A 57671-nucleotide genomic window follows, 5' to 3' on the forward strand; every position below is an offset into this window, starting at 1 on the left:
GAACAGTCGGCGATGCTGCGGCGTCAGGCGCGCGGCCAGGTCCATGATCATTGCGTTGTCCTTGAATGCGAGAAGCGTTCGGAGGTTAGGGCAATGATCAAAAGGCCAGCAATGAACGGTGTGTTGAAGGAAAACAGGCATTTGTAGGACGGAGAAACCGGGCGATTTCACGTTTTCCTACACAGCCTGCGAGCGCCCATCGTCGTGAGGGGCGCGCCGGCCCAGCAACGGCGCTGCTTTGCGCCAGATGCGCGGCTGACAAGGACTTCGCCCCCGTTCGGGGGTAAATCCGCACTCAAGGGCCGCTGATTAAAGTGTTACAAAAAAACCACCCCTCGCACTTACCTGCCGGGAGCAACTGCCTTGTCGCCCGGGCTTGGGTTACCATACCCGGCTCCGCGAAGCCCATCATTCACGCCAAGCCACGGCTTGCTGACTCGACACCGACAGGTCATCCATGCGTCTGTTTCACACCTCCGACTGGCACCTGGGCCAAAGCCTGCACGGCCAGGAACGCGACTTCGAACACGCCTGCTTCCTCGACTGGCTGCTCGGCCAGCTGCGCCTGCGCCAGCCGGACGCGCTGCTGATCGCCGGCGACATCTTCGACACGGTCAACCCGCCGGTCAAAGCCCAGGAACGGCTCTACGACTTCATCGTCCAGGCCCATGAGCAGCAGCCGAAACTGGACATCGTGATGATCGCCGGCAACCACGATTCCGGCTCGCGCATCGAGTTGCCCGCCGCACTCATGCGCCGCCTGCGCACCCACGCGCTGGGCCGCGTGCACTGGCTCGACGAAGGCCAGCTGGATGCCGAGCGCCTGCTGATCCCGCTGACCAACGGCCGCGGCAAGGTCGCCGCCTGGTGCCTGGCCCTGCCCTTCCTGCGCCCGGCCGAAGTGACCGGCCCGCAGCTGGGCGACGACTACCTGCAAGGCATCACCCAGGTGCACCAGCAGCTGATTGGCGCGGCGCAGAAGAAGCGCAAGAAAGACCAGGCATTGATCGCCATCAGCCATGCGCACATGGCCGGTGGCGCGGTGTCCGAAGACTCCGAACGCAGCCTGATCATCGGCAACGCCGAGGCACTGCCGGCCAAGCTGTTCGACAAGTCGATCAGCTACGTGGCGCTCGGCCATCTGCACAAGCCGCAGAAGGTCAACCGCGAAAACCGCATCCGTTACAGTGGCTCGCCAATCCCGCTGTCGTTCGCCGAAATCAACTACCCGCACCAGGTGCTGGAAGTCGAGCTCGAGGGCAGTGAGTTGGTCAGCGTCGAACCACGCCCGGTACCGCGTGCGGTGGCCCTGCAGCGAGTCGGCCCGGCGCCGCTGGGCGAGCTGCTCGAACAACTGGCCGAGCTGCCGGTGATCGACCTGCTCGAAGACCCCAACCGCCAGCCCTGGCTGGAGGTGCGGGTCGTGCTGGATGAGCCGCAACCCGACCTGCGCCTGCAGATCGAAACCGCGCTTGATGGCAAGGCCGTGCGGTTGATCCGCATCAGCGCCGAATACGCCGGCCGCAACAACAGCGAAGATGACGACCTGCAATTCGTCGAGCTGGCGCAGATGACCCCGCAGGACCTGTTCAGCCGTGCCTGGGAACAGGCCTACGGCAACCCCGTCGACGAGCAGGCCCTGGCCGACTTCGCCCTGCTGCTGCAGGACGTCCAGCTGGAAGAGGAACAGCCATGAAGATTCTCGCCATCCGCCTGAAGAACCTGGCATCCCTCGCCGGCCCGGTCGACATCGACTTCACCGCCGAACCCTTGGCCAGCGCCGGCCTGTTCGCCATCACCGGGCCGACCGGCGCCGGCAAGAGCACGCTGCTCGATGCCCTGTGCCTGGCCCTGTTCGGCACCGTGCCGCGCCTGAACGACATCGGCCGCGAAGCCAAGGTGCCGGATGCCGACGGCGAAATCCCCACGTCGGACCCGCGCAACCTGCTGCGCCGGGGCACCGGCAGCGGCTTTGCCGAAGTCGATTTCGTCGGCATCGACAGCCACCGCTACCGTGCCCGCTGGGAAGCCAACCGCGCCCGCGACAAGGCCAACGGCAAGCTGCAGCTCAGCCGCCAGAGCCTGTACGACCTGGACAGCGAACAGCTGCTGGGCAGCGGCAAGAACGAGTACAAGCAACTGATCGAAGCGCGCCTGGGCCTGAATTTCGAGCAGTTCACCCGCGCGGTGATGCTGGCGCAAAGCGAGTTCGGCGCCTTCCTCAAGGCCGATGACAAAGAGCGCAGCGAACTGCTGGAAAAGCTCACCAACACCGCCATCTACACCCGCCTCGGCCAACGCGCCTTCAGCAAGGCGCGGGAAACCGCCGAAGCGCACAACGCCCTCAAGGAGCGCGCCAGCCACTTGCTGCCGATGGCCGCCGAAGCCCGCGCCGAACTCGACCAGCGCCTGGAGCAGGCGTTGCAGCAGTTCAAGGCCGACCAGGCCGGCGAGCGCCAGCTGGAGCAGCAACGCAGCTGGCTCAAGGAGCAACATCAGCTGCAGGCCCAGCACGCCGAAGCCGGCGCCACCCTGCAAGCCGCCGAACAGGGCTGGCAGCAGCTGGCCGAGCAGCGCCTCGACCTGCAACGCCTGGAACGCCTGGCACCGCAACGCCACCAGTTCCACCGCCAGCAGATGCTCGGCGCGCAACTGGCACCGCTCACTGCTCAGATCGCCGAGCAACAGCGCCAGCAAACCGAACTGCAGACGCGCACCGCAGAACTGGAGCAGGCTCAGCTGGCGGCTCGCGAGGCCCTGGCGCAGCGCCAGGCCCTGCACAGCGAAAATGCCCCGCGCCTGCGCCAGGCCTTCGCCGGCCAGGACAACCTGGTGCGCCTCGATCAGCAGAAGGTGGAGCAACACGCGACCTGCCAGCAAGCCGATCAGCTTGTAGCCGAGGGCCAGCAGCAGCTGCAACAAACGGAAGAAAACCAGCAGCGCAGCCAGCAGCAACTGGCCCGGATCGACACCGCACTGGCCGACAGCCAGCACCTGGCCGGCCTGGCCAATGCCTGGCAGGCCTACCTGCCGCAGCTCAAGCAGGTGATGCTGATCGGCGGCCGCCTGGCCAAGGGCCGCGAAGAGTTGCCTGGCCTGCAGGCGCAGGCTAGCCAGGCCAACGCCCAGCTGCAGGCCCAACGCGACCACTTCGAGCTGCTGTTCCGCGAAGCCAAGGCCGAACCCCAGGCCCTGGCCGAACAGATCGACCTGCTCGGCAACATGCTGCAGGACAACCGCAAGCAGCACCGCGCCGTCGAAGAGCTGTCGCGCCTGCACAGCCGTGAACTGGAACTGCGCCAGCAACTCGATACCCTGCGCCAGCGCCAACAACAGGCCATGCAGCAGCGCCAGCAACTGATCGGCGAAGGCACCGCAGCCAAGGCCGAACTGGAAGCCGCCGAACAGGCGCTCAACCTCACCCGCCAGTTGCTGCAGCGCCAGCGCCTGGCGCGCAATACCAGCGTCGAAGAACTGCGTGGCCAATTGCGCGAGGGTGAGCCCTGCCCGGTATGCGGCAGCGCCGAGCACCCGTTCCATCAACCCGAAGCACTGCTGCAGAGCCTCGGGCGCCATGACCAGGCCGAAGAGGACGCAGCGCAGAAACAGGTCGAAACCCTCAACGGCAAGCTGGTCGAACTGCGCACCCAGCTGGGCGTGGTCAACGCCCAGCTCAAGGACTACCAGCAGCAACAACAGCAGCTTGGCGAACAGTTGCAGCCGCTGGTGGCCCAAGTGCAGGCGCACAGCCTCTGGCCCGCCCTCGCCCCGCAGGACGACAAGGCCCGCAGCGCCTGGCTCGACAGCCAGCTGCGGCGCCTGGACGAAGAAATCGGCAAGGACGAGAAACGCCAGAGCGCCCTGCTCGCCCTGCAGAAGGATGCCGCTCGCCTCAATCAGCAGCTGCAGGCCGCGCAGCAAGCCCAGGAGCAGGCCCAGCGCCATCTCGACCAGCAACACCAGGCGCTGGCCAGTGATGAACAACAGCTGGAGCAGGGTCTGAACGACCTGGCCAACGTGCTCCCGGGCGATGTGCTCAAAGCCCTGGGCGATGACCCGGCCAATGCCTTCCTCGCCTTGGACCAACAGATCGCCCAGCGCCTGCAGCAACTGGAACAGCGCAAGGACGAACAGGAAGAACAGCAGACGCGCCAACTGCAGCTGGACAAGCTGCGCGACCAGCAACAAGTGCGCGTCCAGGCCCAGGCCCAGGCGCAGCAGCAGCTCGCCGCACTCGACTCGCAGTATCAGCAGGCCCAAGCCGCACTGGCCGAGTTGCTTGGCCAGCAGGCCAGCGCCGAAGCCTGGCAGCAGCACATGGACAGCCAGCTGGAGCAAGCCCGCACCCATGATGCCGACACCGCCCAGCGCCTGCAGGACCTGCGCACTCAGGGGGTGCAGCTGGCCGGCGAACTCAAAGCCAATACCCAGCAGCAGCAGGCACTGGCGCAGGAATGCCAGCAGCTGCAAGGCGACATCGCGCAGTGGCGCGCCGAGCATCCGGAGCTGGACGACGCCGGGCTGGATCGCCTGCTGGCCATCGACGATGCCCAATTGGGTGAGCTGCGCCAGCGCCTGCAGCTTGCCGAAAAGGCCATCGAACAGAACCGCGTGCTGCTTCAGGAACGCGAACAGCGCCTGCAGCAACACGCCGCGCTAATGAGCGTCGACGCTTCGGTCGAAGACCTTGAGCAAGCACTGGGCGAGCTGCGCGAGCGGCTGGCCGGCCACGAGCACCACTGCGCCGAACTGCGCGCGCAGCAGGCCGACGACCAACGCCGCCAGCAGGCCAGCCAGGCCCTGGCCGGGGAAATCGAGCAGGCCCGCCAGCAGTGGCAGCGTTGGGCGCGGCTGAGCGCGCTGATCGGCTCGGCCTCGGGCGACGTGTTCCGCAAGATCGCCCAGGGCTACAACCTCGACCTGCTGCTGCACCACGCCAACGCCCAGCTGCGCCAGCTGGCGCGCCGCTATCGCCTCAAGCGCGGCGGCAGCGCCCTGGGCCTGCTGGTGCTGGACACCGAAATGGGCGACGAGCTGCGCTCGGTGCACTCGCTGTCCGGCGGTGAAACCTTCCTGGTCTCGCTGGCCCTGGCCCTGGGACTAGCGTCGATGGCCTCGAGCACCCTGCGCATCGAGTCGCTGTTCATCGACGAAGGTTTCGGCAGCCTCGACCCGGAGTCGCTGCAACTGGCCATGGATGCCCTCGACGGCCTGCAGGCGCAGGGCCGCAAGGTCGCGGTGATCTCCCACGTGCAAGACATGCACGAACGCATCCCGGTGCAGATCCAGGTGCGCCGCCAGGGCAATGGCCTGAGCGACGTGGAGGTGTGCGGGTGATCCTTTACTCGTTCCGCCGCTGCCCGTGGGCGATGCGTGCGCGCCTGGCGCTGCGCTATGCCGGCTGCGCGGTGGAGGTCGTCGAGGTGGCGATGAAAAACAAGCCGGCAGAGTTGCTGGCGTTGTCGCCCAAGGGGACGGTGCCGGTGCTCGACACCGGTGCCGGGGTACTGGAAGAGAGCCTGGACATCATGCGCTGGGCGCTGCAGCAGCACGATCCAGAGGACTGGCGCCTGCAGGCCGACCCCGATGCCGCGCAACACGCCGAGGCGCTGATTGCCCGCAACGACAGCACGTTCAAGGCGCAGGTGAACCTGTACAAGTACGCCGAGCGCTACCCTGAGCATTCACGCGAGCACTATCGCCAGCAGGCCGAAGCCTGGCTGGCAGAGCTTGAACAGTTGCTCGAGGACCGGCCCTACTTGCTGGCCGCACACCCGAGCCTGGTCGATGCCGCGCTGTTGCCCCTGATGCGCCAGTTTGCCGGGGTCGAACCGCTGTGGTTCGCCGAGGCGGCTTATCCGCGGGTGCGGAGCTGGCTGGAGGGGTGGTTGGCCTCAGAGCTGTTCAAGTCGGTGATGGCTCGCTAGCACCTTCGATTGCAACTCAGTCCCTGTGGGAGCGGGCTTGCCCGCGAACACCGGCTATGCCGGTGCCAAGCACCGCGGTGCCTGATTCGCGGGCAAGCCCGCTCCCACAAGGTCCGAGTCAACCTGGATCAATGGTTTTGCTTGCCACTCAGTGCCGCATGGAAATTGGCGCTCTGGCGCAGGTACTGCTCGGTGTAGCTGTGGGTGGCGGTGGCCTTGCTGCTGTCGGCGTGGGCATGGGCCGGCAGCACGACGGAGGCGGAAATGGCGGATGCGGCAATCACGGGGAAGAGATTGAAGTTCATGGTGGCTGACCTCGGCTTGTGGGGGTTTGACGTTCAGCCACTTGGGCCTTGGGTCAAACTTACGCCGCTGAGGTCGCCCGCAGAAATTCATTGCGCTGGTAAGGATTATTACCCGTATCGATAGTCCTTGTGGCGCGCCTCACTTGATGAACTTGAGGTCAGAAGGCGCATCCTGGGTAAAGGTCTGTACCGTCTCGCCGAGCTTGCCATTGCGCGGGTCGCGGCGCATGACCACGATCTGGTTGCTCTTCTGGTTGGCCACCAGCAGGAAGTTGTCGCTCGGGTCCAGGGCGAACTCGCGGGGGTGGTCACCTTCCACCGAACGGCGTTGCAGGAAGGCCAGCTGTCCATCGTCCTTGCCCACGCTGAACACCACGATCTCGTTCGCCGTGCCGCGGTTGCTGACATACAGGAAGCGCCCGTCCGCCGACAGGTGCAGGCCACCCGAGGCTTTGGCGGCGGCATCCTGCTGGTCGGTCAGCGGCAGGCGCTGACGCTCCAGCAAGGCTGCGTCCTTGACGTCGAACATCACCACTTCACCGCTCATCTCCAGGGTCAGGTAGGCGTGCCGGCCCTTGGCATCGAACAGCAGGTGACGCGGCCCGCTGCCGGGCGGCAGGTCCACCGATGCCGGGATCGCCGGGCTCAGTGGATGATCGGCGCTGGCGCCGTCGTAGCGATAGATGAACACCTTGTCGGCCCCCAGGTCGCAGGCATACACATGCTGGCCATCCGGCGACAGCACCAGCGAATGCACATGGGCGCCGGCCTGGCGCTCGGGGTTGACGCCACTGGGCTGGTGCCGAAGCTGCTGCACCCTGTCCTTGAGCTTGCCGTCCTTGGCCACCGGGATCACCACCAGGCTGCCGCCCGGGTCGGGGGCGACGGCGTAGTTGGCGACAAACAGGTAACGCTGGTCGCGGCTGAGGCTGGCGTGGGTAGGCTCGTCACCCCCGCTGCTCACTCGGTTCAGCGGCTTGATCACGCCCTTGGCACTGACGCTGAAGCTGCTGACGTGGCCGTTCGGGGTTTCATTGACCGCGAACAGCTGGCGCTGGTCGGCCGACAGCACCAGCCACGACGGGCTGACGCTCTTGACCACCTGCTGCGGCGTCGGGCCGATCTGCCCCGTCTTGCTGTCGAACGCGTAGCGGTAGATGCCCTGGCTCTGGCCATCGGTGTAGCTGCCCACCAGCAACGTGTCGGCGTGGGCAGTGATTGTCAGGCTCATCAGGCTAGCGGTCAGCAGGTGGGTCCAGGTCCGGTTCATCGTCGTCTTCATCCGGGGCGCGAAAGGCACTCATACAGACTAGACGATGCTCGCCCTGGGCATCGTTGAGTTGCCATTCATCATTGGCACCGGTGGCGGCAGCGATCTGCTCGGGGGTGAATGACCAGCGGCGCAGTTGGCGACCGTCCATGCACTCGATGGTCAGGCCGGATTCGTCGCAGGTGAAGTCGAAGGCGTGCAGGCCGTCGATCAGGAGCATGTCGCAGGATGCGAGGGCGGTGGCGAGGGGGGACATGGGGATACCGATCAGAAATGAGACGGCAGTATAACCCTGGGGCCGCTTTGCGGCCCCTGGCGATTCAATGGGCGAAAATGGAACCGCCCTCCTTGCCCGCCAACTTCTGCGGCTTGATCAGGAACCGCGCCAGCGCCGGCAGCAGCCACAGCGCGCCAAACATGTTCCACAACAGCATGAAGGTCAGCATCAGCCCCATGTCGGCCTGGAACTTGATCGCCGAGAAGATCCAGGTGCACACGCCGATCGCCAGGCACAGGCCGGTGAACAGCACCGCTTTACCGGTCGAACGCAGGGTCTGGTAGTAAGCCTCCTGCAACGGCAGGCCGGCACGCAGGAAGCTTTCCAGGCGGCTGTAGATGTAGATGCCGTAGTCCACGCCGATGCCCACGCCCAGAGCCACCACCGGCAAGGTGGCGACCTTGACGCCGATCCCCATGAACGCCATCAGCGCGTTACCCAGCACCGAGGTCAGCACCAGCGGCAGGACGATGCACAGGGTCGCGGCGAACGAGCGGAAGGTGATCATGCACATCACCGCCACGCAGAGGTAGACCAGGATCAGGATGGTCAGCTCGGCCGACTTGATCACCTCGTTGGTGGCCGCCTCGATCCCGGCGTTGCCCGCCGCCAGCAGGAACTGCAGGCCCTCCTTGTCATGGCTGTCGGCAAACGCCTTGGCCACCGTGGTGACACGTTCCAGGGTCTCGGCCTTGTGGTCGTTGAGGAACACCAGCACCGGCGCCAGCGAGCAGTCGGCGTTGTACAGGCCGTCGGCGCGGGCGATGGAGTTGTTGAGGATGTCCGGGTTGCGCGACAGCGTCTCCCACTTCAGGCTGCCCTCGTTCATGCCCTTGATCACCTGCTTGGACACGGTCACCAGGGAGATCGCCGACTGCACGCCGGGAGTGTTCTGCATGGTCCACATCAGCTCGTCGATCGGGGCCATGGTCGCGTGGATCGAGCAGCTCTCCGCCGGGGTCTTGACCATGATCACCAGCACATCGGAACTGGTCGAGTAGTTGCTGATGATGAAGTTGTTGTCCTGGTTGTAGCGCGAGTCCGGGCGCAGTTCCGGCGCGCCCTGGTCAAGGTCGCCGATCTTCAGGTTCTGGCTGTACCACAGGCCGCCAGCGAAGGCGATCAATGCCAGGGTGATGGACACCGGCGCCACCTTGGCGCTGGCGAAGTTCGACAGCAGGCGCCAGAACGGGTGCTCGCGGGTCGCGTCCTTCTTGCTGCGTTCGATGGCCTTCTTGCTGATGCCGACATAGGAAATCGCCACCGGCAGCAGGATCAGGTTGGTGAACACGATCACCGCCACGCCGATGGACGCACCGATGGCCAGCTCGCGGATCACGCCGATGTCGATGATCAGCAGGGTGATGAAGCCCACGGCATCGGCGAGGATGGCTATCATCCCCGGCAGGAACAGCTGGCGGAAGGTGCGCCGGGCCGCGGTCAGGGCATTGTCGGCGTCACTGGACTGCAAGGCGATGCCGTTGATCTTCTGCACCCCGTGGGAAATACCGATGGCGAAGATCAGGAACGGTACCAGCATCGAGTACGGGTCCAGGCCGAAGCCCACCGCATGCATCAACCCCAACTGCCAGACCACCGCCACCAGGGTGGTGATGAGCACGGCGATGGCGCTGCGGATGCACCAGGTGAACCAGTACAGCAGGATCCAGGTGATCACCAGGGCCACGCCGAAGAACATCGCCACCATCACCAGGCCGTCGATCAGGTCGCCGACCTTCTTGGCGAAACCGATGATGTGGATCTTCACATTGGGGTTCTGTGCCTGGAACTTGTCGCGGATTTTCTCTTCCAGCTGGTGCGAGAACTGCTGGTAATCCAGTTTGACCTGCTTGCCGGGGTCCTGCGGGTCGGGGAAGCTCTCCAGCAGCGGCACGTCGACGATGCTGGACTTGAAGTTGTTGCCCACCAGGCGCCCGACCTGGCCAGACTTGAGCACGTTGTCGCGCAGGGTGTCGAGGCTGTCCTGGGAGCCGTTGTAGGTATTGGGGATGACTTCGCCGCCGGAGAAGCCCTCCTCGGTGACCTCGCTCCAGCGCACGCTGGGGCTCCACAGTGACTTGAGGCCGGCCCGGTCGACACCGGGGATGTAGAACACCTCGTCATGGATCTGGCGCAGCGTCTCCATGTAGTCCTTGTCGAAGATGTCGCCGTTGACCGCCTCGACCGAGATGCGCACGGTGTTGCCGAGGTTGGCCAGGTCGTTGCGGTGCTCCATCATCTGCTCGATGAACGGGTGCTGCAGCGGGATCATCTTCTCGAAGCTGGTCGAGGGGCGGATCTGCGTGGCCTGCCAGAACAGGAAAATGCTGACCAGCAGGCACAGGGCGATGACCACCGGGCGGTTGTTGAAGATCAGCCGTTCGAGCAGCGTGGCCTTGTCCTGGTGATGCGGGTGCATGGTGATGCTCTCCCTGCTGGTCATGGACGCACCTCCTTGGCAGCCGGCTCTGCGCCCTCGGCGTTGGCCAGGTGTACGCCCCCCTGCCCCACCAGCAGCAAGCCACCGTCGGCCAGGCCAGTGACACCGGCCAGGGCAATGCGGTCGCTGCGGTTGTAGACGCTGAAGGTCTGCCCGTCATCGGTGCTGCGCAGCACGCTGCCACCATTGCCGACCAGCACCAGGCTGCCATCCTCGACAAGCGTAGCGCCTGCCAGGCCGAATTCGAGCTCGCCGCGTGCGGCCTTGAGCGCGATCGGCTGCCAGCTGTCACCAAAGTCGCTGGAGCGGAACAGGTTGCCGCGCAGCCCGTAAGCCAGCAGGGTACTCGCCTTGGCGGTGCCGATCACACCGAACAGCGAGCCCTCGTAGGGGCCCTGGACCTTGGCCCAGGTCTGGCCGTTGTCGCTGGAGCGGTACATGCCGCCCTGCTCGCCGACGATGAACAGGCCAGCGTCGCGCACCCGGGTGATGCCGTTGAGGTGCAGCTGGTCAGGGTTGTCCAGGCGTTCGGCGATGTCCTGCCAGTGCTGGCCGCCGTCGGTGGTTTCCAGCAGCGCGCCATAGGCCCCCACGGCAAAGCCGTGCTGGGCGTCGAGGAAGGTGACATCGAGCAAAGGCGCTTCGCGGGCGAGGTCTTCGAACTGCTTGCTCCAGGTGGCCCCGCCATCGCTGCTGGCGAGGATCTGTGCATCGTGGCCTACCGCCCAGCCGCGCTTGTCGTCGAGGAAGAACACGGCGGTGAGCAGTTGCCGGGTGGGCACCCGGGCCTGGGTCCAGGTGCTGCCCTGGTCGTCTGAGAACAGAATGTGGCCGCGATCACCGACCACCACCAGGCGCTTGCCGGCATGGGCAGCGCCGATCAGCAGGCTCTGGCTGGCCTTGGCTGATTCGGTCGAGTATTCGTCGGCTGCAGCGGCCTGCGCGCTGTCGGCCCACATCCCCAGTGCCAGCGCCAGCATCGCGCCGGCGGCCAATGGCCAGGCACCACGCCTGGCCTGCGTCATCACCCGCTGCTTCATGACCATCCCCTGTTGTGTTCTTCTTGGTGGGTCTGTGCTGTGAAAAGCCTGTGTTAGAGGCTTGCAGGGATCGTATCGGGGAAGGTCGCGGGAATACAACGCGCGCTGCGTTATGTTTTGTTAACCGAAAAAACTGGGGCCGCTGTGCGGCCCTTCGCGGGCAAGCCCGCTCCCACAGGTCCAGGTCAACACCTCTCTGTAGGAGCGGGCTTGCCCGCGAAGGGCTGCACAGCAGCCCCAGGATCTACCAGGCTTATGCCAGGCTCTTGCTCACCACTTCATACACATCGCTGGACAGCTCGCCGGAAGCCAGAATCCGCTCCAGCTCACCCTTCATCAGCACCTGCCGCGCATCGTCATACTTGCGCCAGCGGGTCAGCGGTGCCAGTTGCCGCGAGGCAATCTGCGGGTTCAGCGCATTCAGCTCGATCACCAGGTCCGCCAGGAAGCGATACCCCGAACCATCGGCCGCGTGGAAGTTGACCAGGTTCTGCCCGGCAAAGGCACCGATCAGCGCCCGGACCTTGTTCGGGTTCTTCAGGGTGAACGCCGGGTGCTGCATCAGCGCCTTGACCCGCGCCAGCCCACCCGGCAGCGTGCTGGCTGCCTGCACGCTGAACCACTGGTCCATGACCAGCGGGTTGTCCTTGAAGTGCTCGGCAAAGGTTTCCAGGGCCTTGGCGCGCTCGGCTTCGAACGGCGAGTTGACCAGCACGGCCAGCGCGGTCAGGCGCTCGGTCATGTTGTCGCATTGGCCGAACTGCTCCAGGGTCGCCTCCAGCACCTGCGGCTTGCCGCTCTGCATCAGGTACGACAGGGCGATGTTCTGCAGGCTGCGGCGGGCGAAGTGCTCGGCGGCGGCCACGTAGGCGGTGTTGCGCGACACCTCGCGGTTGGCCTGGTAGCGCGCCCACAGGGCGTCGAACAGCTGCTCGGCGATCTGCTGGCGGGCGAATTCGCGGGCGGCGTGGATGGCATCGACGTCGGCCACCTGGCTGATTTCGGTCAGGTAGGCTTCGCCTGGCAGCGAGAGCATCTCGGCGACCATGGCGGCGTCCAGCGATTCGTTACCCAGCACGGTGCCAAGGGCGGTGATCAGGCGCTGGTCGAGCTTCAGCGCTTCGCCACGCTGGTGCTGGCCGATCAGCTCCTGCAGCACCTGCACCGACAGCTGCTGGCCCGCTTCCCAGCGGTTGAAGCCGTCGCTGTCGTGCTGCATGAGGAACATCAGCTGGTCGCGGTCGTATGGGAAGCTCAGCTTGACCGGCGCGCTGAAACCGCGCAGCAGCGACGGCAGCGGCTTGGCGGCGATGCCCTGGAAGGTGAAGGTCTGCTCGGCTTCGGTCACCGACAGCACACGGCTGGTACCTGCCGCCGAGCCTTCGCCGGCCAGTTGCAGCGGCAGGTCGTTGCCGGCAGCGTCCAGCAGGCCCAGCTCGACCGGGATCACGAACGGCAGCTTCTCGGCCTTGTCCGGGGTTTGCGGGCAGCTCTGGCGGAAGGTCAGGCTGTAAGTCTGCGCAGCGGCGTCATAGGCTTCACTGACGTCCAGGCGCGGGGTGCCGGCCTGGTTGTACCAGCGCTTGAACTGGGTGAGGTCGACGCCGTTGGCGTCTTCCATGGCCTTGATGAAATCGTCGGTGGTCACGGCCTGGCCATCGTGGCGCTCGAAGTACAGGTCGCTGCCCTTGCGGAAGCCATCAGCGCCCAGCAGGGTGCGCACCATGCGCACCACTTCGGCACCCTTCTCGTACACGGTCAGGGTGTAGAAGTTGGAGATTTCGATGAAGCTGTCCGGGCGCACCGGGTGGGCCATGGGGCCGGCGTCTTCGGCGAACTGGTGGGTGCGCAGGTAGGCGACATCCTCGATGCGCTTGACCGTGCGCGAGTTCATGTCGGCGCTGAACTCGGCATCGCGGAACACCGTGAAGCCTTCCTTGAGCGACAGCTGGAACCAGTCGCGGCAGGTCACGCGGTTGCCCGACCAGTTGTGGAAGTACTCGTGGGCGACAACGCCCTCGACGCGCTGGTGGGCGGCATCAGTGGCGGTTTCGGCGCGGGCCAGCACGCAGCTCGAGTTGAAGATGTTCAGGCCCTTGTTTTCCATGGCGCCCATGTTGAAGTCGTTGACGGCGACGATCATGAAGATGTCCAGGTCGTACTCGCGACCGTAGACTTCTTCATCCCAGCGCATGGACTTCTTCAGGCTGACCATGGCGTGGTCGCACTTGTCGATGTTCTCGGGCTCGACGTAGATGCGCAGGGTCACATCGCGGCCGGACTGGCGGACGAAGTTGTCTTCGACGCACCACAGGTCACCAGCCACCAGCGCGAACAGGTAGGCCGGCTTCATGAACGGGTCTTCCCAGGTCGCCCAGTGCCGGCCGTCTTCTTCCGGCCCGCTGCCGATCGGGTTGCCGTTGCTCAGCAGCACCGGGTAACGATGCTGCTCGGCGATCACCGTGGTGGTGAAGGTGCTCATCACGTCCGGGCGGTCGAGGTAGTAGGTGATCTTGCGGAAGCCCTCGGCCTCGCACTGGGTGCAGAACATCTTGCCGGACTTGTACAGGCCTTCCAGCGCGGTGTTGCGCTCCGGGTGGATCTTCACGCTGGTGTCGAGGGTGAAGCGTTCGGCCTTGGGGTGAACGGTCAGGCTGTCAGCGTCGAGCTGGTAGTCGCCCGCCTGCAATTCCTGGTCGTCCAGCGAGGCACGCAGCAGCTCCAGCTGCTGGCCGTCCAGCACCAGCGGCGGCAGGCCGGCACCGCGTGCCGGGTTGCGGCGCATGACCAGTTGCGCGTGGACCAGGGTGTGGTCCTCGAACAGCTCGAAGGTCAGGTGCGTCTCGTCGATCAGGTACTCGGGCGCCTGGTAATCCTTGAGGTAGATCACTTGCGGTTGTTCGGTACGCATGTGCAGGTCCTTTTTACTGGAGCACGGCCAACTGGTAGGCCGTGTACTTGCGAATATTGATCACGCCGGTGTCGAAGATCAGGTACTGGCCCTTGATGCCCAGCAGCGTGCCTTCGGCCACCGGGTCCTTGTCGAGGTTGAAGCTGACGATCTTTTTCGGATAGGCCTCGACCGGGTAGCGTATTTCCACCACTTCGGCGTCGGGCAGCGGCTGGATCGCCTGCAGGCCGAAGCGGCCCTGCAGTTCGCGCAGGCCGTCGGCACAGGCTTCGAAGATCTGCTCGCGAATGGCGGCCAGGTCGAGCACTTCGGCGTCGCCCTTGAGCAGCGTGCGCCAGTTGGTGCGGTCCGGTACCTGGCTGCGCAGGATGTCTTCGACCAGGCCCGATTGCTGGCGGGTGGCCACGCGCATGATGGGCAGCGCCTGGCTGGCGCCCTGGTCGAGCCAGCGGGTGGGCAGCTGGGTGGCGCGGGTGATGCCGACCTTGATCCCCGACGAGTTGGCCAGGTACACCACGTGGTCGGTCATGCAGAACTGTTCGCCCCACGACGGCTCGCGGCAAGTGCCGGCGTCGTAGTGGCATTTTTCCGGGGCCATGATGCACACGTCGCACTGGGCCAGCTTGGTCATGCACGGGTAGCAGTAACCCTGGCTGAAGCTGGTCTTGGTGCGCTTGCCGCAATGGCTGCAGTGAATGGCGCCGAGGTATTCCAGGCGCAGGCGCTGGCCGATCAGCGGGTTGACCGGCACCTGGGTGTCATCCAGGCGGAAGCTGTATTGCACCACTGGTGCCTGCAGGCTGACCGCCATCTTGCTCAAAGAGCCACGAGCGAGTTCGATCAATGTACCGAGTCCGACTTGAACAGAATGTTGGCGATGGGTGCCGACTTCGACGCGCATTCCTGCGGGCCCATGTAACCGGTGCGCTGCTCTTCGGGCAGGTTTTTCATCTCCCAGGCGATCACCGCCTGCAGCGACAGTTCTTTCTGCTCGGCGGTGAGCTTGCGCCCGTCCGACCATTTGCCGATTTCCACGGCCAGCTTCAGGCTCTGGTAGATTTCCGGGGTGATGTTTTCGATCATTTGCGCGAAAGTGGACATAGTGTCTCCTGATTCAAGCCGACAGTTTACGCCGGGCCAGCGCCCCGCCCAAGAGCCCGGTCAGGCATCCGATGAGCAGCCCGCCGACGTGGGCGGCGTTGGCGATCTGGCCGAAGCCGAGCTGGCCGACCACGCCGGTCAGGCAGATCACCAGCCAGATCAGCATCATCACCAGCACGCCCTTGGGCAGGTTGAAGTGAGGGTTGGGCGCCAGCCACTGGTACAGCCAGACATGGCCGAGCAAGCCGTAGAGCACGCCGGACAGGCCGCCGAACAGGCTCGGGCCACTGGTGTAGTGCTGGGCCAGGTTGGACACCAGGCTGAACAGCAGGGTCAGGCCCAGCAGCAGCCAGGGGCCCTGGCGCAGTTCGATGCGTTTGCCCAGCTCCCAGTACCACAGGCCGTTCATGGCCAGGTGCAGCACGCCGAAGTGCAGCAGCATGGGCGACACCAGGCGCCACCACTGGCCTTTGGCGAGGCCCTGGGCCAGCGGCGTGAAGTGCAGGTATTCACCCTGGACACGGAAGTCGAGGAAGGTGAACCAGCTGATGACGTTCAGGTTGTCGCCCAGGCGGGTGAGGCCGGCGACGATCAGGCAGAGAACGAGGACGGTGGCGGTGACCTTGCAGGCTTTGGCCTGGTCTGCCAGGGAGGGCTGTGTGGGGGCCATCGCGGATGAATCCGCGCCTACAGCAAGTTGTACGTCGGCGTTACCGTCCGGGAAGCGCTGGTACAGTTCGCGTACGTCGGTGGCCAGGCTGTCGGGGGCCCAGAGCACTTGCTCCTCGCCCTCCTCGCTGACCCGGTGCGGCACCTGCAGGCGCTGCAGCAGGTGGACGAAGCCGCTGAGGTCGACCGACAGCGGCAGGCGCATCACTTCGATGATAGTCATTGGTTGGCCTGCGGGCGTTCGACGTCGACCCAGACGAACTTGTGCGGGTCGATGCGGGTTTCATCATCCAGCCGGTAGGCCGCCAGCTTGCCGTACAGCACCGCACTGTAGTCCAGGCAGGCCAGGTTGGCGCGGATCGGCGCCGGGCGGCCGCTGCGCCAGTAGTGGCCGACGAACAGCAGCGGTTCGTCTTCGGCATAGCGCAGCAGGGCATTTTTTTCGGTATGGCTCAGTGGCGTGCGGGCAACGTCATCGGGCAACGCATCAGGCTGGAAGACGATGTCGCCGTAGGTCTGCGGGTCCTCTTCCCAGAACTTGGTGCGGAAGAAGGCACGGGTCAGGCCGTCGCCACCGGTCAGGGTCAGGCCGTCCGGCAAGCGCATGTCGGTGCCGCGCAGCAGGCGGTTGCACACGGTGGCGGCAAAGCTGCCGGACACCGCCGAGGCCTGGATGAAGTGCTCGTCGATACGCCCGCCAGGGTATTGCTGGCGCAGCGGCTCGATCAGCCGCGGGTCCCAGCAGGCGTGCACCAGGCGGAAGCGCCCGGCGTCGACGAACAGCGGCAGGTCGTAGAACCACTGCACGAAGTCGTGCCAGTCGCCCGGGTGATGGGCGAACTGGGTCAGGGTTTCGTCGATCAGCCGGGCGTGGCGCGGGGTGTGTTCGCGCACGAACGACTTGCCGCTGCCAGGCAATGCCGGGGTGACCCAGCCCAGGGCGTTGTACTCGTGGTTGCCCATGATGCAGAACGCCTGGCCGGCCTCGACCATGTCATGCACGATATGCAGCGCCTCGCGAATGCGCGGGCCACGGTCGACGATGTCACCGAGGAACAATGCCTGCCGCCGCGGGTGGCGCCATACACCACCGACGCGTTTGTAGCCGAGGGCGTCGAGCAGGCGTTCGAGGGTCAATGCACAACCGTGCACGTCGCCGATGATGTCGAAACTGCGCGCCGGATCGAGCATCAGTCGTCCCTGCCTCCCAGGCGGCTGCCCCAGCCGAGTTTGGTGCGACACACCTCATAGTAGTTGTGGTCGAGCGGATGGATCAGGCGCAGCTTCTGCGGCTTTTTACTTACCGTGATGGTGTCGCCCGGGGCGCAGGTGAAGTGGTTCTGGCCGTCGCACGACACTTGTGGGTAGATCTGCAGGTCCTTGGACACCACGATCTTCAGCTCACTGTTGCCGTCGACCACGATCGGCCGGCCCGACAGGGTGTGCGGGTACATCGGCACGATGACGATGGCGTCGAGCTTGGGGTGCATGATCGGGCCGCCGGCCGACAGCGCGTAGGCGGTGGAGCCGGTGGGGGTGGCGACGATCAGGCCGTCGGCCTTCTGGCTGCAGACGAACTGGCCATCGATGTAGATCTCGAACTCGATCATCCGCGTCGACTTGCCCGGGTGCAGGACCACGTCGTTGAGCGCGTCGCCCTGGCCGATGGCCTCGTGATGGCGGCGCACTTCGGCCTGCAGCAGGAAGCGGTTTTCCACCAGGTAGTGGCCGTCGAGCACTTCGGCGACTTTCTGTTCCAGCTCGTCCGGGCGGATATCGGTCAGGAAGCCCAGGTTGCCGCGGTTGATACCCAGCACCGGCACATTGTGCCGGGCCAGCGCGCGGGCGGCGCCAAGCAGGCTACCGTCGCCACCGACCACGATGACCAGGTCGCAGACCTCGCCAAGCAGCTTGCGCGTCGAGGTCTGCAGGCCGTGGCCGGGCAGCACTTCGGCGATGGTGTCCTCGAGGATCACGTGCAGGTGGCGCTCGAGGAGGAATTTTTTCAGTCGGCGAATGGTGTCGAGCACCTGCGAGCTGCCAAGGCGGCCGATGATACCGATATTGCGAAATTGCTCCATGGGGCTCCTGCGAGGCTCTGCGGCGGGGTGACGATGTCGCGATTATGGGCGAAACGACCGGGCAGCGGCAAACCGGCTATGCTCGCAGCATGATGCCATTTGCCGAGCTCCATGAACTGCCCCGCCGCTTGCGCCGCCCAGCCGTGCGCGACTTGGCCTGGACCCTGCTGTCGCCGGCGTTGCTGAGCGCCCCGCCCTGCCCCCAGCGCCATCCGCTGGCGGGCAGCGCCTGGGTGGGCGACCCGCAACGGCTGCACGACTGGCTGCGTGCCCTGGATGCGGATGACCTGCCCTTGCGCGACTGGTTGGCGAAGATCACCAGCCGGCGCCTGGGGCTGTACTACGAAGGTCTGTGGCAGTTCGCCCTGGCGCACGCGCCCGGGGTCGAGTTGCTGGCGTCCAACCTGGCGATTCGCGCGGGTGGGCGGACCTTGGGCGAGCTGGATATTCTGCTGCGTGATGGCGAGGGCACCCATCATCTGGAGCTGGCCATAAAGCTGTACCTTGGGCCCACCGAAGGCGACGGACGCGACCCGGCGCACTGGCTCGGGCCTGGGTGTCACGATCGGCTCGGCAGCAAACTGGCGCACCTGGCCGGGCATCAGCTGCCCATGTCGGGGGGCTCGCAGAGCCGCGAAGCACTGGCCGCTGTAGGGGTCGACCAGGTGCAGGCACACCTGTGGCTGGGCGGCTACCTGTTCTACCCGTGGCCGGGGCACGCCGAGCCGCCTGCAGGTGCCAATCCCCGGCATTTGCGCGGGCGCTGGGTAAGGCGAAGCGACTGGCACATGGCAGCGGATGAACACTGGCAACCACTGGCGCGGCATGCCTGGCTGGCGCCAGCGCGGGTCGAGGCGGATGAATACTGGACTGTGCAGCGGTCTGGAGACTGGCTGGAGCAGCTGGACGAGCATGCACCGGCGCAGTTACTGGTCAGGCTGGAGCTTGATGACGAGGGCGTCTGGCAGGAAGCCGAGCGCTTGTTTCTGGTGGCTGACAGCTGGCCGCATTTGCCCGGCAATTGATTTTGCCTGCCCTGGCCCTTTCGCGGGCAAGCCCGCTCCCACAGGTACATCACAGCCTGCGAATTGTGTGGTGACTCTTTGGGAGCGGGTTCACCCGCGAAAGGGGCGGCACTGACAACACAAATTTCACCGACCTGGCGCAAAACTATATTCCCAGATAGCGATTACAGTTACCCCAGAGCGCCAGCAAGAGCGCCATTCCGACCTGATGACGAGGACCGATCATGGTTTCATCCACACCCGCGCCCCATTACGCACGCCTGTCCATCGCCCTGCATTGGCTGATGCTGGTGCTGCTGGCCGCTGTTTACGCCTGTATCGAATTCCGCGGCCTGTTCCCCAAGGACAGCGCCGAACGCAACCTGATGAAAGACCTGCACTTCATGCTCGGCCTGAGTGTGTTCGTGCTGGTCTGGCTGCGCCTGGCCGTGCGCCTGAGCCGCCCGACCCCGCCGATTGTGCCCAAGCCACCGGCCTGGCAGACCGGCCTTGCGCACCTGATGCACCTGGCACTGTACCTGCTGATGATCGGCCTGCCCGTGGCCGGCTGGCTGATCCTCAGTGCCGCCGACAAGCCGGTGCCGTTCTTTGGCCTGGAGCTGCCGCACCTGATCAGCCCGGACCCGGACCAGGCCAAGTTCATCAAAGGCTGGCATGAGCGTGTGGCGACCTGGGGTTACTGGCTGATCGGCCTGCATGCGCTGGCCGGGCTGTACCACCACTACGTGCAGCGCGACAACACGCTGCTGCGCATGCTGCCCTACAAGTAACCGCGCCGGCCCTGCAGGCCGCCGGTGTGCACGAAGATCAGCCGGGTACCGGGCGCGAACAGCCCGGCCTCGACCTGATCGCGCAGGGCCAGCAAGGCCTTGCCGGTGTACAGGGCTTCCAGCGGCACGCCACTGTGCCGCTCGCTCTCGGCGATGAAGGCCAGCAACTCATCATCGAACTTTCCGAAGCCACCTCGGCAGGCGTCATGCAGCTGGTAGCCCTGCGCGCCAGCCAGCTCGGCGACTGCCTGCGGCACACCGTGATCCCTCGGCACCGCCAGGGCACCATGCACCGCATGTGCCCCTGCCTCGGCAAGGGCCAGGCCGGCCAAGGTCGTGCCGGTGCCTGCGGCCAGCCACCAGGCGTCGTAGCCCGACCATCCCAGCGCAGAAAGCTGCAAACGGGCCTGCTCGATGATCAGCGCACAACCCTTGGCACCCGCCACCCCACCACCGCCCTCAGGAATACAGTGCCAGCCCGGATAACGAGCCTGCCAAGGTTGCCAGAAGCCCGCTTCATGGCGCGCGCGGTAGCCGCCGTAACCCAGCCAGTGCAATTCCATGCCCAACCCTTGCAGGTCGCGCACCGTGGGGGTGTCCTGGGGGTGGCCGCGCAGCAGGCCGGCGGTGGCGAAGCCAAAGCGTTTGCCGGCGGCAGCCAGGGCATGCAGGTGATTGGAATGGTTGCCGCCCAGGCTGATCAGGCCGGGGGCGCCTGCGGCATGGGCATGCTGCAGGTGGTGGCGGAGCTTGAACCACTTGTTGCCGCTGATCAGCGGATCGATCAGGTCCAGGCGCAGGATGGCGGCCACGACATGGGCCATTTCCAGCCAGGGTAGGTTGAAGGGTTGTAGTGGGGCGTCGGGGAGGTTCAGGAATGAGTTGGGCATCGCCCGAGTTTAACCGAGAAATCCTTGGGGCCGCCTTGCCGGCGAAAGGGGTGCAAAGCACCCCCGGCGATCTCAAAGTTCAGCGGCCAATCGAGACCCTTGGTTGATCGCCCGCTTGGCATCCAGCTCGGCCGCCACATCGGCACCACCGATCAGGTGTACCGACTGCCCCGCTGCCAGCAGCCCTTCATGCAGCTCGCGCAACGGCTCCTGCCCGGCGCAGATCACCACGTTGTCCACCGCCAGCACCTGCGGTTCGCCTTCGCCAATGCGAATGTGCAGGCCGGCGTCGTCGATCTGCAGGTACTCGACGCTGTTGAGCATCTGCACCTGCTTGTTCTTCAGCCCGGTCCGGTGAATCCAGCCGGTGGTCTTGCCCAGCCCGTCGCCGACCTTGGATTTCTTGCGCTGCAACAGGTACACCTGGCGCGCCGGCGCATGCGGCTCGGCCTTGATCCCGGCAACACCCCCGCGCGCCTCCAGGCGGGTATCGATCCCCCACTCTTTCCAGAACGCTTCGCGGTCCTGGCTGCTGGCCACGCCCTGATGCACCAGGTACTCGGAAACGTCGAAACCGATGCCGCCCGCACCAATCACCGCGACCGATTTGCCCACCGGTTTGCGCTCCAGCAGCACGTCCAGGTAGCTAAGCACCTTGGCATGCTCGACACCCGGGATGGCCGGGGTACGCGGCGCGATACCGGTGGCCAGGATGATCTCGTCGTAACCACCGTCCACCAGCGCCTGTACATCGACCCGGGTATTCAGGCACAGCTCGACACCGGTGCTTTTCACCTTGTTGCGGAAATAGCGCAAGGTCTCGTGGAATTCCTCCTTGCCCGGTACCCGCTTGGCCACGTTGAACTGCCCGCCAATCTCGCCGGCGGCATCGAACAGTGTCACCTCATGGCCGCGCTCGGCCGCCACGGTGGCCGCTGCCAGGCCCGCCGGGCCGGCGCCGACCACGGCAATGCGCTTCACGGCACGCACCGGCAGGTAATTGAGTTCGGTTTCGTGGCACGCGCGCGGGTTGACCAGGCAGCTGGTCAGCTTGCCACCGAAGGTGTGGTCCAGGCAGGCCTGGTTGCAACCGATGCAGGTGTTGATCTCGTCAGCGCGCCCTGCCGCCGCCTTGTTGACGAAGTCCGCGTCAGCGAGGAATGGCCGGGCCATCGACACCATGTCGGCATCCCCCTCGGCCAGCACCGCCTCGGCCACTTCCGGTGTATTGATGCGGTTGGTGGTGATCAGCGGAATGCTCACTGCGCCGCGCAGCTTGGCGGTGACCTTGCTGAACGCGGCACGTGGCACCTTGGTGGCGATGGTCGGAATGCGCGCCTCATGCCAGCCGATGCCGGTATTGATCAGCGTCGCCCCGGCCTGCTCGATGGCCTTGGCCAGCAGCTCGATTTCGTCCCAGGTGCTGCCGCCCTCGACCAGGTCGAGCATCGACAGGCGGAAGATGATGATGAAGTTCGGCCCAACCGCGTCGCGCACGCGGGTGACGATCTGCACCGCCAGGCGCATGCGGTTTTCGTAGCTGCCACCCCAGCGGTCGGTGCGATGGTTGGTGTGGGCGGCGAGGAACTGGTTGATGAAGTAGCCTTCCGACCCCATGATCTCGACGCCATCGTAGCCGGCACGCTGGGCCAGTACCGCGCAGTTGACGAAGTCGGCGATCTGCTTCTCGATGCCCGCCTCGTCCAGCTCCTTGGGTTTGAACGGGTTGATCGGTGCCTGGATCGCACTCGGTGCCACCTGGCGCGGGCTGTAGGCGTAGCGCCCGGCATGCAGGATCTGCAGGCAGATCTTGCCGCCTGCGGCATGCACGGCTTCGGTGACGATGCGGTGCTTGTCAGCCTCTTCCTCGGTGCTGAGCTTGGCAGCGCCGGAATACACCCCACCTTCATCGTTGGGTGCGATGCCGCCAGTGACCATCAGGCCGACGCCACCCCGGGCGCGCTCGGCAAAATACGCCGCCATGCGCTCGAAACCGCCCGGGCGCTCCTCGAGGCCGGTGTGCATCGAGCCCATCAGGGTGCGGTTGCGCAAGGTGGTGAAGCCCAGGTCCAGCGGGGCCAGCAAATGCGGGTAGCGGTCGGCAGCCATGGTACGGTTCCCCAGGTGGCGTGATCACGGAATGCGGGCACCTCGGCGGGTGCCCGTCGTTTGTCTGCCTGCGACATTAAACAGCCGTTTGAACGCGTTCAATGATCGAAACTGACAACTTATTGATCCTCCCGTGCAGCGGGACTACCCTAGGGAACCCTCGATTCCCAAGGCGCTGTACCGCTTGATGCGAAAACTCCTGGCAGGCGCCCTGGCGCTGGTAATGATCACCGCTGCGTGCGGCTATGGCTTCTGGACCCAACAGCGCCCGGAAGGCCACTACCTCTCCGATCTGCGCATCGAACTGGCGCTCAACCATGGCGTACCCGGCGAGCATGGCAACCTGCTCGGCATCGAACCGCTGCTGTTCCCCAGCGACTACCAGAACCTGCAACGCCTGCACCGCAAGCTCTCCGCCTACCTGGAGCAGGCACGCGCCCAGGGCCTGGTTGGCCCGCGCACGATCGTGGTGCTGCCCGAGCACATCGGCACCTGGCTGTGGGCACGAGGCGAAAAGAACGAGCTGTACCAGGCCACTCGCAACCGTGATGCCGAGCAATGGCTGGAGCTGAGCAACCCGCTGCGCTATGGCCTGGCAATGCTGAGCGCCAATGGCGATGATCGGCGCGCCGATGCTCACCTGCGCATGAAAGCCCAGCAGATGGCCAGCGATTACCAGCAATTGTTCGGCGGCCTGGCCAAGGAGTTCGGCGTCACCCTGGTGGCCGGTTCGATCGTGCTGCCCGCCCCGTACGTCGACCAGGGCGTGCTGCACATTGGCCAAGGGCCGCTGTTCAACAGCAGCCTGGTGTTCGCCGCGGATGGCTCGCCGCTGGGCCAGCCGCAGCACCAGCAATACCCCGACAGCGAGACACGGCGCTACATCCACCCTGGGCGGCATTTCCCGTTGCAGGTACTGCAGACCCCCGCCGGGCGCCTGGGCGTGCTGATTGGCAGCGACAGCTGGTACCCCGAGAACCAGCATCAGTTGCAGCAACAGCAGGTTCAGCTGATCGCCAACCCGGTGTTCCTCAGTGGCAAAGGCAGCTGGGATGCCCCCTGGCGCGGCAATCGCCACCAGGACGCCGCTGCCGAGCTGGGCCTGCAACGCGGTGAAGTCAGCGAGCAGACCGCCTGGCAACGCCTGACCCAGGTCGCAGGTGACAGCGTCAGCAGCATGAGCGTGTTCATGCGTGGGCAGTTCTGGGAACAGGGCAGCGACGGCCAGGGCTTTGCCCATCAGGCCGGTGAGTTGCTGGCGGGCCCTCCCAGCCATGGCGCACGCCTGCTGAACCTGTGGCTGTAGGCGCATGAGCCGCCCCCGCGTACGCCTGGGTGACCTTTCGGTCGGGTTCGTCCAACCCCTGGCCGAGGCCCTGCGCGAGCAAGGCCATGATCCGGTGCCACTCTTGCAGCAATACGGGCTCGATGCCGAGCGCCTGGCCGAAGCCGGCGCACGCCTGTCGATCCCGCGCTACATGCACCTTGGGCATGCGGCCATCGCGCTGTGTGGCGAGCCGGCGCTGGGCCTGCGCATGGGGCGCCGCAGCCGCCTGGCCCAGGCCGGGTTGGCCGGCGTCACAGCGGCCCAGGCCCCTACCCTGGGCGAGGCGGCACGCACGCTGCTGCGCTTCGAGCCACTGTACGCTGCCAACTACCGTGGCCAGTCCAGCTACCAGGAAGACCCCCAAGGTGCGTGGCTGCGCTTCTATTCGATCAGCCCCTACAACGACTACAACCGCTTTGTGGTCGATTCGCTGCTGGCCGGCTGGCTGGCTCAGCTCGCCGCCCTGACGGGCGCCCCTTTGCTGGCCGAGCGCCTGGAAGTCGAATTCGATGCACCCGCCTACGCCGCCGGGTATCAATCCCTCTGCAGCACCCCGGTGCAGTTCGCCGCCAGCGCCAACCGCCTGCGCCTGGGCCGCAGCACGCTGGAGCTGGCCAACCCACAGCACTGCCCGAGCACCTTCGGCCACCTGCTGCAGTTGTGTGAAGCGGAAATGCACCAGCGCACCCGGGTTCGCAGCCTGGGCGAGCGCATTACCCACCTGCTCGGGCCGTTGCTCAATGGCGGCCGGGAACCCGACCTGGAAGAAGTGGCAGTGCACCTGCAACTGCCCACCTGGACACTGCGGCGCAAACTGGCCGAAGAAGGCACGCGCTTTCGCGATTTGCTCAATGACACACGGCGTGACCTTGCCGAAGCCTATATCCGCGATACGGAGCTGGCCTTTGGCGAGATCGCCTACCTATTGGGGTTTGCTTCGGCTGAGGCCTTCCAGCGCGCATTCAAGCGCTGGACGGGCCTTACGCCGGGGGAGTTTCGCCGCAGCCAGCGGCAGGCAGGTTAAAGCTCCGTGGCGTCGTCTGCCGGCTCTGGCGGGTCCAGTTCGTAAGCTTGAAACTCGAGCAGCTCTTCCTGATAGTCATCCATCGCCCTGCTTCCTCTTCTCGTCTGTCTTCGTTGGTCATGCCTTCAACCTAAGCGGGCTGGGTGAAGGAATGATGACAAGCTTATGAGTGGTAAACGTAGCAGGTGTTCAGGCAATTATCGCCGCCCATCTGTAACAGCGAATTAAAGCGGCGCCGGCGCCGGCTCTGCAGGCTGCGCATCCTGCTGCACCTGAATGGGTGCAGCCTCCGCTGGCGGCGCCACCGGTTGCGAGCCCTGGCTGTCATCGACCACCGGCTTGGCCACAGCTTCACTGGCAGGCGCGACCGCCGCAGGTGCGGGAGCAGCGTCAACCAACGGTGCGGCCGCTGGTGGTGCGACGGCAGGTGCCACCGAGGCCTGCTCCGGCAAGCCCAGGTCCGGCGCCAGCTTCTCGGGCTTGGCCACAGGCGCCTCGACCTTGGCCTTGGCGACCTTCTTCGGCTTGGGCAGGAAACTCTCGACCAGGGCGAAGTAACGGTCGTAGAACTGTGCCGCCGTCACCGTCTCGCTGGCGACCTTGACCATCGAATCGTCGCTGGAGCCGATCGGCATGGAGACCGAGCCGAGCACACCGACCCCCAGGCTGGCCGAGCTGTTGGACTTCTTCAGGCTGTAGCGGTCCTGCAACGCGTTGGCGAACATGGTCGAACGCTTGTCGTCGTTGACGTCTGGCGCACAGGTCACGTTGAAGCTGATCTGCAGGTGGTTTTCGCTGTTCTGCTGGAAGCTCTTGTTGCCCACCACCTGGTTGGCACCACTGCTGGTGATGATGTAGCCCTGGCTGAGCAACGCACGGCGTGCCGCTTCGCAGGAGCCGGCATCGGTCACCGGGAAGCTGCGCGAGTAGGTCCCCGAGTCGTCGAAGTTCTCGTGCTCGTAGATGGCGGCTTTCTTCGAAGAGCAACCGGTCACGCCCGCCAGCACCAGGGCCAGCCCGAGCGCACCAAAGACGGATGACTTGGTCATTGCGAATTCCGGGAAAGTCAAAAAGATGCCTATTGTGCATCACTGCAGGCGAGCACTGGAACCGTTGATCGGTGAAGAGTCTGTCAGGATCGTGTAAATCTGGTCGCCGGCATGGCTCAGAAACGAAAAAAGCGACCCGAAGGTCGCTTTCTCGTTGCTTCAAGGCGTTCAAGGGGCCTTGAGGCGAAGATGGCGCAGCGGACGGGACTCGAACCCGCGACCCCCGGCGTGACAGGCCGGTATTCTAACCGACTGAACTACCGCTGCGTATCATTCGGGCTTGCGCCCGATTGAAACCTGGGTCTACCCTTCCGGCGCGCTGGCCTCAGGGCAGGCACAAAAAAAGCGACATCTGATCGCTTCGTTTGTGTGTGCTTCAAGGTGTTCTAGGGACCTTGAAACGAAGATGGCGCAGCGGACGGGACTCGAACCCGCGACCCCCGGCGTGACAGGCCGGTATTCTAACCGACTGAACTACCGCTGCGTATCGTTCAGGCTTTCGCCCGATTGAAACTGGGATCAGTCTCTGGCATTTCGCCTTCGACTTCAGACCGGTGCCAGGCACCCATCTGTTACTGAAAAATGGCGCAGCGGACGGGACTCGAACCCGCGACCCCCGGCGTGACAGGCCGGTATTCTAACCGACTGAACTACCGCTGCGCAGTGCGTTTCTCTCCGGCTATCGGCTTCAACCTGAAGCGTCCAGCGCTAGAAACATTCTCAGGAAGTGGTGGGTGATGACGGGATCGAACCGCCGACCCTCTGCTTGTAAGGCAGATGCTCTCCCGGCTGAGCTAATCACCCTCGCGATGTTGCTTGTTGCGTTTGCTTCGCTGAGGCCGCGAAATTTACGCAGGTGCCGAAGCTAAGTCAATAGCCCCGTTGAATTTTTTTCAAAAAAGGCAAAAAAGCAAAAGGGACCTTTCGGTCCCCTTCGCGTGTGACTGCCTGCTCAGGTGTAGATCATCTTGCGGGTCATGCCGCCGTCGACCACGAACTCCTGGCCAGTGACGAACCCGGCCTGGCGCGACAGCAACCAGGCGACCATGGCCGCCACATCCTCCACGGTGCCTACCCTGCCCGTCGGATGCTGGGCGTGGTCGGCATCGGTCAATGGCTCGGCACGCCGCTGGGACGGGTCACGGGCATCGATCCAGCCCGGGCTCACCGCATTGACGCGGATCTCCGGGCCCAGGCTCATGGCCAGGGCATGGGTCAGGGCCACCAGGCCACCCTTGCTCGCCGCGTAGGCCTCGGTGTCCGGCTCGGATTGCCGGGCACGGGTCGAGGTCAGGTTGACGATCGCGCCATTGTGCGCACGCAGGTACGGCGCACAATGCTTGGCCAGCAACATCGGGCCATTGAGGTTGACCGCCAGCACCCGGTTCCATTGTGCCAGGCTCAGGCTTTCGAGGGTCTGGTTGTGCGGGTTGGCGATCGCCGCGTTGCACACCAGCGCATCCAGGCGCCCGAACTGGCCGAGCACTTCGGATACCCCGGCGCTGACCTGGGCCTCGTCGGCCACATCCATGGTGATGAACCAGGCGTTTTCGCCCAGGGCCTTGGCCACCTTGGCACCGCGTTGGCGGTCGAGGTCGCTGAGCACTACCTGCCAACCTTCGCAGATCAGCCAGGCGGCAATGCCCAGGCCGATGCCGCGGGCGGCACCGGTCACCAGGGCAACCCGGCCGTTATGGCCTGGCGCACCGCCACGGATTTCCATCACAGCACCGCCAGCCCACGGGCGAGGTCCGCCTGCAGGTCAGCCACGTCTTCCAGGCCCACGGCAACCCGGATCAGGCTGTCGCGAATGCCCGCCGCTTCACGCTCCTGCGGCGTCAGGCGGCCGTGGGAGGTGGTGGCCGGGTGGGCGATGGTGGTCTTGCTGTCGCCCAGGTTGGTGGTGATCGAAATCACCCGGGTCGCATCGATGAAGCGCCAGGCGCCTTCCTTGCCACCCTTGACCTCGAAGCTCACCACCGCGCCGAAGCCGCTCATCTGGCGCTTGGCCAGTTCGTGCTGCGGGTGGCTTGGCAGGCCAGCGTAATGCACCTTCTCCACGCCGTCCTGCTGCTCCAGCCATTCGGCCAGGCGCTGGGCGCTCTCGCAGTGCGCACGCATGCGCAGCTTGAGGGTTTCCAGGCCCTTGGTGAAGATCCAGGCGTTGAACGGGCTGAGGGTCGGCCCCGCAGTGCGCAGGAAGCCCACCACTTCTTTCATCTGCTCGGCACGGCCGGCGACCACACCACCCATGCAACGGCCCTGGCCGTCGATGAACTTGGTGGCCGAGTGGAAGACGATGTCGGCGCCCAGCTTCAACGGCTGCTGCAAGGCCGGGGTGCTGAAGCAGTTGTCCACCACCAGCATGGCGCCACGGGCGTGGGCAATTTCGGCCAACGCAGTGACGTCGACCAGTTCGGCCAGCGGGTTGGAGGGCGACTCGACGATCAGCAGCTTGGTGTTGTCCTTGATGGCCTTTTCCCAACCCGTGAGGTCGACCAGTGGCACGTAGTCCACCTGCACACCGAAGCGCTTGAAGTACTTCTCGAACAGGCTGATGGTCGAGCCGAACACGCTCTGCGACACCAGCACGTGGTCGCCGGCGCTGCACAGCGACATGACCACGGCAAGGATCGCCGCCATGCCGGTGGAGGTGCCCACGGCCTGCTCGGCACCTTCCATGGCCGCCAGGCGCTCTTCGAACGCACGCACGGACGGGTTGGTATAGCGCGAGTAGACGTTGCCCGGCGTTTCGCCGGCAAAACGCGCAGCGGCATCGGCCGCCGTGCGGAACACATAGCTGGAGGTCAGGAACAGCGCTTCGCTGTGCTCGGCCTCCGGTGTACGGTTTTGACCGGCGCGCACCGCCAGGGTGTCGAAACCGACACCCTCGAGGTCACTGTCCAGTCGCCCGGCATCCCATTGATCCGTCATGCCGTCGCTCCCAAATCAGTTGTTGTAGAGGTCGATGATCGCACTGACCGCCTGGTTCTTGACCTTGGCCAGGTCGTTACGGGCCTGTTCGATGCGGTCAAGGTAGGCTTCGTCGATGTCGCCGGTGACGTATTCACCGTTGAACACTGCGCAATCGAAGTGATCGATCTTGATCTTGCCGCCACCGACCGAGTCGATCAGGTCGGGCAGGTCCTGGTAGACCAGCCAGTCGGCGCCGATCAACTCGGCCACCTGTTCGGTGGTACGGTTGTGGGCGATCAGCTCGTGAACACTCGGCATGTCGATGCCGTAGACGTTGGGGTAGCGCACCGCAGGGGCTGCGGAGCAGAAGTAGACGTTCTTGGCACCGGCTTCGCGGGCCATCTGGATGATCTGCTTGCAGGTGGTGCCGCGCACGATCGAGTCATCGACCAGCATCACGTTCTTGCCGCGGAACTCCAGTTCGATGGCGTTGAGCTTCTGGCGCACCGATTTCTTCCGTGCAGCCTGGCCAGGCATGATGAAGGTACGGCCGATGTAACGGTTCTTGACGAAGCCTTCGCGGAACTTAACGCCCAGGCGGTTGGCCAGCTCCAGCGCGGCGGTGCGGCTGGTGTCCGGGATCGGGATGACCACGTCGATATCGTGTTCCGGGCGCTCGCGCATGATCTTGTCGGCGAGTTTTTCACCCATGCGCAGGCGGGCCTTGTACACCGAGATACCGTCGATGATTGAGTCCGGGCGGGCCAGGTAGACGTGCTCGAAGATGCACGGCTGCAGCTTCGGCGCTTCGGCGCACTGCTTGGTGAAGAGCTGGCCTTCTTCGGTGATGTACACCGCTTCGCCCGGGGCCAGGTCGCGGATCAGGGTGAAGCCGAGCACGTCGAGGGCGACGCTTTCCGAGGCGATCATGTATTCCACGCCTTCGTCGGTGTGGCGCTGGCCGAACACCACCGGGCGGATGCCGTTCGGGTCACGGAAGCCGACGATGCCGTAGCCGGTGATCATCGCGACCACTGCGTAGCCACCGACGCAACGGCTGTGCACGTGGGAAACCGCGGCGAACACGTCTTCTTCGGTCGGCTGCAGCTTGCCACGCACGGCCAGCTCGTGGGCGAACACGTTCAGCAGCACTTCCGAGTCGGAATTGGTGTTGACGTGGCGCAGGTCGGACTCGTAGATCTCCTTGGCCAGCTGCTCGACGTTGGTCAGGTTGCCGTTGTGCGCCAGGGTGATGCCGTACGGCGAGTTGACGTAGAACGGCTGGGCTTCGGCCGAGGTCGAGCTGCCCGCAGTCGGGTAGCGCACGTGGCCGATGCCGATGCTGCCGACCAAGCGCTGCATGTGGCGCTGCTGGAAGACATCACGCACCAGGCCATTATCCTTGCGCAGGAACAACCGGCCGTCGTGGCTGGTCACGATACCGGCAGCGTCCTGGCCGCGGTGCTGGAGGACCGTAAGCGCGTCATACAGCGCCTGATTGACGTTCGACTTACCGACGATACCGACGATGCCACACATGCGACGCAACCCCTACTTTGATGAAACTAGAACGAACAGCGCTCAGGGCTTTGCCGGCCCGAGCAACTGCTCCTTGAATGGAAGATCAGCCGGAGCGCTGATCACCCCACTGGATGTCCACTGACCGGTGAAACCCAGGATCAGGTTTTTCGACCAGTCAGCGACCATTAGAAACTGTGGTATCAGGCGTGATTCCTGCCACCAGGTGTCTTGCTGCACCGGCCCCAGGCTGAGCAGCCCGACGGCCACCACCACCAGCAAGGCCCCACGCGCGGCGCCAAAGGCCATGCCGAGGAAACGATCGGTACCGGACAACCCGGTCACGCGGATCAGCTCGCCGATGAGGAAGTTGAGCATGGCCCCCACCAGCAGGGTGGCGACGAAAAGAATCGCGCAGCCGGCGATGGTGCGCATCGACGGCGTCTGGATATAGCTTTCAAGGTACACCGAAAGCGACCCACCGAACATCCAGGCGACCGCCCCTGCAACGATCCAGATGAGCAGGGACAAGGCTTCCTTGACGAAGCCGCGCTTGAGACTGATCAGTGTGGAGACGGCGATGATCGCGATGATCGCCCAATCAACCAGGGTAAAGGCCACGGTGCTGCCTGCAGACGTTTGAGGCGGCGCATTTTACCAGAGCACGGGGCCGGGGGTAAGCGGAATGTCAGCAGATTCGCAGCACCGCTTTCGCGGCCAAAGCCCACAGGCACGGGCCTTTCATGGACCCCGAGGTCAAGAAAAGCCCAAAGCCCTGCCTCAGCCGCGCTCCGGCTGGAAGCGCACCACGAAGCCGTTGAGTTTCTGCTGGCGGTTGATCACTTCGCGCAGCTTGTCAGCTTCGGCTCGCTCGATCAGCGGCCCCACATATACCCGGTTCATGCCACCGGCCGAGCGGATATACGCGTTGTAGCCCTGGCTGCGCAGGGTTTTCTGCAGGTTTTCGGCGCCGGCCCGGCTGGACAGGCTGGCCAGCTGGATCGACCAGCTTACCGGCAAGCCATTGGCGTCGATCTTCGATGGCGCAGTCGCAGTCGTCACCGGTGCTGTTGCCTTGGCAGCGGGTGCGGGGGCGGGTGCTGGCGTTGGTACAGGCGTCTGCGGCTTGGGCTGGGGCTGAGGCTGGGCCTGCGGCGACGGCGTGATCGGCTGGCTCGGCGCCCTCACCGGTGCCGTCGATTCGTTGACCACCACCGGCGGCTGCTCGGGCTGCTCCGGCAGCGGCTGCGGCTCAGGGACTGCCACCTGCTCCACCTTGACCTCCGGCAGGCTCGGCATGGCCGGCGCCTGCGGGGCGTCGACACGCACCTGGCGCATTTCGTCCTGGCGGGTGAACAGCATCGGCAGGAAGATCACCGCCAGCGCCACCAGCACCAACGCACCCACCATGCGCTGCTTCATCCCTTTGTCCAGCACTGCCATCTAGTCACCCCTCCAGGGCCTGCCGCTCCAGCCATTCCAGGGCCTCGGCGACACAGAAAAACGAACCGAACAGCAGAATCTGATCATCCGCCGTTGCCTGCGCACATTGCCCTTCAAGGGCGGCGTCGACGCTGGCGTAAGACTTCACCGCTGCGCCGTGGTTCGTCAAGGCAACGGCCAGTTCGGCAGCCGGACGGCTGCGTGGCGTGTGAAGAGGCGCTACCGCCCAGTCGTCGACCAGACCCTGCAGCGGCGCGATGACGCCCTGCAGGTCCTTGTCGGCAAGCAGGCCGAACACCGCCAGGCGACGACCTTTCAGCGGACGAGCGGCCAGGCGCCGAGCCAGATACTCCGCCGCATGCGGGTTGTGCCCGACATCCAGCAGCAGTTCCACAGCCCTGCCTTGCCAGGTCAGCTGGCGACGATCGAGGCGACCGGTGATGCGAGTATCGAGCAAGGCCTGGCGGATCTGCCCGGCATCCCACGGCAAGCCCATCAGCAGGTACGCCTGCAGGGCCAGGGTGGCGTTCTCCATGGGCAGGTCGAGCAGCGGCAGGCCAGGCAACGCGACGGGCTTGCCGTCTGCCGTGACCCCGCGCCAGTCCCAGCCACCTGCGCGGGTTGCCAGGTCGAAGTCACGGCCGCGCAGGAACAATGGCGCTGTCAGTTCGGCGGCCTTGTCCAGCAACGGCTGTGGTGGATCCAGGTCACCGCACAGCGCCGGCTTGCCCTGACGGAAGATGCCGGCCTTCTCGAAGGCCACCAGTTCCCGGGTATCGCCCAGGTAGTCGACATGATCGACGCCGATGCTGGTCACCAGCGCCAGGTCGGCATCCACCACGTTCACGGTGTCCAGGCGGCCACCGAGCCCCACTTCGAGCACCACGGCATCCAGCTGCGACTGGTAGAACAACCAGAACGCCGCCAGCGTGCCCATTTCGAAGTAGGTCAGGGAAATGTCGCCCCGCGCCGCCTCGACGGCGGCAAAGGCTTCGCACAGGCGCTCATCGCTGGCTTCCTGGCCATCGATCAGTACCCGTTCGTTGTAGCGCAGCAGGTGTGGCGAGCTGTACACGCCCACCTTCAGCCCCTGGGCGCGCAGCAGCGAGGCCACGAAGGCGCAGGTCGAGCCCTTGCCGTTGGTGCCCGTCACCGTGACCACGCGTGGCGCCAACTTGCCCAGCGCCAGCCGGGCAAGCACCTTCTGCGACCGTTCCAGGCCCATGTCGATGGCCGAAGGGTGCAACTGCTCGAGGTAGGCGAGCCACTCGCCCAGGGATCGTTGTTTCATCACGCGACCGCAGCGACCTCACGGGCCTGCTCCGGGGTTTGCTGGCCGGTCATCTGCGCCAGCAGGCGAGCCAGACGCGGGCGCAGCTCGCCACGGGAGATGATCAGGTCGATGGCACCGTGCTCCAGCAGGAACTCGCTGCGCTGGAAGCCTTCCGGCAGCTTTTCGCGCACGGTCTGCTCGATCACGCGCGGGCCGGCGAAGCCGATCAGGGCCTTCGGCTCACCGACGATGACGTCGCCGAGCATCGCCAGGCTAGCGGAAACACCGCCGTAGACCGGGTCGGTCAGCACCGAAATGAACGGAATGCCTTCTTCGCGCAGGCGTGCCAGCACGGCCGAGGTCTTGGCCATCTGCATCAGCGAGATCAGCGCTTCCTGCATGCGTGCACCACCGGAGGCGGAGAAGCAGACCATCGGGCAGCGGTTTTCCAGGGCGTAGTTGGCGGCGCGCACGAAGCGCTCACCGACGATGGCACCCATGGAACCGCCCATGAACGAGAACTCGAAGGCGCTGACCACGATCGGCATGCCCATCAGGGTACCGCTCATGGAGATCAGGGCGTCTTTTTCGCCGGTCTGCTTCTGCGCACCGGCCAGGCGGTCCTTGTACTTCTTGCCGTCACGGAACTTCAGGCGGTCGACCGGCTCCAGGTCGGCGCCCAGCTCGGCACGGCCTTCCGGGTCGAGGAAGATGTCGATGCGGGCACGTGCACCGATGCGCATGTGGTGGTTGCACTTGGGGCAGACATCCAGGGTCTTTTCCAGCTCCGGACGATACAGCACGGCCTCGCAGGCCGGGCACTTGTGCCACAGGCCTTCCGGCACCGAGCTCTTCTTCACCTCGGAACGCATGATCGAAGGGATCAGTTTGTCGACTAACCAGTTGCTCATGCTTTCTTTCTCCAGTATTGGCGGACGGGGACCGGACTGGCCGGCCATGCCCTGCCCTTGAGCTCAAATTCTTCTATGAAACGATGACGGCCCGGCCACAGGGGCTGCCTGCGTACCGCGCCGTCTTCAATCTGTCGTTTGGCCAAGCGGCATGCCGCTGGCCGCCCCGCAGGGCTGCGAAACCTATGGACGATGGCGCGCCGCCAGCCGTCACATCTGCTGTCACGCCTGTTTTACCGCACGCATGAAGGCGTCGATTTTTGCCGCATCCTTGATGCCCTTGGCCTGCTCCACGCCACCACTGACATCCACCGCATACGGCCGCACCTGGGCGATCGCCTGGCCGACGTTGGCGGCCGACAACCCGCCCGCGAGGATGATCGGCTTGCTCAGCCGCGCCGGCACCAGCGACCAGTCGAAGGCCTCACCGGTACCGCCAGGCACACCGGCCACGTAGGTGTCGAGGAGAATGCCGCGGGCGCCGGCATAGTGCCGGCAGGCCGCTTCCAGGTCATCGCCCGGACGCACCCGCAGGGCCTTGATCCAGGGGCGGTGATAGCCTTCGCAATCGGCCGGGGTTTCGTCGCCGTGGAACTGTAGCAGGTCCAGCGGCACCACCTCGAGAATCTCGTTCAGCTCGCAACGCGAGGCGTTGACGAACAGCCCGACCGTGGTCACGAACGGTGGCAGTTCGGCAATGATCGCCCGTGCCTGGCGCACGTCCACCGCACGCGGGCTTTTGGCATAGAAGACGAAACCGATGGCATCGGCCCCCGCCTCGGCGGCGGCCAACGCGTCTTCGATGCGGGTGATCCCGCAGATCTTGCTGCGAACGTTGCTCATGGACAGCAAACCTTGAGTGAGTGGTGAAAGGCCCGATGGTAGCAAATGACTTCTGACGCGTCAGTCGGCCAGCGCCTCGTAACCGGTCAAAAAGTGTGGGCCGATGTAACGCTGCGGCAGCTGGAACTCGTCCGGGTACTCCACCTGCACCAGGTACAAGCCATAAGGATGCGCGGTCACCCCGCCTTCGCGACGGTTGCGCCCCTCCAGCACTTCACGGGCCCACTCGACCGGGCGCTCGCCGGCACCGATGGTCATCAGCACCCCGGCGATATTGCGCACCATGTGGTGCAGGAAGGCGGTAGCGCGCACGTCCAGCACGATCATCTGGCCGTGGCGGGTCACGCGCAGATGGTGGATGTGCTTGATCGGCGACTTGGCCTGGCACTGGCTGGCGCGGAAGGCACTGAAGTCATGGGTGCCGAGCAGGTATTGGGCGGCCTGGGCCATGCGCTCGACATCCAGCGGGCGGTGGTTCCAGGTCACTTCCTCGGCCATGTGCGCGGGGCGGATCGGGTCGTTGTAGATCACGTAGCGATAGCGCCGGGCACAGGCCTTGAAGCGCGCATGGAAGTCGGCCGGCATCGGCCGTGACCAGACCACACTGATGTCGTGGGGCAGGTTGAAATTGGTGCCCAGGGTCCAGGCGCGCTCGTCACGCACGGCGCGGGTGTCGAAATGCACGATCTGCCCGCAGCCGTGCACGCCGGCATCGGTACGCCCGGCGCAGATGACGCTGATCGGCTCGTCGGCCACCTTCGACAGCGCCTGCTCGAGGGCCTGCTGGACGCTGGGCACGCCGCTGGCCTGGCGCTGCCAGCCGCGGTAGCGCGAGCCTTTGTATTCCACACCCAGGGCAATGCGGGTGAAGCCTTCGGCGGCCGATTCGGTGGCGGCGGTATCGATGATGTCCAAGAGCGTGAAACCTGTGGGTGGTACGAAATGGCGGGGATTATAACGATAACGGCTGTGGCAGCGGGCTTGCCCGCGAAGCAGGCACCTCGCTGGACGGCACGGGCTTCGCCCGTGTTCGCGGGCAAGCCCGCTCCCACAAGGGCCGTGCAAGCTTTCAAGTGTTGAGCATGACTGCTGCTCCCACAAGGACCGACTTCAGCTGCAGCTTTCAGACCAGCCGCGAGAGCATTTCTTCGGCTTCCTGGCGCTGGCCGTCATCGCCATCCTTGACCACTTCGTCGAGGATGTCGCGGGCGCCCTGGTGGTCGCCCATGTCGATGTAGGCGCGTGCCAGGTCGAGCTTGGTCGCGACTTCGTCGGCACCGGAGAAGAAGTCGAAGTCGAGGTCGTCCAGCGGCTCGGGCTCGGCGGCGGCGTCTTCGGCGGTGAAGTGCGGCTCCAGCGATGGCGACTCCAGGCTCTGCGACAGCTTGTCGAGCTCGGCGTTGACGTCGTTCAGTTCCGAAGCAAAGCTCTTGGCCGCCGGCGAGTCATCATCCAGCGACAGCGAGAGGTCGAAGTCTTCCGGCAGCTCCAGCTCGGAAATCGGGTCGAATTCCGGGATGGCGTCGAAGGCTGCCAGTTCGGCCGCGACATCCACTGGCTCTTCTTCCGCCACAACCGGGGCGGCCGGGGCAGCCGTCTGGCCACTGTCCAGGTCGAAATCGGCCAGGTCGAAATCAGCCAGGTCGTCGATGCTCTGCGGCTCGGCCTGAGCCTGGGCCAGCAGGGTTTCGAAATCGGCATCGGCATCGGTTTGCGGCTCGGCGGCAGCCGGTTCGACTGCTGCCTGGGCTTCGACCGGCGGCGCTTCATCCAGCATCGGTGGCTCGAGTTGATCTTCCACCGGCAGATCATCACCCAGGCTCAGGTCGAAGGCGCTGTCCAGGTCGTTGTCATCGAGCACCGACGTCTCGGTGAAGGCCTCGGCGGCAGCTTCGAGTTCTGGCTCGGAGTCAAGTGCCGGAGCTGGCTCGACGAGTGACTGCGGCTCTGGTTCTGACTCTGCTTCAGCTACAGCGTGTTCTTGCGGCTGATCCTGGAGCAACGCCTGCACATACTGCTCGTCCATTTCGGCGGCCAGCGCCGCAGCCCCCGCGCCAACGGCCGCGAGACCCAGCATGGCCGGGTAGCGCTCCTTGAGGCTGTTGACCTGGGCCGTGTTCGCTTCGTTGCCAGGCAACTTGCGCTCCTGCTCGACGAAGGCGCTGTGGTCGCCCTGACGGGCATAGACGTCCATCAGCTTGAGGCGCAGGGTGTCATTTTCAGGCTGCGCCGCCACTGCCGTTTCCAGCAGGTCGGCCGCGTGATTCAGGCGGCCACGCGACAGGCTCAAGTCGACTTCGGCCAGCAATTCGGCATTCGGGTCCTGTAGCGGCTCGGGCTCGGCAATCGGCGCCGCAGGTGCAGCCGACTTTTCCGCAGCCACAGCGGCGGCGGCCGAGGCAGCCACCACAGCAGGCGAAAGGGTCACACTCGGCGCGGACACTTCCAGCTCATCGAAGCTGTTCGGCGGCAGGTCGAGGTCCGGGTTACGCTCACCCTCCTCGGCCAGCGCGCGGGCCATGCGCAGGTGTTTTTCCGCCTCTTGCTGGGCCTTGCGCTTGCGCGCCAGCAGCAACAGCAAAAGCAGCAGCACCAGGAACGCGGACCCGGCGATCAGGCCCAATACCACTGGATTACCTAGCATATCGTCCAGGGCACTCGGCTGCTGCTGTGCAGCCACCGCCTGGTCAGCGGGCGCCTCGGCAGGCGCCGTGTCGACCGCTGCCGGTGCTGGCGCGACCACAGGTTCGGCCGGCGCAGCATCGGCTGCCGGGGGCTGTGCAGGTGCCGGCTCGCCCGGCAAGGTGGCCGCAGGCGGCGCTTCAGGTGCCGCCCCTTGGGCCTCCAGGCGCGCCAACTGGTCGTTCTTGAGCTGGATCAGCTTCTGCAGCTTGTCCATCTGGCTCTGCAGGTCCGCTACCCGGCTCTTCAGTTCGTCGTTGTCACGACGGCTGGTGTCCAGGCTTTCCTGGGCGACGGCCAGCTTGTCGTTGATGGCCTTGGCACTGTTACCGCCGGCCTGGTTGCCGGGGCTGACCAGGCGCAGGTTATCGCCCTGGGCAATACGCTCGGGCGCTGCGTCGGCGGCGCCGCGGCGGGTGGCATCCAGCTGTCGCGCACGCGGCCCCAGGCGCCGGCCTTCACGCCAGGCGGCGTACTGCTCGGCCACTTCACGATTGGCTTCGCCCTGGGGGATGCTCTGGATCTGCTGCTGGTCGGGCAGGCGCAGGACCTGGCCAACCTTGAGCTGGTTGATGTTGTTGCCGATGAAGGCATCCGGGTTGAGCGCCTGGATGGCGATCATGGTCTGTTGCACCGAGCCACCGCCCTGGGTATTGCGGGCAGCGATCTGCCACAGGGTGTCGCGGCGCTTGGTGGTGTAGCTGCCTGCGCTGCTGGTGGCCGGGTTGACATTGGCTGCCGCGGGCTGCTGGCCCTGGGCCTTGGCCTGGTCGAGCAGCACACTGTAGTCACGCAACAGGCGGCCTTGGGGCCACATCACCTGGACCAGGAACTTGACCACCGTGCCGGGCAGCGGCTGGCTGGAGGTGACCCGCAGCACGCTCTTGCCGTTGGGGTTGATCACCGGGGTGAAGGTCAGGTCTTCGAGGTAGCTCGGAAACTCCACACCGGCCTTGCTGAACTCTTCCGGTGGCGCCAGGCTCGGCGCCACTTCGGCTGCGGTGAGGTCGCGCACGTCGAGCAGTTCGATCTCGGCATCCAGGGGCTGGTTCTGCGCCGACTTCAATGTCAGCTCACCCAACCCCAGGGCATTCGCCATGCCCGACGTCAGCGCAGACGCTGCCGCCATGGCCAGAACCAGTTTGCGAATTCGAAGCATGACCTCTTCCCTTGTATGAATCGTCCCAAAAACCTGCGTGCGGCGCGGGACAAAAGTGCTCGCCAGTATCTTTTACGCCATGTGTTTAATCAACAATTGCGCCACTTGCACGGCGTTCAGCGCAGCGCCCTTGCGCACATTGTCGGTGGTCAACCAGAGGTTGAGCTGCTGGTTTTCGTCGATTCCATGGCGTACACGACCAACATAGACCACGTCTTGGCCGACTGCGTCACCGACCGGGGTCGGATAATCATCGTTTTCCACCAGCTCGACGCTTTCGGCGCCTTCCAGTGCCTGGTTGACCTGCGCCAGATCGACTGGGCGACGGCTCTGCACCGCCACACTGAAGCTATCGCCGAAAAACACCGGGACTTGAATGCAGCTTACGGAAATCTTCAGTTCCGGCAGGCCCAACAGCACGCGCAGCTCGCCCACAAGGCGGCGCTCGACGGCGCTGTGGCCCTGCTCGTCGACGGTACCGACCTGGGCCAGCAGGTTGAACGCCACCTGCCGATCGAAAAAGCGCGGTTCCAGCGGCCGGGCGTTGAGCAGCTCGGCGGTTTGCCGGGCCAGTTCGTTGACCGCTTCGCGGCCTTGCGCGGATACCGCCAGGGCGGCCATGACCTGCACCCGCTCGATGTCCAGTTGGCTTTTGAGCGGTGCCAGGGCAACCGCCAAGGCAACGGCTGCGCAGCTGGGACTGGTGATGCGCGCAGGTAGCTTCAGGGCGCCAATGCTGTCGCCATTGGCCTCCGGCACCACGGCCAGGGCATCCTCCAGGCCGCCGGAAAGGTCGATGACCGTGCAACCGGCCTGCACTGCCTTGCTGGCAAAGCTGCAACTGACGGCCGGGCTGGCGGCGAAGAAGGCCAGCTTGACCTGGGCGAAGTCGAAACTGTCGACCTCGCGCACCTTGATCTTCTTGCCGGCGAACATCACGCTGCTGCCCGCCGATTCCATGCTGGCCAGCAGGTGCAGGGTGCCGACCGGGAACGCCAGCTCTTCGAGGATCTGTACGAGGGTTTCACCGACGCTGCCGGTGGCGCCGACGATGGCGATGTCCAGGGGAGTGGTCATGGAGGGGTCCTTTTGCTGAAACGGCGGGGGGCGGCACTTTACTTGGATTGTAGGCTTTTGTCTGTGCTGGCCTCTTCGCGGGCAAGCCTGCTCCCACAGGTGCAGCGCTATCTTCTGAATCTGTGATTTCCCTGTGGGAGCGGGCTTGCCCGCGAAGAGGCCGGCACATGCATAAAAAAACCCGCACTGTCACCAGCGCGGGTTTTCGGTGCAGCAGGAACGATCAACGCTCCAGCAGGATCCGCAGCATGCGGCGCAGCGGCTCGGCGGCGCCCCACAGCAGCTGGTCACCCACGGTGAACGCGCCCAGGTACTGGGAACCCATGTTCAGCTTGCGCAGGCGGCCAACCGGAATGTTCAGGGTACCGGTCACCTTGGTCGGAGTCAGCTCTTGCATGCTGATCTCGCGCTGGTTCGGCACCAGTTTCACCCACGGGTTGTGCTGACTGATCATGCCTTCGATGTCGGCCAGTGGCACATCCTTGTTCAGCTTGATGGTCAGTGCCTGGCTGTGGCAACGCATGGCGCCGATGCGCACGCAGATACCGTCGACCGGGATCGGGCTCTTGAAGCGGCCGAGGATCTTGTTGGTCTCGGCCTGGGCCTTCCACTCTTCACGGCTCTGCCCGTTCGGCAGCTCCTTGTCGATCCACGGGATCAGGCTGCCAGCCAGTGGCACGCCGAAGTTCTCGGTGGGGAAGCCTTCGCCACGCATGGTTTCGGCCACCTTGCGGTCGATGTCGAGGATGGCGCTGGCCGGGTTGGCCAGGTCATCGGCGACGGCCGCGTGGGTAGCGCCCATCTGCTTGATCAGCTCGCGCATGTTCTGCGCGCCAGCACCGGAGGCCGCCTGGTAGGTCATGGCGCTCATCCACTCGACCAGCCCGGCCTCGAACAGGCCGCCCAGGCCCATCAGCATCAGGCTGACGGTGCAGTTGCCGCCGATGTAGTTCTTGGTACCGGCATCGAGCTGCTGGTCGATGACCTTGCGGTTGACCGGGTCGAGCACGATGACCGCGTCGTCCTGCATGCGCAGCGACGAAGCGGCATCGATCCAGTAACCCTGCCAGCCGGCTTCACGCAGCTTGGGGAACACCTCGTTGGTGTAGTCGCCGCCCTGGCAGGTCAGGATCACGTCGAGGGTCTTGAGTTCTTCAATCGAATAAGCGTCCTTGAGCGGAGCAATATCCTTGCCCACGTTCGGGCCCTGGCCACCCACGTTGGAGGTGGTGAAGAACACCGGCTCGATAAGGTCGAAATCCTGCTCCTCCAGCATCCGCTGCATGAGCACGGAACCGACCATACCGCGCCAACCGATCAGACCTACACGTTTCATCGCAACTACACCTTTGCTAAAAGTGGGCCGCCACCTCGAGTTTTTGGTGGCGGGCCAGAGAGATTACAGATTCCGCAGCGCTGCGACTACTGCGTCGCCCATTTCCTGCGTGCCTACTTTGTCGCAGCCGGCCGACCAGATGTCACCGGTACGCAGGCCCTGGTCCAGCACGATGCTGACCGCCTTCTCGATCGCCTCGGCCGCTGCCTGCTGGTTGAAGCTGTAACGCAGCATCATCGACACCGACAGGATGGTCGCCAGCGGGTTGGCGATGCCCTGCCCGGCGATGTCTGGCGCCGAACCGTGGCAAGGCTCGTACATGCCCTTGTTGTTGGCGTCCAGGGATGCCGAAGGCAGCATGCCGATGGAACCGGTCAGCATGGAAGCTTCATCCGACAGGATGTCACCGAACATGTTGTCGGTCACTACCACGTCGAACTGTTTCGGCGCGCGGACCAGCTGCATGGCGGCGTTGTCGACGTACATGTGGCTCAATTCGACGTCCGGGTAGTCCTTGGCCACCTCTTCGACCACTTCACGCCACAGCTGGCTGGAAGCCAGGACGTTGGCCTTGTCCACCGAGCACAGCTTCTTGCCACGCACGCGGGCCATGTCGAAGCCGACACGGGCGATGCGGCGCACTTCGCTTTCGCTGTACGGCAGGGTGTCGTAGGCCTGGCGCTCGCCACCTTCCAGCTCGCGCTGGCCACGCGGGGCACCGAAGTAGATGCCGCCGGTCAGCTCACGGACGATGAGGATATCCAGGCCCGAAACGACTTCCGGCTTCAGCGAGGACGCATCGGCCAGTTGCGGGTAGAGGATGGCCGGGCGCAGGTTGGCGAACAGGCCCAGCTGCGAACGGATTTTCAGCAGGCCGCGCTCCGGGCGGATGTCACGCTCGATCTTGTCCCACTTCGGGCCGCCCACGGCGCCCAGCAGCACAGCATCGGCCTTGCGGGCGCGCTCCAGGGTTTCGTCGGCCAGCGGCACGCCGTGCTTGTCGATGGCGGCGCCACCGATCACGTCGTGCTCAAGGCTGAAGCCGAGCTGGAACTTGTCGTTGGCCAGCTCCAGCACCTTGACCGCCTCGGCCATGATTTCCGGGCCAATGCCATCACCTGGGAGAATCAGAATCTGCTTGCTCATGCTTTCCTCTATCCATTCACGCGGTGCGGCCAAACGGGCCCCACCGAAAAGTGCTTAACGCTCGGCCCACAACACCAGCACGTCGGTGCTGAACGAGCCATCGGCCTCGATCTGGTAATACTGCCGTACTTCTTCGCCCATGGCTTGCTGCAATTGGCGGATGGCAACGCGCATCGGCTCCGGGGTGCGCATGCGCTCGACCCAGCTGGCAAACTCCAGGCGCAAGGGCTGGCGCGTGTGGCTGCGCACGTGCAGGCCGGCTTCGCTGACCTGGCGCTGCCATTCGGCGGCGGAGTAGTCGCGCACGTGGCTGGTGTCGCGCAACACTTCGACGGTTTGCAGGTAAGTGTCGAGCAGCGGGCTGCCTGGCGACATCACGTCGATGAACGCTGCCACGCCACCCGGCTTGAGCACCCGGCGCACTTCGCGCAGGGCCACGCCGAGGTCGCTCCAGTGGTGCGCCGAGTAGCGGCTGAAGACGAAATCGAACGAAGCGTCGGCGAACGGCAGGCGTTCGGCGGCACCGCATTCGGTAGTGATATTGCCCAGGCCGCGCTCGCGGGCGGCGCTGGCGACCACGTCGAGCATCGATTGCGAGAGGTCGTAGGCGACCACCTCGGCAACCAGCGGCGCGACGTGAAAACTGACATGACCGGCACCGCAGCCCAGGTCCAGCACGCGGGCATCGCCCTGCCCCGCCAGTGCGGCTTGCAGCAGGGCGAATTCGCTGCCCTGGGCGTGCACGGCACTGCTGAGGTAGGCGCTGGCCTGCTCGCCAAACTGGCGTTGAACCACATCGGTGTGGGTGGTGCTGGTCATGGCTAAATCCTTTAAGTTTTTTGTTGCCTGTTCTGGCCCTTTCGCGGGCAAGCCCGCTCCCACAGGTACAACACTTGCCCGGGGTTTGTGATATCCCTGTGGGAGCGGGCTTGCCCGCGAAGAGGCCGGTACTGTCACCTACCTATTTCAGGCATCCCGGAACAGCCATGGCTGGCTGGCGCGGTGCTTGCCTTCGAATGCCTTGATCGCATCGCTGTCCTGCAAGGTCAGGCCGATGTCGTCCAGGCCATTGAGCAGGCAGTGCTTGCGGAACGCATCGATCTCGAAGTGCAGCACCTTGCCATCCGGGCGGGTCACCGCCTGCGCCTGCAGGTCGATGGTCAGCTGGTAGCCCGGGTTGGCTTCGACCTGTTTGAACAGCTCGTCGACTTCCTCGTCGCTGAGGATGATCGGCAGCAAGCCGTTCTTGAAGCTGTTGTTGAAGAAGATGTCGGCAAAGCTCGGGGCGATCACGCTGCGGAAGCCGTATTCGTCCAGCGCCCATGGCGCGTGCTCACGGCTCGAACCGCAGCCGAAGTTCTCCCGCGCCAGCAGCACGCTGGCACCTTGGTAACGTGCGTGGTTGAGCACGAATTCCTGGTTCAGCGGGCGCTTGCTGTTGTCCTGGTACGGCTGGCCGACATCCAGGTAACGCCACTCATCGAACAGGTTGGGGCCGAAGCCGGTGCGCTTGATCGACTTGAGGAACTGCTTGGGGATGATCTGGTCGGTGTCGACGTTGGCACGATCCAACGGCGCGACGAGACCGGTGTGCTGGGTAAAGGCTTTCATGCTGCGCTCCCTTGGATCAACTCGCGGACATCGATGAAGTGGCCGGTCACCGCGGCAGCGGCGGCCATGGCCGGGCTGACCAGGTGGGTACGGCCACCGGCGCCCTGGCGGCCCTCGAAGTTGCGGTTGGAGGTGGACGCGCAGTGCTCGCCGCTTTCCAGGCGGTCCGGGTTCATCGCCAGACACATCGAGCAGCCAGGTTCACGCCATTCGAAGCCCGCCTCGAGGAAGATCTTGTCCAGGCCTTCACGCTCGGCCTGGGCCTTGACCAGGCCCGAGCCCGGCACCACCAGCGCCTGCTTGACCGTCGCGGCGACCTTGCGGCCCTTGGCGATTGCGGCGGCAGCGCGCAGGTCTTCGATGCGCGAGTTGGTGCACGAACCGATGAATACGCGGTCGAGCTTGATGTCGGTGATCGCCTGGTTGGCGGCGAGGCCCATGTACTTCAGGGCACGCTCGATCGAGCCACGCTTGATCAGGTCGGGCTCGGCGGCCGGGTCCGGCACGCGCTGATCCACGGCCAGCACCATCTCCGGCGAAGTACCCCAGCTGACTTGCGGCTTGATTTGCGCGGCATCGAGCTCGACCACGGTGTCGAACACCGCATCGTCATCGGAAACCAGGTCCTTCCACGCTTCGACGGCACGCTTCCAGTCCTCGCCCTTCGGCGCATAGGGGCGGCCTTCAACGTAGGCAACGGTGGTGGCGTCGGTCGCCACCAGGCCCACACGGGCACCGGCTTCGATCGACATGTTGCAGATGGTCATGCGGCCTTCCATCGACAATTCGCGGATGGCGCTGCCGGCGAATTCCATGGCGTGGCCGTTACCACCGGCGGTGCCGATCTTGCCGATCACGGCCAGCACGATGTCCTTGGCGGTGACGCCGGCCGGCAACTGGCCTTCAACCCGCACCAGCATGTTTTTCATCTTCTTGGCGACCAGGCATTGGGTGGCGAGCACGTGCTCCACCTCGGACGTGCCGATGCCATGGGCCAAGGCACCGAAAGCGCCGTGGGTGGAAGTGTGCGAGTCGCCGCAGACCACGGTCATGCCCGGCAAGGTGGCACCCTGCTCCGGGCTGATGACGTGGACGATGCCCTGGCGCTCGTCGTTCATCTTGAATTCGACGATGCCGTATTCGTCACAGTTCTCATCGAGGGTCTGCACCTGCAGGCGCGACACTTGGTCGACGATGGCTTCGATGCCGCCCTTGCGCTCTGGCGTGGTCGGCACGTTGTGGTCCGGGGTGGCGATGTTGGCATCGATGCGCCATGGCTTGCGATTGGCCAGGCGCAGGCCTTCGAAGGCCTGGGGCGACGTCACTTCGTGAATGATATGGCGGTCGATGTAGATCAAGGACGAGCCGTCATCACGGCGCTTGACCTCATGGGCTTCCCAGAGTTTGTCGTAGAGCGTTTTGCCAGCCATCAGACTGTTCCTCATCAGCGTCTTTCTATGCCAAAGACCCCTTGGCTTGTACGGACGATGCTATGGGGTTAGATTGAATAACTCAAATTCATAATTTTTATGCTTTGGATAACCAACAGGAATTCGACGCCGTGGACCTGGCCAACCTGAGTGCCTTCATCGCCATTGCCGAAACCGGCAGCTTTTCCGGCGCCGGCGAACGCCTGTTCCTGACCCAGCCGGCCATCAGCAAACGCATCGCCGGGCTGGAGCAGCAACTGGATGTGCGCCTGTTCGACCGCCTGGGCCGCGAGGTCACCCTGACCGAAGCGGGCCGCGCCCTGCTGCCACGCGCCTACCAGATCCTCAATGTCCTCGATGATACTCGACGGGCGCTGACCAACCTCAACGGCGAGGTGAGCGGTCGCCTGACCCTGGCCACCAGCCACCACATCGGCCTGCACCGCCTGCCGCCGCTGTTGCGGGCCTTCACCCGTCAGCACCCTGCCGTGGCGCTGGATATTCAGTTCATGGATTCGGAACAGGCCTACGATGAAATTCTCCATGGCCGTGCTGAAATCGCCGTCATTACCCTCGCCCCCGAGCCTCACCACCTGGTCAGGGCCGTTCCGGTGTGGGACGACGCCCTGGATTTCGTGGCGGCGCCCGAGCACCCGCTGGCCAGCAACCGCGCGGTCAGCCTGGCCGACGTCGCCCGCCACCCGGCGGTGTTCCCCGGCGGCAACACGTTCACCCACCACATTGTCCAGCGCCTGTTCGAAAGCCAGGGCCTGACACCGAACATCGCCATGAGCACCAACTACCTGGAGACCATCAAGATGATGGTGTCGATCGGCCTGGCCTGGAGCGTGCTCCCCCGGACTATGCTGGATGATCAGGTTGCACCCATCGCCTTGCCCGGCATACAGCTGTCGCGCCAGCTAGGCTACATTCTGCACACGGAGCGCACGCTATCGAACGCTGCACGGGCCTTCATGGCCCTGCTCGACAGCCACGCAGGGTCCGCCTGACCGGTCGTCAGCTCGGCATTTCCAACTCATGGACGCGTCACACGCCAAAGGTCTGGTACCGATGCCCAAATCAGCAAATCGCTTTCCGCGCCTGCCGCGCATCCCAGCGGCCGACCCTCAGGAATCGGAACAGGCCTGGCAGAACGCCCCGCAGCTGCTGGCCGCGCTCAATGGCGCCCGCCTGGGCGCCTGGCTGTGGGACATCGACACCGGCCGCATCAGCTGGTCACGGGGTACCCAGGCGCTGTTCGGCTTCGACCCGCAACGCCCGCTGCCCAACGACATCGACTACCTGGACCTGCTGCCAGAGGAAGACCGCGCCCGCACCCGCCAGTTGTTCCACGCCGTGGTCAATGGCGAGCCGGTGGAACAGGCCATGCGCCACCGCATCCGCTGGCCGGACGGCAGCCTGCACTGGCTGGAAATCAACGGCAGCCTGACCCACGACCACCATGGCCGCCGGCAGATGATCGGGGTGATCCGCGAAATCACCCGCCAGCGTGAACGGGAAACCGCCCTGATCAACTCGGAAAAGCGCTTCGCCACGCTGTTCCACCTGAGCCCCAACGCCATTTTGCTGAGCCGCCGCCAGGACGGGATGATCATCGAGGTCAACCAGCACTTCGAGGACATGTTCGGCTGGCCCGGCGGCCAGGTGATCGGCAAGACCAGCATCGAACTGGGCCTGTGGGTCAACCCCGAACAACGCCATCAGGTCATCGAGGCCACCCGTGGCAACCAGGGCCCGGCGATCATGGAGGTGCAGTTCCGCGCCAGCACCGGCAAGCTCCACGACGGCATCCTGTGCACCCAGAGCATCGACATGGAGGGCGTCACCTACCTGATCAGCACCTTCGTCGACACCACCGAACGCAAACGCGCCGAGCAGGCCCTCAAGGACAGCCAGGAGCGCCTCGACCTGGCGCTGGACTCGGCACAGCTGGGCACCTGGGACTGGCACATCCCCAGCGGTATGCTCTACGGCTCGGCCCGCGCCGCGCAACTGCACGGGCTGGACCCGGTGCCGTTCCACGAGTCGTTCGATTCGTTCTTCGAAGGTGTGCCAGAACATGAGCGTGCCAGCATGCGCCAGGCCTACCGCAGCCTGCGCGAAGGCCCGGCCGGCAATTACCAGATCACCTACCGCGTGCAGCTGGAAAACGGCACCTCGCGCTACATCGAAAGCCGTGCACGGCTGTATCGCGACGACCAGGGCAACCCGTTGCGCATGGCCGGCACCCTGCTCGACATCACCGAGCAGGTGGAACGCGAACAGCGCCTGAGCGCCTCGGAAGAGAAATTCGCCAGCCTGTTCCAGGTCAGCCCCGACCCGATCTGCGTGACGCGCCAGGACACCGGCCAGTTCATCGAGATCAACCCGGCCTTCACCCAGACTTTCGGCTGGAGTGCCGAGCAGGTGATCGGCCGCACCGCCGAAGAGATCGGCCTGTGGGCCGAATCGATCGAGCGTGCCCAGCGCATCGAGCGAGTGATCCGCGAACAGGCGCTGAGCAATGTCGCGGTGGTGGTCAACCACCGCAATGGCGCGCCACTGACCTGCGTGATCGCCAGCCGCCTGATCAGCGTCGACGACCAGCCGTGCAGCGTCACCACCCTGCGCGACATCACCCAGCAACAACGTGCCGAGGCGGCGCTCAAATCCAGCGAAGAGAAATTCGCCAAGGCCTTCCACTCCAGCCCCGACGCCATCACCATCACCGAACGCCGCAGCGGCCGCTACCTGGAGGTCAACGACGGGTTCTGCCGGCTGACCGGCTACAGCGCCGCCGAGGTGATCGGCCGCAGCGTCTACGAAATCGGCATCTGGGCCGACGACAAGCAGCGCGGCGCCCTGCTCAGCGAGCTCAAGGAACGTGGCCGGGTGCACCACCGAGAGATGCTCGGGCGCAACAAGCGCGGCGACATCCTTACCGTCGAGGTGTCGGTGGAGCCGATCAGCCTCAACGAGGTCGACTGCCTGCTGCTGACCGCCCGCGATGTCAGCCAGCTGAAGAACGCCCAGGCGCAGATCCGCCACCTCGCCTACCACGACCCACTGACCAACCTGCCCAACCGCGCCTTGCTGATGGACCGCCTGAGCCAGCAGATCGCCCTGCTGCGCCGGCACAACCTGCGCGGTGCGCTGCTGTTCCTCGACCTCGACCACTTCAAGCACATCAACGACTCGCTCGGGCATCCGGTGGGCGACACCGTGCTGAAGATCATCACCGCACGCCTGGAGGCCAGCGTGCGCCTGGAAGACACCGTGGCGCGCCTGGGGGGTGATGAGTTCGTGGTGCTGCTCAGCGGCCTGGAAGGCAGCCGCGAAGCGGTGGAAGGCAAGGTCCGCGAGCTGGCCGACACCCTGCGCGAGCTGCTGGCCGAACCGATGTCGCTGGACGGCCAGCGCCTGCAGGTGACGCCGAGCATCGGTGTGGCGCTGATCCCCGACCACGGTGCGACGCCCGCCGACCTGCTCAAGCGCGCCGACATTGCCCTGTACCGGGCCAAGGATTCCGGGCGCAACACCACCCAACTGTTCCACACCACCATGCAAAAGGCCGCCAGCGAGCGCCTGCGCATGGAAAGCGACCTGCGCCTGGCCCTGGCCCGCGGCGAGCTGGCCTTGCATTTCCAGCCCCAGGTCGATGCCCGCGACAACCGCATCGTCGGCGCCGAAGTGCTGCTGCGCTGGCACCACCCGCAACTGGGCCAGCAGCCCCCCGCGCAGTTCATCCAGGTACTGGAAGAAAGCGGCCTGATACTCGAAGTTGGCAGCTGGATCCTCGACGAAGCCTGCGACGCCTGCGCGCGCATGCTGGAAGACGGCCTGATCGATGCCGATGATTTCAGCCTGTGCGTGAACATCAGCCCGCGCCAGTTCCGCCAGAACGACTTCGTCGAGCGAGTGCTGCGCAGCCTGGACGACTACCGCCTGCCGCGGCAGATGCTGAAGCTGGAGATCACCGAGGGCATCGTCATCCAGAACCTCGAAGACACCATCAGCAAGATGCGCGAACTCAAGCGCTACGGCGTGAGCTTCGCCATGGACGACTTTGGCACCGGCTATTCCTCGCTGACCTACCTCAAGCGCCTGCCGGTGGACGCGCTGAAAATCGACCAGACTTTCGTCCGCGACGCCCCGGAAGACCCCAACGATGCCGAAATTGTCCGCGCCATCGTGGCCATGGCCCGCAGCCTTGACCTGGCGGTGATCGCCGAAGGGGTGGAACTGACCGAGCAACTGGCGTTTCTCGAGCGCCTGGGTTGCCACCTGTACCAGGGTTACCTGCACAGCCGGCCACTGCCGCTGCCGGAATTCAGGCAAATGTTGATGGAAGCGCCGGCGGATTACTGAAACGCAGAAAGGGCACCCGAAGGTGCCCTTTCTTTCATCCCGCCGAACTCAGTTCAGAACCGGCTTGTCGCCATTGATCGGGATGCGTTTGGCCTTGGCTTCTTCCGGCACGATGCGCAGCAGGTCGATGCTGAGCAGGCCGTTGGCCAGGCCCGCCGATTTGACCTCGATATGGTCAGCCAGGCGGAACGACAGCTTGAAGGCGCGCTGGGCAATACCCTGGTGCAGGTAGGTCACTTCAGCGGCGCTGTTTTCGCGCTTGCCACCGATCACGGTCAGGACGCCTTTTTCGACTTGCAGGTCGAGGTCCTGTTCCTGGAAACCGGCTGCGGCAACCACGATGCGATAGTGGTCATCGCCATGTTTTTCCACGTTGTAGGGTGGATAGCTGCTACCCGCCTCATTGCGTGCCGCAGACTCGAACAGGTCGTTGAAGCGGTCGAAGCCAACGGAATGGCGGAACAGTGGAGCGAGAGAGAAAGCGCTGGTCATGGTCATAAACTCCTGAAATTCAGCAAGTAGGTCATTACGCGACCCGACTTCGGCATCGCGTACTAAAGAGATATGGCCTTGGGGAAAGCTTTCAAGAGGAACGAGGAAAAAATCTTGATTCAGCTTTTGATCTGATGGCCTCTTCGCGGGCAAGCCCGCTCCCACAGGGATCTCGCTAAGCCTGAGGGCAGCGCCGAACCTGTGGGAGCGGGCTTGCCCGCGAAGAGGCCAGATCAGGCAACACAAGATTCGAAGGAAGTTACCTCAACACCAAGCAACTGGCTGATGCGGGCGCAGTCATCCTCGCGCCGCAACTCGGCAAACAGCACCACCGCCTCGGGGTAACTGCGGGTCAGCATCGCCAGCCACTGTTTCATCCGCCCCGGCGCATAGCGCGGCGACAGCTTGGCCTGGGCCTGGCGCCAGAACTCGCGCAGCAACGGCAGCAGCTGATCCCAGCTCATGGGCTGGTACTCGCGCCCGTCACGCGCCGCCGCGATCTGCAGGGCCAGGTCCGGCCGTGACACCAACCCGCGCCCCAACATGATGTCCTCGGCACCGCTGACCTCGCGGCAGCGCCGCCAGTCATCGACGGTCCAGATTTCACCGTTGGCGAACACGGGCACCTGGACCACATCCTGCACGCGCGCCACCCACTCCCAGTGGGCGGGCGGCTTATAGCCTTCAACCTTGGTCCGCGCGTGCACCACCAGGTGCGCCGAACCGCCCTCGGCCAAGGCCGTGGCACAGTCCAGCGCGCCGTCCGGGCTGTCGAAGCCCAGGCGCATCTTTGACGTGACCGGGATATGCGTCGGCACCGCACGGCGCACTTCACGCACGATGGCATGCAGCAATTCCGGCTCCTTGAGCAGCACCGCACCGCCACGCGACTTGTTCACGGTCTTGGCCGGGCAGCCGAAGTTCAGGTCGATGACCGGTGCGCCCAGCTCGCAGGCGAGCGCGGCGTTTTCCGCCAGGCATACCGGGTCCGACCCCAGCAACTGCACGCGCATCGGCACGCCGGCCGCCGTGCGCGCGCCCTGGCGCAGCTCAGGGGCGAGCTTGTCGAACGAAGAAGCCGGCAGCAGGCGGTCGCACACGCGGATGAACTCGGTGACGCACCAATCGATGCCGCCCACTCGGGTCAGGACGTCGCGCAGGATGTTGTCGACCAGCCCCTCCATGGGGGCCAGGGCAATTTGCATGTCTGGGTCTCGGCGGAAAAAGGCCGCAGTCTAGCAAAAAAAGCCGCCGCCTCAGCTGCCGATCAGCGCCGGCCCGTAACCGTCGAGGAACTCGGCCGGCATGCGCTTGGGCTTGCCGCTGGACAACTCGATGCAGGCGAAGGTGGTTTGCGCGCGCAGCAGGGTCACGCCGTCGCGTGGGCGCTTGAGCTGGAAGCGCCGGGTCATGCGCAGGCGCTGGTCCCAGTCGATGATCCAGGTGGCCAGTTGCAGCTCATCGTCCTCGTAGCCGGCGGCGAGGTAGTCGATTTCGTGGCGCACCACTGCCATGGCCCGGTCCAGGCGCCGGTATTCGGCCAGGTCCAGGCCCAGGCGCTGGGAGTGGCGCCAGGCGCAGCGCTCAAGCCAGGTGACGTAGACCGCGTTGTTGGCGTGGCCGAGGCCGTCGATGTCCTCGCTGCCGACGCGCAGGTCGATGATGAATGGCGTTGCCAGGTCCCAGCTCATGCCCGCTCCCGATATCAGTGAACGGGCCGAGTGTAACGGATGTTCAAGCACTCTGCCGCGAAGGTTCACGGGCCAGCAGCTCCAGCACCGCCTCGCTCAGACGCGGGTCGGCCAGCACGCGCTGGTGCCCGCCCTCCTCCAGCAACATCAGGCGGCTGTCGAACCAGGCCTTGTGGATGACCTGTGCCTCAGCGGCAGGCACCAGGGCGTCATCGGCGGCATGCACCACCAGGCCCGGCAGTTCCAGCTGATAGCCGCTGACATCCAGACGCGCGATCTGCATGCCGACATCCTGTTCGACCTGGCGAATGAAGGCCGCCCTGGCCCGCGCCGGCAAGCCCAGGCGATGGGCAAAACCACGCAACACACCGAGCAGCTGCGCCGGCGCCGCAATGCTCACGGCAGCCTCGGCACGCAGCCCCATCTGCAGCGCCAGCAGCACACTGGCGCCGCCCATGGAATGGCCGATCACGGCACGCAGCGGCGGCAGCTCGGCGGCCGCTTCCAGCAGCGCCCGGGCAAACAGCACCACATGCGCCTGCTGGCCGGGTGAGCGGCCATGGGCCGGGCCTTCCAGAGACACCACGGTGTGCCCGGCCTGCACCAGGGTTTCGATCAGCGCCGCAAACTGTGTCGGGCGCCCTTCCCAACCGTGCATCAGCAACACCGTCGGCCCCTTGCCCCAGCGCAAGGCCGACAGGCCGAAGCGCAAGGTGATGCGCTCGGCGCTGGCCAGCAGTGGCAGCTCCCATTGCCGGGGCGGCAGGTTGCGCGGGGTCATGAAGGCGCGGCGCATCTTGCCGGCGACATGCTCGGGGGCCAGCCGGCCGAGGGTGCCATTCACGCCACGAATCCAGTTCAGGGTAGTCATCGCCTTGCTCCAGGATCAGGGGTATCAGAGAACTGCCGACTTGGCGGCTCGCAGCATGCGGTCGGACAACTCGCCGGGGCCCAAGGCACGCGCCAAGGCCAGGCCGCCGATCATCAACGCCAGGTCAGCCAGGGCTTTGTCGGCGTCTTCCGGGCGGTCGACCATGGCTGCGGTCATCAGCTCGATATGCTCGGCCAGGACCTCGCGGAAGGCTTCGGGCAGGCGTTGCATCTCGCCGAGCGAATTGGGCAGCGGGCAGGCATGCACTTCGGCGTCACGGTGCTTGCGCGACAGGTAGAAGGCACTGACCAGGGCGCGGCGCCCTTCGCCATCCAGGTTTGGGTCGACCTGGGCGAGCAAGGCGCGACGCTCGTTCAGCAACTGGCGGAAGGCCTCGAGCATGAGCTCGTCCTTGCTCTCGAAGTGCGCATAGAAACCGCCAACGGTCAGGCCTGCAGCGCCCATCACCTGGCTGACACTCGGCTCGGCCGGGCCATGCTGGATCAATGCACTGCGCGCCGCTTCAAGGATGCGTTCGCGGGTCTTGCTCTTCTTGTCGCTCATTCGCCGGCTCGCCAAGCAAAATATGATGATCGAAATATTATTCCCATCATATTTTTTGGCAAGCGAAATCTGCCACCGCTTGTCGGCGCCATAATTTTCTCGAGGGCAAGAAAAACAAAAGGCCCATTCAATAAGCGAATGAGCCTTTAAAGTCCCGCAAAACGCGGGTAAAAATGGCGTCCCCTAGGGGACTCGAACCCCTGTTACCGCCGTGAAAGGGCGGTGTCCTAGGCCACTAGACGAAGGGGACGTAACCTTCGCGAAGATTCGATGAATCGAACCCTGGCAGAAATGGTGGAGCTAAGCGGGATCGAACCGCTGACCTCCTGCATGCCATGCAGGCGCTCTCCCAGCTGAGCTATAGCCCCGAAACAAAAGACTCATTCAATAAGCGAACGAGCCTTTTTAAGTCCCGCAAAACGCGGGTAAAAGTGGCGTCCCCTAGGGGACTCGAACCCCTGTTACCGCCGTGAAAGGGCGGTGTCCTAGGCCACTAGACGAAGGGGACGTAACCTTCGTGCCGATCCGTTTTCACGAACCGCGGCAAAATTGGTGGAGCTAAGCGGGATCGAACCGCTGACCTCCTGCATGCCATGCAGGCGCTCTCCCAGCTGAGCTATAGCCCCGGATTTCTAGCCTCTCGGCCCAGCGACATCCTGAAACATCGCTTGTGCAAAACTGGCGTCCCCTAGGGGACTCGAACCCCTGTTACCGCCGTGAAAGGGCGGTGTCCTAGGCCACTAGACGAAGGGGACGAACCTTCTCACCTTCAAGACCCGGTTGCTGGACCCGGCCTTGCTCGACAGCCTTGGCTGCCAAGCGGAATTTGGTGGAGCTAAGCGGGATCGAACCGCTGACCTCCTGCATGCCATGCAGGCGCTCTCCCAGCTGAGCTATAGCCCCACAATGTCGCTCTGAACAGAAGCGCTGGCTGGGTGCCTGGCGTTTCGTTTTCGTTCATCGCTGTGGACGGGGCGCATATTAAGATCGGAATGCAGGGCTGTCAAACTAAATTTTGAAAATATTCAAAATTTTTTTCACAGATAACAATCACTTACCGCCCTGCCCCACTCAAAACCTGAACGCTGAGCCCTGTGGGAGCGGGTTTACCCGCGAATGCGGCGGTGCATGCCCCATCGTATTCGCGGGCAAACCCGCTCCCACAGGTTCAGCTATCGCCTCAAGAAGGCTATCAGGCGATGTTGGCCAGCAGCTTTTCCCATTCCTTGTTTTCTTTCTTCGACACACCACCGAGCAGGTCCAGGGCCTGGCGCAGACGGTAGCGGGTCAGGTCCGGGCCGAGAATTTCCATAGCGTCGAGCACCGATACCGAGCTGGCCTGGCCGGTAATGGCGGCGAACATCAGCGGCATGGCGTCACGCAGCTTCAGCTCCAGCGCCTCGACCACGGCCTGGATGCAGCCGGTGATGCGCTCTTTCTCCCACTGACGCAGGCTTTCCAGTTTCCACAGGATCAGCTGCATCACCTGGCGCACCTGGTCGGCGGACAGCTTCTTGCTTTCGAACAGCTTGGCATCGAGCTTGAGCGCGCCTTCGAAGAAGAAGCCACCCAGCGGGGCGATCTGGCTGAAGGTCTCGACGCGGCCCTGCACATGCGGGGCGATCTTCATCATGTAGTCGCTGTTGAACGCCCACTTCTGTACGCGCGCAGCGAATTCTTCCACCGGCAGCTCACGCAGCCACTGGCCGTTGAGCCAGGACAGCTTCTCGATGTCGAAGATCGGGCCACCCAGGGAGATACGCGACAGGTCGAAATGCTCGACCATCTCGGCCAGGGAGAACTTCTCGCGCTCGTCCGGCATCGACCAGCCCATGCGGCCGAGGTAGTTGAGCATGGCCTCGGGCATGAAGCCCATGCGCTCGTAGAAGGTCACCGACGTCGGGTTCTTGCGCTTGGACAGCTTGGACTTGTCGGGGTTACGCAGCAGCGGCATGTAGCACAGCTTCGGCTGTTCCCAACCGAAGTACTCGTACAGCTTGATCAGCTTCGGCGCCGACGGCAGCCACTCTTCGCCACGCAGCACGTGGGTGATGCCCATCAGGTGGTCGTCGACCACGTTGGCCAGGAAGTAGGTCGGCAGGCCGTCGTTCTTCATCAGCACCTGCATGTCCATGCGGTCCCAAGGAATTTCGACATCGCCACGGAGCATGTCCGGGACCACGCAGATGCCTTCGCTCGGCACCTTCATGCGGATCACGTGTGGCTCGCCAGCGGCCAGGCGGCGCTGCACTTCCTCGGCGCTCAGCAGCAGGGCACGGCCGTCGTAGCGCGGAGTTTCACCACGGGCCATCTGCTCGGCGCGCATCTGCTCCAGCTCTTCGGCGGTGCAGAAGCAGTAGAAGGCATGGCCGGCGTCCACCAGCTCCTTGGCGTACTTGGCGTAGATCTCGCCACGCTCGCTCTGCCGGTACGGGCCGTGCGGGCCACCGACATCCGGGCCTTCGTTCCATTCGATGCCGAGCCAGCGCAAGGCGTCGAAGATCTGCTGTTCCGACTCGCGGGTGGAGCGCAGCTGGTCGGTGTCTTCGATACGCAGGATGAACTCACCGCCGTGCTGCTTGGCAAAGCAGTAGTTGAACAGGGCGATGTAGGCGGTGCCGACATGGGGGTCGCCAGTGGGCGATGGCGCGATACGCGTGCGAACGGTGGTCATGGAGAGTCTCGAACGAAAGATGAAACAAAGGCGGGATGTTAGCAGGGAGCAGGCACCGGGCTCCAGCAATGGCGCGAACGTCACTTGTCGACTGGCCATTCGCCGCTGTTAAAATTACTTACATTTCTGGAACGATAGTCCTCATGCCTGCCCAACTCAAACGCCGCCTGGCGATCTTCTTCACCCTGGTGGCCCTCATCGCCCTCGGCTTCCTGGCCGAGTGGTATTTCAAAGGCCGCTTCTATGAAAGCACCGACAACGCCTACGTGCAGGGTGAAATCACCCGTATCTCCAGCCAGCTCGGCGCACGCATCGACGAGGTGAAAGTCGACGACAACCAGCACGTGAACAAGGGCGACCTGCTGGTGCGCCTGGAGGCCGCCGACTTCCAGCTGGCCGTGGAACGCGCCCGCGCCGCCCTGGCCACCCGCGAGGCCGAGTATGCACAGGCCCAGAGCCGGCTGACCCAGCAAGGCAGCCTGATCGCCGCCGGCCAGGCCCAGGTATCCGCCAACCAGGCGACCTTCGACCGCTCGCGCCTGGACCTGAGCCGCGCCGAAAAACTGCGCAAGCCCGGCTTTGTCTCGGAAGCGCAGGTCACCACCCTGTCGGCGGAAAGCCACGTGGCCGGCTCCCAGGTCGACAAGGCCCGCGCCGACCTTCAAAGCCAGCGCCAGCAGGTCAACGCCCTGAATGCCGACCTCAAGCGCCTCGACGCCCAGATCGCCAATGCCCGTGCCGACCTGGCCCAGGCCGAGCTGAACCTGACCCGTTGCGAGATCCGCGCCCCGCTGAGCGGCACCATCGGCCAGCGCAATGCCCGCAATGGTCAGGTGGTGCAAGCCGGCGCCTACCTGCTGTCGATCGTGCCCGATGAAAACATCTGGGTGCAGGCCAACTTCAAGGAAACCCAGATCGGCAAGATGCAGCCCGGCCAGCGTGCCGAACTGCTGTTCGACAGCTACCCCGACACCCCGATCGAGGGCCGCGTCGACAGCCTGTTCGCCGCGTCCGGCGCGCAGTTCAGCCTGCTGCCACCCGACAACGCCACCGGCAACTTTACCAAGGTGGTGCAGCGCATTCCGGTGAAGCTGACGTTCGCTGCCGACAACCCGCTGCATGGGCGCATTCGCCCCGGCATGTCGGTGACCGCCACCGTCGACCTGCGCCGCGAGGACGAAGGCCACGATGGCCGGTGATCAACTGCTCCGCCCTACTGCGGAGCCGACCCGGCGCGACTGGATCGCGGTGATGAGCGTGATGCTCGGCGCCTTCATGGCGGTGCTGGACATCCAGATCACCAACTCCTCGCTCAAGGACATCCAGGGGGCGCTGTCAGCAACCCTGGAGGAAGGCTCATGGATCTCCACCTCGTACCTGGTGGCGGAGATCATCATGATTCCGCTGACCGCCTGGCTGGTGCAGCTGCTCTCGGCGCGGCGCCTGGCGGT

47 protein-coding genes and 10 tRNA genes (1 of these 57 running past the window's edge) are annotated in these 57671 nt (G+C 64.8%); 11 read left to right on the plus strand and 46 right to left on the minus strand.

Going from position 1 to position 57671, the window contains the following annotated elements:
* The first annotated feature begins 457 nt into the window (after nt 1-457).
* Genes CAF78_RS10125 through CAF78_RS10135 form a run of 3 tightly spaced genes read left to right on the plus strand, consistent with a single transcriptional unit; the run spans nt 458 to nt 5927 of the window.
* Complete coding sequence (locus tag CAF78_RS10125) at nt 458-1696, plus strand: exonuclease SbcCD subunit D C-terminal domain-containing protein (protein ID WP_085675596.1); 1239 nt, start codon at nt 458-460, stop codon at nt 1694-1696.
* Nucleotides 1693-5337, plus strand: a complete 3645-nt coding sequence (locus CAF78_RS10130; RefSeq protein ID WP_085675595.1) for an AAA family ATPase — start codon at nt 1693-1695, stop codon at nt 5335-5337. The genes CAF78_RS10125 and CAF78_RS10130 overlap by 4 nt, the downstream gene beginning before the upstream one ends.
* Nucleotides 5334-5927 carry a glutathione S-transferase gene (locus CAF78_RS10135; RefSeq protein ID WP_085675594.1) on the plus strand — a complete coding sequence of 198 codons (594 nt, stop codon included), beginning with the start codon at nt 5334-5336 and terminating at the stop codon, nt 5925-5927. Before CAF78_RS10130 ends, CAF78_RS10135 begins: the two co-directional genes overlap by 4 nt.
* 128 nt (nt 5928-6055) lie before the next feature.
* On the opposite strand, the gene CAF78_RS28560 is transcribed toward CAF78_RS10135, so the two are convergent.
* The 11 genes from CAF78_RS28560 to CAF78_RS10185 form a co-directional block, all read right to left on the minus strand.
* On the minus strand, nt 6056-6232 hold the full coding sequence (locus tag CAF78_RS28560; RefSeq protein WP_177408520.1) for a hypothetical protein: 177 nt from the start codon (nt 6230-6232) through the stop codon (nt 6056-6058).
* Nucleotides 6233-6371: 139 nt separating this feature from the next.
* Nucleotides 6372-7502 (minus strand): lactonase family protein, encoded by a 1131-nt coding sequence (locus CAF78_RS10140; RefSeq protein ID WP_177408521.1) that lies wholly within the window; start codon nt 7500-7502, stop codon nt 6372-6374.
* Nucleotides 7468-7758: a DUF5629 family protein gene (locus CAF78_RS10145; RefSeq protein ID WP_085675592.1), complete on the minus strand. Its 291-nt coding sequence runs from the start codon at nt 7756-7758 to the stop codon at nt 7468-7470. The genes CAF78_RS10140 and CAF78_RS10145 overlap by 35 nt, the downstream gene beginning before the upstream one ends.
* 64 nt (nt 7759-7822) lie before the next feature.
* Entirely contained in the window at nt 7823-10198 is a 2376-nt protein-coding gene (locus tag CAF78_RS10150) for an RND family transporter (RefSeq protein ID WP_085675611.1), read from the minus strand.
* Nucleotides 10199-10218: 20 nt separating this feature from the next.
* Entirely contained in the window at nt 10219-11244 is a 1026-nt protein-coding gene (locus CAF78_RS10155) for a WD40/YVTN/BNR-like repeat-containing protein (protein ID WP_371856891.1), read from the minus strand.
* Nucleotides 11245-11512: 268 nt separating this feature from the next.
* Nucleotides 11513-14170: an aminopeptidase N gene (gene pepN, locus CAF78_RS10160; protein WP_085675591.1), complete on the minus strand. Its 2658-nt coding sequence runs from the start codon at nt 14168-14170 to the stop codon at nt 11513-11515.
* A gap of 13 nt (nt 14171-14183) precedes the next feature.
* The gene (locus CAF78_RS10165) at nt 14184-15014 is read right to left on the minus strand and encodes a DUF2797 domain-containing protein (RefSeq protein WP_085675590.1); all 831 of its coding nucleotides are present in this window, start codon (nt 15012-15014) and stop codon (nt 14184-14186) included.
* Nucleotides 15011-15271 carry a YeaC family protein gene (locus tag CAF78_RS10170; RefSeq protein ID WP_054885767.1) on the minus strand — a complete coding sequence of 87 codons (261 nt, stop codon included), beginning with the start codon at nt 15269-15271 and terminating at the stop codon, nt 15011-15013. The genes CAF78_RS10165 and CAF78_RS10170 overlap by 4 nt, the downstream gene beginning before the upstream one ends.
* Before the next feature lie 13 nt (nt 15272-15284).
* Nucleotides 15285-16163 carry a rhomboid family intramembrane serine protease gene (locus CAF78_RS10175; protein ID WP_085675589.1) on the minus strand — a complete coding sequence of 293 codons (879 nt, stop codon included), beginning with the start codon at nt 16161-16163 and terminating at the stop codon, nt 15285-15287.
* Entirely contained in the window at nt 16160-17131 is a 972-nt protein-coding gene (locus tag CAF78_RS10180) for a metallophosphoesterase (protein WP_085675588.1), read from the minus strand. Before CAF78_RS10180 ends, CAF78_RS10175 begins: the two co-directional genes overlap by 4 nt.
* On the minus strand, nt 17131-18021 hold the full coding sequence (locus CAF78_RS10185; RefSeq protein WP_027919132.1) for an NAD(+) kinase: 891 nt from the start codon (nt 18019-18021) through the stop codon (nt 17131-17133). Before CAF78_RS10185 ends, CAF78_RS10180 begins: the two co-directional genes overlap by 1 nt.
* A 44-nt stretch (nt 18022-18065) precedes the next feature.
* Between CAF78_RS10185 and CAF78_RS10190 the strand changes: the two genes are divergently transcribed.
* Nucleotides 18066-19046: a DUF1853 family protein gene (locus CAF78_RS10190; protein ID WP_085675587.1), complete on the plus strand. Its 981-nt coding sequence runs from the start codon at nt 18066-18068 to the stop codon at nt 19044-19046.
* Between the two features lie 224 nt (nt 19047-19270).
* The gene (cybB, locus tag CAF78_RS10195; RefSeq protein ID WP_085675586.1) at nt 19271-19816 is read left to right on the plus strand and encodes a cytochrome b561; all 546 of its coding nucleotides are present in this window, start codon (nt 19271-19273) and stop codon (nt 19814-19816) included.
* On the opposite strand, the gene CAF78_RS10200 is transcribed toward cybB, so the two are convergent.
* Nucleotides 19807-20706: a 1-aminocyclopropane-1-carboxylate deaminase/D-cysteine desulfhydrase gene (locus tag CAF78_RS10200; protein WP_085675585.1), complete on the minus strand. Its 900-nt coding sequence runs from the start codon at nt 20704-20706 to the stop codon at nt 19807-19809. The genes cybB and CAF78_RS10200 overlap by 10 nt on opposite strands.
* A 72-nt stretch (nt 20707-20778) precedes the next feature.
* A complete protein-coding gene (locus tag CAF78_RS10205) occupies nt 20779-22815 on the minus strand; it encodes an NADPH-dependent 2,4-dienoyl-CoA reductase (protein WP_085675584.1) in 2037 nt (678 codons plus the stop codon).
* Nucleotides 22816-23002: 187 nt separating this feature from the next.
* On the opposite strand from CAF78_RS10205, the gene CAF78_RS10210 reads away from it, so the two are divergent.
* On the plus strand, nt 23003-24121 hold the full coding sequence (locus tag CAF78_RS10210) for a nitrilase-related carbon-nitrogen hydrolase (protein WP_085675583.1): 1119 nt from the start codon (nt 23003-23005) through the stop codon (nt 24119-24121).
* Between the two features lie 4 nt (nt 24122-24125).
* Entirely contained in the window at nt 24126-25166 is a 1041-nt protein-coding gene (locus tag CAF78_RS10215) for an AraC family transcriptional regulator (RefSeq protein WP_085675582.1), read from the plus strand.
* A gap of 224 nt (nt 25167-25390) precedes the next feature.
* Here CAF78_RS10215 and CAF78_RS10220 read toward each other — a convergent pair whose 3' ends face one another.
* The 21 genes from CAF78_RS10220 to leuC form a co-directional block, all read right to left on the minus strand.
* On the minus strand, nt 25391-26215 hold the full coding sequence (locus tag CAF78_RS10220) for a DUF2242 domain-containing protein (protein WP_085675581.1): 825 nt from the start codon (nt 26213-26215) through the stop codon (nt 25391-25393).
* A 190-nt stretch (nt 26216-26405) separates the two neighbouring features.
* A tRNA-Asp gene (locus CAF78_RS10225) sits at nt 26406-26482 on the minus strand.
* Between the two features lie 140 nt (nt 26483-26622).
* A tRNA-Asp gene (locus tag CAF78_RS10230) sits at nt 26623-26699 on the minus strand.
* 99 nt (nt 26700-26798) lie between these two features.
* Nucleotides 26799-26875: transfer RNA gene (locus tag CAF78_RS10235), tRNA-Asp, on the minus strand.
* Between the two features lie 68 nt (nt 26876-26943).
* A tRNA-Val gene (locus tag CAF78_RS10240) sits at nt 26944-27019 on the minus strand.
* Nucleotides 27020-27167: 148 nt separating this feature from the next.
* The gene (locus tag CAF78_RS10245; RefSeq protein WP_177408522.1) at nt 27168-27938 is read right to left on the minus strand and encodes an SDR family oxidoreductase; all 771 of its coding nucleotides are present in this window, start codon (nt 27936-27938) and stop codon (nt 27168-27170) included.
* Nucleotides 27938-29149 (minus strand): O-succinylhomoserine sulfhydrylase, encoded by a 1212-nt coding sequence (locus CAF78_RS10250; RefSeq protein WP_085675579.1) that lies wholly within the window; start codon nt 29147-29149, stop codon nt 27938-27940. Before CAF78_RS10250 ends, CAF78_RS10245 begins: the two co-directional genes overlap by 1 nt.
* A gap of 15 nt (nt 29150-29164) precedes the next feature.
* Nucleotides 29165-30670 (minus strand): amidophosphoribosyltransferase, encoded by a 1506-nt coding sequence (gene purF, locus CAF78_RS10255; protein WP_085675578.1) that lies wholly within the window; start codon nt 30668-30670, stop codon nt 29165-29167.
* 42 nt (nt 30671-30712) lie between these two features.
* The gene (locus CAF78_RS10260; protein WP_085675577.1) at nt 30713-31270 is read right to left on the minus strand and encodes a CvpA family protein; all 558 of its coding nucleotides are present in this window, start codon (nt 31268-31270) and stop codon (nt 30713-30715) included.
* Nucleotides 31271-31429: 159 nt separating this feature from the next.
* Entirely contained in the window at nt 31430-32092 is a 663-nt protein-coding gene (locus CAF78_RS10265) for an SPOR domain-containing protein (RefSeq protein ID WP_085675576.1), read from the minus strand.
* 4 nt (nt 32093-32096) lie between these two features.
* Nucleotides 32097-33383, minus strand: coding sequence for a bifunctional tetrahydrofolate synthase/dihydrofolate synthase (folC, locus tag CAF78_RS10270; RefSeq protein WP_085675575.1), 1287 nt, complete (start codon nt 33381-33383; stop codon nt 32097-32099).
* The gene (gene accD, locus CAF78_RS10275; RefSeq protein ID WP_085675574.1) at nt 33383-34276 is read right to left on the minus strand and encodes an acetyl-CoA carboxylase, carboxyltransferase subunit beta; all 894 of its coding nucleotides are present in this window, start codon (nt 34274-34276) and stop codon (nt 33383-33385) included. Before accD ends, folC begins: the two co-directional genes overlap by 1 nt.
* 222 nt (nt 34277-34498) lie before the next feature.
* Nucleotides 34499-35119 (minus strand): phosphoribosylanthranilate isomerase, encoded by a 621-nt coding sequence (locus CAF78_RS10280; protein WP_085675573.1) that lies wholly within the window; start codon nt 35117-35119, stop codon nt 34499-34501.
* Between the two features lie 60 nt (nt 35120-35179).
* Entirely contained in the window at nt 35180-36034 is an 855-nt protein-coding gene (gene truA, locus CAF78_RS10285) for a tRNA pseudouridine(38-40) synthase TruA (RefSeq protein WP_085675572.1), read from the minus strand.
* Nucleotides 36035-36242: 208 nt separating this feature from the next.
* Nucleotides 36243-38960: a FimV/HubP family polar landmark protein gene (locus tag CAF78_RS10290; RefSeq protein ID WP_085675571.1), complete on the minus strand. Its 2718-nt coding sequence runs from the start codon at nt 38958-38960 to the stop codon at nt 36243-36245.
* 72 nt (nt 38961-39032) lie between these two features.
* Entirely contained in the window at nt 39033-40037 is a 1005-nt protein-coding gene (locus CAF78_RS10295; RefSeq protein WP_085675570.1) for an aspartate-semialdehyde dehydrogenase, read from the minus strand.
* 223 nt (nt 40038-40260) lie between these two features.
* The gene (gene asd / locus CAF78_RS10300; RefSeq protein ID WP_085675569.1) at nt 40261-41373 is read right to left on the minus strand and encodes an aspartate-semialdehyde dehydrogenase; all 1113 of its coding nucleotides are present in this window, start codon (nt 41371-41373) and stop codon (nt 40261-40263) included.
* 63 nt (nt 41374-41436) lie between these two features.
* Nucleotides 41437-42519, minus strand: coding sequence for a 3-isopropylmalate dehydrogenase (leuB, locus tag CAF78_RS10305; RefSeq protein WP_085675568.1), 1083 nt, complete (start codon nt 42517-42519; stop codon nt 41437-41439).
* A 54-nt stretch (nt 42520-42573) separates the two neighbouring features.
* Entirely contained in the window at nt 42574-43338 is a 765-nt protein-coding gene (locus CAF78_RS10310; protein ID WP_085675567.1) for a class I SAM-dependent methyltransferase, read from the minus strand.
* 147 nt (nt 43339-43485) lie between these two features.
* Nucleotides 43486-44130, minus strand: a complete 645-nt coding sequence (leuD, locus tag CAF78_RS10315; protein WP_027919154.1) for a 3-isopropylmalate dehydratase small subunit — start codon at nt 44128-44130, stop codon at nt 43486-43488.
* The gene (gene leuC / locus CAF78_RS10320) at nt 44127-45560 is read right to left on the minus strand and encodes a 3-isopropylmalate dehydratase large subunit (RefSeq protein WP_085675566.1); all 1434 of its coding nucleotides are present in this window, start codon (nt 45558-45560) and stop codon (nt 44127-44129) included. The genes leuD and leuC overlap by 4 nt, the downstream gene beginning before the upstream one ends.
* A 131-nt stretch (nt 45561-45691) precedes the next feature.
* On the opposite strand from leuC, the gene CAF78_RS10325 reads away from it, so the two are divergent.
* Entirely contained in the window at nt 45692-46570 is an 879-nt protein-coding gene (locus CAF78_RS10325) for a LysR family transcriptional regulator (protein WP_085675609.1), read from the plus strand.
* Nucleotides 46571-46631: 61 nt separating this feature from the next.
* Nucleotides 46632-49928 carry a PAS domain S-box protein gene (locus tag CAF78_RS10330; RefSeq protein WP_085675565.1) on the plus strand — a complete coding sequence of 1099 codons (3297 nt, stop codon included), beginning with the start codon at nt 46632-46634 and terminating at the stop codon, nt 49926-49928.
* A 48-nt stretch (nt 49929-49976) separates the two neighbouring features.
* Here CAF78_RS10330 and CAF78_RS10335 read toward each other — a convergent pair whose 3' ends face one another.
* The 12 genes from CAF78_RS10335 to gltX all read right to left on the minus strand — a co-directional run bounded on the left by CAF78_RS10335 (nt 49977) and on the right by gltX (nt 56220).
* A complete protein-coding gene (locus CAF78_RS10335; protein WP_085675564.1) occupies nt 49977-50420 on the minus strand; it encodes an Hsp20 family protein in 444 nt (147 codons plus the stop codon).
* A 233-nt stretch (nt 50421-50653) separates the two neighbouring features.
* Nucleotides 50654-51625, minus strand: a complete 972-nt coding sequence (locus CAF78_RS10340; protein WP_085675563.1) for a tRNA-dihydrouridine synthase — start codon at nt 51623-51625, stop codon at nt 50654-50656.
* Nucleotides 51626-51676: 51 nt separating this feature from the next.
* Nucleotides 51677-52111, minus strand: coding sequence for a thioesterase family protein (locus CAF78_RS10345; protein WP_085675562.1), 435 nt, complete (start codon nt 52109-52111; stop codon nt 51677-51679).
* Between the two features lie 43 nt (nt 52112-52154).
* Nucleotides 52155-52982, minus strand: a complete 828-nt coding sequence (locus tag CAF78_RS10350) for an alpha/beta hydrolase (protein WP_085675561.1) — start codon at nt 52980-52982, stop codon at nt 52155-52157.
* 24 nt (nt 52983-53006) lie between these two features.
* Nucleotides 53007-53546 (minus strand): TetR/AcrR family transcriptional regulator, encoded by a 540-nt coding sequence (locus CAF78_RS10355; RefSeq protein WP_085675560.1) that lies wholly within the window; start codon nt 53544-53546, stop codon nt 53007-53009.
* Nucleotides 53547-53720: 174 nt separating this feature from the next.
* Nucleotides 53721-53796: transfer RNA gene (locus CAF78_RS10360), tRNA-Glu, on the minus strand.
* Between the two features lie 42 nt (nt 53797-53838).
* Nucleotides 53839-53914: transfer RNA gene (locus tag CAF78_RS10365), tRNA-Ala, on the minus strand.
* 64 nt (nt 53915-53978) lie between these two features.
* Nucleotides 53979-54054 (minus strand) — tRNA-Glu (locus tag CAF78_RS10370).
* A 42-nt stretch (nt 54055-54096) separates the two neighbouring features.
* Nucleotides 54097-54172: transfer RNA gene (locus CAF78_RS10375), tRNA-Ala, on the minus strand.
* Between the two features lie 53 nt (nt 54173-54225).
* Nucleotides 54226-54301, minus strand: a tRNA-Glu gene (locus CAF78_RS10380).
* A 72-nt stretch (nt 54302-54373) separates the two neighbouring features.
* Nucleotides 54374-54449 (minus strand) — tRNA-Ala (locus tag CAF78_RS10385).
* A 289-nt stretch (nt 54450-54738) separates the two neighbouring features.
* Nucleotides 54739-56220: a glutamate--tRNA ligase gene (gene gltX, locus CAF78_RS10390; protein WP_085675559.1), complete on the minus strand. Its 1482-nt coding sequence runs from the start codon at nt 56218-56220 to the stop codon at nt 54739-54741.
* 143 nt (nt 56221-56363) lie between these two features.
* Between gltX and CAF78_RS10395 the strand changes: the two genes are divergently transcribed.
* Both CAF78_RS10395 and CAF78_RS10400 read left to right on the plus strand, forming a co-directional pair.
* A complete protein-coding gene (locus tag CAF78_RS10395) occupies nt 56364-57419 on the plus strand; it encodes an HlyD family secretion protein (protein ID WP_085675558.1) in 1056 nt (351 codons plus the stop codon).
* A 49-nt stretch (nt 57420-57468) separates the two neighbouring features.
* On the plus strand, nt 57469-57671 hold the 5' end (the start) of the coding sequence (locus tag CAF78_RS10400; RefSeq protein WP_177408525.1) for an MDR family MFS transporter. The gene runs 1288 nt beyond the window's last position; only the first 203 of its 1491 coding nucleotides appear in the window; its start codon is at nt 57469-57471; its stop codon lies off the right edge, out of view.

The organism is Pseudomonas sp. R28(2017) (assembly GCF_002112505.1).
Classification (GTDB): Bacteria; Pseudomonadota; Gammaproteobacteria; order Pseudomonadales; family Pseudomonadaceae; genus Aquipseudomonas.

Excerpts from the sequence above, each read along its gene's own strand:
- CAF78_RS10125 (WP_085675596.1), top strand. The coding sequence starts at position 458 with ATGCGTCTGTTTCACACCTCCGACTGGCACCTGGGCCAAAGCCTGCAC.
- CAF78_RS10130 (WP_085675595.1), top strand. The coding sequence starts at position 1,693 with ATGAAGATTCTCGCCATCCGCCTGAAGAACCTGGCATCCCTCGCCGGC.
- CAF78_RS28560 (WP_177408520.1), bottom strand. The coding sequence starts at position 6,232 with ATGAACTTCAATCTCTTCCCCGTGATTGCCGCATCCGCCATTTCCGCC.
- CAF78_RS10140 (WP_177408521.1), bottom strand. The coding sequence starts at position 7,502 with ATGAACCGGACCTGGACCCACCTGCTGACCGCTAGCCTGATGAGCCTG.
- CAF78_RS10145 (WP_085675592.1), bottom strand. The coding sequence starts at position 7,758 with ATGTCCCCCCTCGCCACCGCCCTCGCATCCTGCGACATGCTCCTGATC.
- CAF78_RS10150 (WP_085675611.1), bottom strand. The coding sequence starts at position 10,198 with ATGCACCCGCATCACCAGGACAAGGCCACGCTGCTCGAACGGCTGATC.
- CAF78_RS10155 (WP_371856891.1), bottom strand. The coding sequence starts at position 11,244 with ATGACGCAGGCCAGGCGTGGTGCCTGGCCATTGGCCGCCGGCGCGATG.
- pepN (WP_085675591.1), bottom strand. The coding sequence starts at position 14,170 with ATGCGTACCGAACAACCGCAAGTGATCTACCTCAAGGATTACCAGGCG.
- CAF78_RS10170 (WP_054885767.1), bottom strand. The coding sequence starts at position 15,271 with ATGTCCACTTTCGCGCAAATGATCGAAAACATCACCCCGGAAATCTAC.
- CAF78_RS10175 (WP_085675589.1), bottom strand. The coding sequence starts at position 16,163 with ATGACTATCATCGAAGTGATGCGCCTGCCGCTGTCGGTCGACCTCAGC.
- CAF78_RS10180 (WP_085675588.1), bottom strand. The coding sequence starts at position 17,131 with ATGCTCGATCCGGCGCGCAGTTTCGACATCATCGGCGACGTGCACGGT.
- CAF78_RS10185 (WP_027919132.1), bottom strand. The coding sequence starts at position 18,021 with ATGGAGCAATTTCGCAATATCGGTATCATCGGCCGCCTTGGCAGCTCG.
- CAF78_RS10190 (WP_085675587.1), top strand. The coding sequence starts at position 18,066 with ATGGGCGAAACGACCGGGCAGCGGCAAACCGGCTATGCTCGCAGCATG.
- cybB (WP_085675586.1), top strand. The coding sequence starts at position 19,271 with ATGGTTTCATCCACACCCGCGCCCCATTACGCACGCCTGTCCATCGCC.
- CAF78_RS10200 (WP_085675585.1), bottom strand. The coding sequence starts at position 20,706 with ATGCCCAACTCATTCCTGAACCTCCCCGACGCCCCACTACAACCCTTC.
- CAF78_RS10205 (WP_085675584.1), bottom strand. The coding sequence starts at position 22,815 with ATGGCTGCCGACCGCTACCCGCATTTGCTGGCCCCGCTGGACCTGGGC.
- CAF78_RS10210 (WP_085675583.1), top strand. The coding sequence starts at position 23,003 with ATGCGAAAACTCCTGGCAGGCGCCCTGGCGCTGGTAATGATCACCGCT.
- CAF78_RS10215 (WP_085675582.1), top strand. The coding sequence starts at position 24,126 with ATGAGCCGCCCCCGCGTACGCCTGGGTGACCTTTCGGTCGGGTTCGTC.
- CAF78_RS10220 (WP_085675581.1), bottom strand. The coding sequence starts at position 26,215 with ATGACCAAGTCATCCGTCTTTGGTGCGCTCGGGCTGGCCCTGGTGCTG.
- CAF78_RS10245 (WP_177408522.1), bottom strand. The coding sequence starts at position 27,938 with ATGGAAATCCGTGGCGGTGCGCCAGGCCATAACGGCCGGGTTGCCCTG.
- CAF78_RS10250 (WP_085675579.1), bottom strand. The coding sequence starts at position 29,149 with ATGACGGATCAATGGGATGCCGGGCGACTGGACAGTGACCTCGAGGGT.
- purF (WP_085675578.1), bottom strand. The coding sequence starts at position 30,670 with ATGTGTGGCATCGTCGGTATCGTCGGTAAGTCGAACGTCAATCAGGCG.
- CAF78_RS10265 (WP_085675576.1), bottom strand. The coding sequence starts at position 32,092 with ATGGCAGTGCTGGACAAAGGGATGAAGCAGCGCATGGTGGGTGCGTTG.
- folC (WP_085675575.1), bottom strand. The coding sequence starts at position 33,383 with ATGAAACAACGATCCCTGGGCGAGTGGCTCGCCTACCTCGAGCAGTTG.
- accD (WP_085675574.1), bottom strand. The coding sequence starts at position 34,276 with ATGAGCAACTGGTTAGTCGACAAACTGATCCCTTCGATCATGCGTTCC.
- CAF78_RS10280 (WP_085675573.1), bottom strand. The coding sequence starts at position 35,119 with ATGAGCAACGTTCGCAGCAAGATCTGCGGGATCACCCGCATCGAAGAC.
- CAF78_RS10290 (WP_085675571.1), bottom strand. The coding sequence starts at position 38,960 with ATGCTTCGAATTCGCAAACTGGTTCTGGCCATGGCGGCAGCGTCTGCG.
- CAF78_RS10295 (WP_085675570.1), bottom strand. The coding sequence starts at position 40,037 with ATGACCACTCCCCTGGACATCGCCATCGTCGGCGCCACCGGCAGCGTC.
- asd (WP_085675569.1), bottom strand. The coding sequence starts at position 41,373 with ATGAAACGTGTAGGTCTGATCGGTTGGCGCGGTATGGTCGGTTCCGTG.
- leuB (WP_085675568.1), bottom strand. The coding sequence starts at position 42,519 with ATGAGCAAGCAGATTCTGATTCTCCCAGGTGATGGCATTGGCCCGGAA.
- CAF78_RS10310 (WP_085675567.1), bottom strand. The coding sequence starts at position 43,338 with ATGACCAGCACCACCCACACCGATGTGGTTCAACGCCAGTTTGGCGAG.
- leuD (WP_027919154.1), bottom strand. The coding sequence starts at position 44,130 with ATGAAAGCCTTTACCCAGCACACCGGTCTCGTCGCGCCGTTGGATCGT.
- leuC (WP_085675566.1), bottom strand. The coding sequence starts at position 45,560 with ATGGCTGGCAAAACGCTCTACGACAAACTCTGGGAAGCCCATGAGGTC.
- CAF78_RS10330 (WP_085675565.1), top strand. The coding sequence starts at position 46,632 with ATGCCCAAATCAGCAAATCGCTTTCCGCGCCTGCCGCGCATCCCAGCG.
- CAF78_RS10335 (WP_085675564.1), bottom strand. The coding sequence starts at position 50,420 with ATGACCAGCGCTTTCTCTCTCGCTCCACTGTTCCGCCATTCCGTTGGC.
- CAF78_RS10340 (WP_085675563.1), bottom strand. The coding sequence starts at position 51,625 with ATGCAAATTGCCCTGGCCCCCATGGAGGGGCTGGTCGACAACATCCTG.
- CAF78_RS10345 (WP_085675562.1), bottom strand. The coding sequence starts at position 52,111 with ATGAGCTGGGACCTGGCAACGCCATTCATCATCGACCTGCGCGTCGGC.
- CAF78_RS10350 (WP_085675561.1), bottom strand. The coding sequence starts at position 52,982 with ATGACTACCCTGAACTGGATTCGTGGCGTGAATGGCACCCTCGGCCGG.
- CAF78_RS10355 (WP_085675560.1), bottom strand. The coding sequence starts at position 53,546 with ATGAGCGACAAGAAGAGCAAGACCCGCGAACGCATCCTTGAAGCGGCG.
- gltX (WP_085675559.1), bottom strand. The coding sequence starts at position 56,220 with ATGACCACCGTTCGCACGCGTATCGCGCCATCGCCCACTGGCGACCCC.
- CAF78_RS10395 (WP_085675558.1), top strand. The coding sequence starts at position 56,364 with ATGCCTGCCCAACTCAAACGCCGCCTGGCGATCTTCTTCACCCTGGTG.